General features: G+C 69.2%; 56 protein-coding genes (1 of these 56 cut by a window edge). 38 read left to right on the top strand and 18 right to left on the bottom strand.

What is annotated here, in order from left to right; translation table 11 throughout:
* Positions 1–79, top strand: partial view of a sigma 54 modulation/S30EA ribosomal C-terminal domain-containing protein gene (locus ACFP3H_RS25535; RefSeq protein WP_378609760.1) — the final stretch only. The gene continues 704 nt to the left of window position 1, outside the view; only the last 79 of its 783 coding nucleotides appear in the window; its start codon lies beyond the left edge, outside the window; the stop codon is at positions 77–79.
* Positions 80–95: 16 nt separating this feature from the next.
* Here the strand turns inward: ACFP3H_RS25535 and ACFP3H_RS25530 are convergent, their stop codons facing one another.
* On the bottom strand, positions 96–728 hold the full coding sequence (locus ACFP3H_RS25530; RefSeq protein WP_378609759.1) for a response regulator: 633 nt from the start codon (positions 726–728) through the stop codon (positions 96–98).
* 269 nt (positions 729–997) lie between these two features.
* Between ACFP3H_RS25530 and uvrA the strand changes: the two genes are divergently transcribed.
* A complete protein-coding gene (gene uvrA, locus ACFP3H_RS25525) occupies positions 998–3,985 on the top strand; it encodes an excinuclease ABC subunit UvrA (protein WP_378609757.1) in 2,988 nt (995 codons plus the stop codon).
* Between the two features lie 432 nt (positions 3,986–4,417).
* On the opposite strand, the gene ACFP3H_RS25520 is transcribed toward uvrA, so the two are convergent.
* A complete protein-coding gene (locus tag ACFP3H_RS25520; RefSeq protein ID WP_378609756.1) occupies positions 4,418–4,759 on the bottom strand; it encodes a DUF1844 domain-containing protein in 342 nt (113 codons plus the stop codon).
* Positions 4,760–5,095: 336 nt separating this feature from the next.
* On the opposite strand from ACFP3H_RS25520, the gene infC reads away from it, so the two are divergent.
* From infC to ACFP3H_RS25500, 4 genes are all read left to right on the top strand, one after another.
* Entirely contained in the window at positions 5,096–5,827 is a 732-nt protein-coding gene (infC, locus tag ACFP3H_RS25515) for a translation initiation factor IF-3 (RefSeq protein WP_378609925.1), read from the top strand.
* Positions 5,828–5,856: 29 nt separating this feature from the next.
* Positions 5,857–6,054, top strand: coding sequence for a 50S ribosomal protein L35 (rpmI, locus tag ACFP3H_RS25510; protein ID WP_056824456.1), 198 nt, complete (start codon positions 5,857–5,859; stop codon positions 6,052–6,054).
* A gap of 110 nt (positions 6,055–6,164) precedes the next feature.
* Positions 6,165–6,551: a 50S ribosomal protein L20 gene (gene rplT, locus ACFP3H_RS25505; protein WP_358188729.1), complete on the top strand. Its 387-nt coding sequence runs from the start codon at positions 6,165–6,167 to the stop codon at positions 6,549–6,551.
* A 35-nt stretch (positions 6,552–6,586) separates the two neighbouring features.
* Positions 6,587–7,384, top strand: a complete 798-nt coding sequence (locus tag ACFP3H_RS25500; protein ID WP_378609924.1) for a TrmH family RNA methyltransferase — start codon at positions 6,587–6,589, stop codon at positions 7,382–7,384.
* 16 nt (positions 7,385–7,400) lie between these two features.
* Here the strand turns inward: ACFP3H_RS25500 and ACFP3H_RS25495 are convergent, their stop codons facing one another.
* The gene (locus tag ACFP3H_RS25495; RefSeq protein WP_378609754.1) at positions 7,401–7,961 is read right to left on the bottom strand and encodes a TetR/AcrR family transcriptional regulator; all 561 of its coding nucleotides are present in this window, start codon (positions 7,959–7,961) and stop codon (positions 7,401–7,403) included.
* Between the two features lie 127 nt (positions 7,962–8,088).
* On the opposite strand from ACFP3H_RS25495, the gene ACFP3H_RS25490 reads away from it, so the two are divergent.
* On the top strand, positions 8,089–9,522 hold the full coding sequence (locus tag ACFP3H_RS25490) for an MFS transporter (protein WP_378609753.1): 1,434 nt from the start codon (positions 8,089–8,091) through the stop codon (positions 9,520–9,522).
* Here the strand turns inward: ACFP3H_RS25490 and ACFP3H_RS25485 are convergent.
* Positions 9,507–9,941 carry a hypothetical protein gene (locus ACFP3H_RS25485; protein ID WP_378609751.1) on the bottom strand — a complete coding sequence of 145 codons (435 nt, stop codon included), beginning with the start codon at positions 9,939–9,941 and terminating at the stop codon, positions 9,507–9,509. The two genes, ACFP3H_RS25490 and ACFP3H_RS25485, sit on opposite strands and share 16 nt — an antisense overlap.
* A 673-nt stretch (positions 9,942–10,614) precedes the next feature.
* Here ACFP3H_RS25485 and pheS point away from each other — a divergent pair.
* Both pheS and pheT read left to right on the top strand, forming a co-directional pair.
* Positions 10,615–11,676 (top strand): phenylalanine--tRNA ligase subunit alpha, encoded by a 1,062-nt coding sequence (gene pheS / locus ACFP3H_RS25480; RefSeq protein WP_378609750.1) that lies wholly within the window; start codon positions 10,615–10,617, stop codon positions 11,674–11,676.
* 18 nt (positions 11,677–11,694) lie between these two features.
* Positions 11,695–14,196, top strand: coding sequence for a phenylalanine--tRNA ligase subunit beta (gene pheT / locus ACFP3H_RS25475; protein WP_378609748.1), 2,502 nt, complete (start codon positions 11,695–11,697; stop codon positions 14,194–14,196).
* A 296-nt stretch (positions 14,197–14,492) separates the two neighbouring features.
* On the opposite strand, the gene ACFP3H_RS25470 is transcribed toward pheT, so the two are convergent.
* Positions 14,493–14,900, bottom strand: coding sequence for an RpnC/YadD family protein (locus ACFP3H_RS25470; RefSeq protein ID WP_378609747.1), 408 nt, complete (start codon positions 14,898–14,900; stop codon positions 14,493–14,495).
* 366 nt (positions 14,901–15,266) lie between these two features.
* On the opposite strand from ACFP3H_RS25470, the gene ACFP3H_RS25465 reads away from it, so the two are divergent.
* The 8 genes from ACFP3H_RS25465 (at position 15,267) to ACFP3H_RS25430 (ending at position 23,252) form a co-directional block, all read left to right on the top strand.
* Complete coding sequence (locus ACFP3H_RS25465) at positions 15,267–16,709, top strand: TerD family protein (protein WP_378609923.1); 1,443 nt, start codon at positions 15,267–15,269, stop codon at positions 16,707–16,709.
* Entirely contained in the window at positions 16,706–17,470 is a 765-nt protein-coding gene (locus ACFP3H_RS25460; protein ID WP_378609745.1) for an alpha/beta hydrolase, read from the top strand. The genes ACFP3H_RS25465 and ACFP3H_RS25460 overlap by 4 nt, the downstream gene beginning before the upstream one ends.
* 9 nt (positions 17,471–17,479) lie before the next feature.
* Positions 17,480–17,980: a hypothetical protein gene (locus tag ACFP3H_RS25455; protein ID WP_378609744.1), complete on the top strand. Its 501-nt coding sequence runs from the start codon at positions 17,480–17,482 to the stop codon at positions 17,978–17,980.
* Between the two features lie 45 nt (positions 17,981–18,025).
* Entirely contained in the window at positions 18,026–19,048 is a 1,023-nt protein-coding gene (locus tag ACFP3H_RS25450; RefSeq protein WP_378609742.1) for a hypothetical protein, read from the top strand.
* Between the two features lie 242 nt (positions 19,049–19,290).
* Positions 19,291–21,810, top strand: a complete 2,520-nt coding sequence (locus ACFP3H_RS25445) for a sensor histidine kinase (RefSeq protein WP_378609741.1) — start codon at positions 19,291–19,293, stop codon at positions 21,808–21,810.
* Positions 21,807–22,235, top strand: coding sequence for a roadblock/LC7 domain-containing protein (locus ACFP3H_RS25440; RefSeq protein WP_378609739.1), 429 nt, complete (start codon positions 21,807–21,809; stop codon positions 22,233–22,235). The genes ACFP3H_RS25445 and ACFP3H_RS25440 overlap by 4 nt, the downstream gene beginning before the upstream one ends.
* Complete coding sequence (locus ACFP3H_RS25435; protein WP_378609738.1) at positions 22,232–22,666, top strand: DUF742 domain-containing protein; 435 nt, start codon at positions 22,232–22,234, stop codon at positions 22,664–22,666. The genes ACFP3H_RS25440 and ACFP3H_RS25435 overlap by 4 nt, the downstream gene beginning before the upstream one ends.
* Before the next feature lie 19 nt (positions 22,667–22,685).
* The gene (locus ACFP3H_RS25430) at positions 22,686–23,252 is read left to right on the top strand and encodes a GTP-binding protein (RefSeq protein ID WP_378609922.1); all 567 of its coding nucleotides are present in this window, start codon (positions 22,686–22,688) and stop codon (positions 23,250–23,252) included.
* Here ACFP3H_RS25430 and ACFP3H_RS25425 read toward each other — a convergent pair.
* Both ACFP3H_RS25425 and ACFP3H_RS25420 read right to left on the bottom strand, forming a co-directional pair.
* Complete coding sequence (locus ACFP3H_RS25425; RefSeq protein WP_378609736.1) at positions 23,249–24,628, bottom strand: lipase family protein; 1,380 nt, start codon at positions 24,626–24,628, stop codon at positions 23,249–23,251. The two genes, ACFP3H_RS25430 and ACFP3H_RS25425, sit on opposite strands and share 4 nt — an antisense overlap.
* Positions 24,629–24,707: 79 nt before the next feature.
* Positions 24,708–25,349: a TetR/AcrR family transcriptional regulator gene (locus ACFP3H_RS25420; protein ID WP_378609735.1), complete on the bottom strand. Its 642-nt coding sequence runs from the start codon at positions 25,347–25,349 to the stop codon at positions 24,708–24,710.
* Between the two features lie 63 nt (positions 25,350–25,412).
* Here ACFP3H_RS25420 and ACFP3H_RS25415 point away from each other — a divergent pair, with 63 nt between their 5' ends.
* From ACFP3H_RS25415 to ppc, 3 genes are all read left to right on the top strand, one after another.
* Entirely contained in the window at positions 25,413–25,949 is a 537-nt protein-coding gene (locus ACFP3H_RS25415; protein ID WP_378609921.1) for a sugar O-acetyltransferase, read from the top strand.
* Positions 25,950–26,014: 65 nt separating this feature from the next.
* Complete coding sequence (locus tag ACFP3H_RS25410; protein WP_378609733.1) at positions 26,015–26,437, top strand: VOC family protein; 423 nt, start codon at positions 26,015–26,017, stop codon at positions 26,435–26,437.
* 66 nt (positions 26,438–26,503) lie between these two features.
* Positions 26,504–29,275 carry a phosphoenolpyruvate carboxylase gene (ppc, locus tag ACFP3H_RS25405; protein ID WP_378609732.1) on the top strand — a complete coding sequence of 924 codons (2,772 nt, stop codon included), beginning with the start codon at positions 26,504–26,506 and terminating at the stop codon, positions 29,273–29,275.
* 4 nt (positions 29,276–29,279) lie between these two features.
* On the opposite strand, the gene ACFP3H_RS25400 is transcribed toward ppc, so the two are convergent.
* Positions 29,280–29,447, bottom strand: coding sequence for a hypothetical protein (locus tag ACFP3H_RS25400; RefSeq protein ID WP_378609730.1), 168 nt, complete (start codon positions 29,445–29,447; stop codon positions 29,280–29,282).
* Between the two features lie 117 nt (positions 29,448–29,564).
* Between ACFP3H_RS25400 and ACFP3H_RS25395 the strand changes: the two genes are divergently transcribed.
* Positions 29,565–30,857, top strand: coding sequence for a type III PLP-dependent enzyme domain-containing protein (locus ACFP3H_RS25395; RefSeq protein ID WP_378609729.1), 1,293 nt, complete (start codon positions 29,565–29,567; stop codon positions 30,855–30,857).
* Between the two features lie 107 nt (positions 30,858–30,964).
* The gene (locus ACFP3H_RS25390; RefSeq protein ID WP_378609727.1) at positions 30,965–31,597 is read left to right on the top strand and encodes a bifunctional 4-hydroxy-2-oxoglutarate aldolase/2-dehydro-3-deoxy-phosphogluconate aldolase; all 633 of its coding nucleotides are present in this window, start codon (positions 30,965–30,967) and stop codon (positions 31,595–31,597) included.
* A 108-nt stretch (positions 31,598–31,705) separates the two neighbouring features.
* On the opposite strand, the gene ACFP3H_RS25385 is transcribed toward ACFP3H_RS25390, so the two are convergent.
* The gene (locus tag ACFP3H_RS25385) at positions 31,706–32,254 is read right to left on the bottom strand and encodes a TetR/AcrR family transcriptional regulator (protein WP_378609726.1); all 549 of its coding nucleotides are present in this window, start codon (positions 32,252–32,254) and stop codon (positions 31,706–31,708) included.
* A 100-nt stretch (positions 32,255–32,354) separates the two neighbouring features.
* Here ACFP3H_RS25385 and ACFP3H_RS25380 point away from each other — a divergent pair, with 100 nt between their 5' ends.
* Positions 32,355–33,458 (top strand): FAD-dependent monooxygenase, encoded by a 1,104-nt coding sequence (locus ACFP3H_RS25380; protein WP_378609724.1) that lies wholly within the window; start codon positions 32,355–32,357, stop codon positions 33,456–33,458.
* Here ACFP3H_RS25380 and ACFP3H_RS25375 read toward each other — a convergent pair.
* On the bottom strand, positions 33,455–34,435 hold the full coding sequence (locus ACFP3H_RS25375) for a helix-turn-helix transcriptional regulator (RefSeq protein WP_378609723.1): 981 nt from the start codon (positions 34,433–34,435) through the stop codon (positions 33,455–33,457). The two genes, ACFP3H_RS25380 and ACFP3H_RS25375, sit on opposite strands and share 4 nt — an antisense overlap.
* 63 nt (positions 34,436–34,498) lie before the next feature.
* On the opposite strand from ACFP3H_RS25375, the gene ACFP3H_RS25370 reads away from it, so the two are divergent.
* The 8 genes from ACFP3H_RS25370 to ACFP3H_RS25335 are packed head-to-tail and all read left to right on the top strand — an operon-like array spanning position 34,499 to position 42,089.
* Positions 34,499–34,990 carry a pyridoxamine 5'-phosphate oxidase family protein gene (locus tag ACFP3H_RS25370; protein ID WP_378609721.1) on the top strand — a complete coding sequence of 164 codons (492 nt, stop codon included), beginning with the start codon at positions 34,499–34,501 and terminating at the stop codon, positions 34,988–34,990.
* Between the two features lie 55 nt (positions 34,991–35,045).
* Positions 35,046–36,266: a cation:proton antiporter gene (locus ACFP3H_RS25365; protein ID WP_378609720.1), complete on the top strand. Its 1,221-nt coding sequence runs from the start codon at positions 35,046–35,048 to the stop codon at positions 36,264–36,266.
* Positions 36,267–36,293: 27 nt separating this feature from the next.
* Positions 36,294–37,352 (top strand): N-acetyl-gamma-glutamyl-phosphate reductase, encoded by a 1,059-nt coding sequence (argC, locus tag ACFP3H_RS25360; RefSeq protein WP_378609718.1) that lies wholly within the window; start codon positions 36,294–36,296, stop codon positions 37,350–37,352.
* The gene (gene argJ / locus ACFP3H_RS25355; RefSeq protein WP_378609717.1) at positions 37,349–38,548 is read left to right on the top strand and encodes a bifunctional glutamate N-acetyltransferase/amino-acid acetyltransferase ArgJ; all 1,200 of its coding nucleotides are present in this window, start codon (positions 37,349–37,351) and stop codon (positions 38,546–38,548) included. The genes argC and argJ overlap by 4 nt, the downstream gene beginning before the upstream one ends.
* Positions 38,545–39,426, top strand: a complete 882-nt coding sequence (argB, locus tag ACFP3H_RS25350) for an acetylglutamate kinase (RefSeq protein WP_378609715.1) — start codon at positions 38,545–38,547, stop codon at positions 39,424–39,426. Before argJ ends, argB begins: the two co-directional genes overlap by 4 nt.
* Positions 39,423–40,625: an acetylornithine transaminase gene (locus tag ACFP3H_RS25345; protein WP_378609714.1), complete on the top strand. Its 1,203-nt coding sequence runs from the start codon at positions 39,423–39,425 to the stop codon at positions 40,623–40,625. Before argB ends, ACFP3H_RS25345 begins: the two co-directional genes overlap by 4 nt.
* Positions 40,622–41,554, top strand: a complete 933-nt coding sequence (gene argF, locus ACFP3H_RS25340) for an ornithine carbamoyltransferase (RefSeq protein ID WP_378609712.1) — start codon at positions 40,622–40,624, stop codon at positions 41,552–41,554. Before ACFP3H_RS25345 ends, argF begins: the two co-directional genes overlap by 4 nt.
* A 31-nt stretch (positions 41,555–41,585) precedes the next feature.
* A complete protein-coding gene (locus tag ACFP3H_RS25335) occupies positions 41,586–42,089 on the top strand; it encodes an arginine repressor (RefSeq protein ID WP_378609711.1) in 504 nt (167 codons plus the stop codon).
* 340 nt (positions 42,090–42,429) lie between these two features.
* On the opposite strand, the gene ACFP3H_RS25330 is transcribed toward ACFP3H_RS25335, so the two are convergent.
* The 5 genes from ACFP3H_RS25330 to ACFP3H_RS25310 form a co-directional block, all read right to left on the bottom strand.
* Positions 42,430–43,143, bottom strand: a complete 714-nt coding sequence (locus tag ACFP3H_RS25330) for a DUF4184 family protein (protein ID WP_378609709.1) — start codon at positions 43,141–43,143, stop codon at positions 42,430–42,432.
* Between the two features lie 110 nt (positions 43,144–43,253).
* Entirely contained in the window at positions 43,254–44,051 is a 798-nt protein-coding gene (locus tag ACFP3H_RS25325; RefSeq protein ID WP_378609708.1) for an aldose epimerase family protein, read from the bottom strand.
* Between the two features lies 1 nt (position 44,052).
* Complete coding sequence (locus tag ACFP3H_RS25320) at positions 44,053–44,205, bottom strand: hypothetical protein (RefSeq protein ID WP_378609706.1); 153 nt, start codon at positions 44,203–44,205, stop codon at positions 44,053–44,055.
* 47 nt (positions 44,206–44,252) lie between these two features.
* Positions 44,253–44,384 carry a hypothetical protein gene (locus ACFP3H_RS25315; protein WP_378609705.1) on the bottom strand — a complete coding sequence of 44 codons (132 nt, stop codon included), beginning with the start codon at positions 44,382–44,384 and terminating at the stop codon, positions 44,253–44,255.
* A gap of 25 nt (positions 44,385–44,409) precedes the next feature.
* On the bottom strand, positions 44,410–44,550 hold the full coding sequence (locus ACFP3H_RS25310; protein ID WP_378609704.1) for a hypothetical protein: 141 nt from the start codon (positions 44,548–44,550) through the stop codon (positions 44,410–44,412).
* Between the two features lie 216 nt (positions 44,551–44,766).
* Between ACFP3H_RS25310 and ACFP3H_RS25305 the strand changes: the two genes are divergently transcribed.
* From ACFP3H_RS25305 to ACFP3H_RS25295, 3 genes are all read left to right on the top strand, one after another.
* The gene (locus ACFP3H_RS25305; protein WP_378609703.1) at positions 44,767–45,963 is read left to right on the top strand and encodes an argininosuccinate synthase; all 1,197 of its coding nucleotides are present in this window, start codon (positions 44,767–44,769) and stop codon (positions 45,961–45,963) included.
* 339 nt (positions 45,964–46,302) lie between these two features.
* Positions 46,303–47,721, top strand: a complete 1,419-nt coding sequence (argH, locus tag ACFP3H_RS25300) for an argininosuccinate lyase (protein ID WP_378609702.1) — start codon at positions 46,303–46,305, stop codon at positions 47,719–47,721.
* Positions 47,722–47,980: 259 nt separating this feature from the next.
* A complete protein-coding gene (locus ACFP3H_RS25295) occupies positions 47,981–48,304 on the top strand; it encodes a DMT family transporter (RefSeq protein WP_378609701.1) in 324 nt (107 codons plus the stop codon).
* Between the two features lie 109 nt (positions 48,305–48,413).
* Here the strand turns inward: ACFP3H_RS25295 and ilvA are convergent, their stop codons facing one another.
* Positions 48,414–49,574, bottom strand: a complete 1,161-nt coding sequence (gene ilvA, locus ACFP3H_RS25290; protein ID WP_378609919.1) for a threonine ammonia-lyase — start codon at positions 49,572–49,574, stop codon at positions 48,414–48,416.
* On the opposite strand from ilvA, the gene ACFP3H_RS25285 reads away from it, so the two are divergent.
* On the top strand, positions 49,504–49,728 hold the full coding sequence (locus ACFP3H_RS25285; protein WP_378609930.1) for a hypothetical protein: 225 nt from the start codon (positions 49,504–49,506) through the stop codon (positions 49,726–49,728). The two genes, ilvA and ACFP3H_RS25285, sit on opposite strands and share 71 nt — an antisense overlap.
* Here ACFP3H_RS25285 and ACFP3H_RS25280 read toward each other — a convergent pair.
* Positions 49,721–50,893, bottom strand: a complete 1,173-nt coding sequence (locus ACFP3H_RS25280) for a serine hydrolase domain-containing protein (RefSeq protein ID WP_378609700.1) — start codon at positions 50,891–50,893, stop codon at positions 49,721–49,723. The genes ACFP3H_RS25285 and ACFP3H_RS25280 overlap by 8 nt on opposite strands.
* Positions 50,894–50,999: 106 nt before the next feature.
* Here ACFP3H_RS25280 and ACFP3H_RS25275 point away from each other — a divergent pair, with 106 nt between their 5' ends.
* Together ACFP3H_RS25275 and ACFP3H_RS25270 are read left to right on the top strand one after the other, a co-directional pair.
* On the top strand, positions 51,000–51,722 hold the full coding sequence (locus ACFP3H_RS25275) for a GntR family transcriptional regulator (protein WP_378609699.1): 723 nt from the start codon (positions 51,000–51,002) through the stop codon (positions 51,720–51,722).
* A gap of 119 nt (positions 51,723–51,841) precedes the next feature.
* Entirely contained in the window at positions 51,842–52,570 is a 729-nt protein-coding gene (locus ACFP3H_RS25270) for an aspartate/glutamate racemase family protein (protein WP_378609698.1), read from the top strand.
* Positions 52,571–52,577: 7 nt separating this feature from the next.
* Here ACFP3H_RS25270 and ACFP3H_RS25265 read toward each other — a convergent pair whose 3' ends face one another.
* Positions 52,578–52,946: a hypothetical protein gene (locus ACFP3H_RS25265; RefSeq protein ID WP_378609697.1), complete on the bottom strand. Its 369-nt coding sequence runs from the start codon at positions 52,944–52,946 to the stop codon at positions 52,578–52,580.
* Between the two features lie 302 nt (positions 52,947–53,248).
* Here ACFP3H_RS25265 and ACFP3H_RS25260 point away from each other — a divergent pair, with 302 nt between their 5' ends.
* Positions 53,249–56,206 carry an AMP-binding protein gene (locus ACFP3H_RS25260; protein ID WP_378609696.1) on the top strand — a complete coding sequence of 986 codons (2,958 nt, stop codon included), beginning with the start codon at positions 53,249–53,251 and terminating at the stop codon, positions 56,204–56,206.
* Positions 56,207–56,227 lie beyond the last annotated feature (21 nt).

Raw genomic sequence — 56,227 nt, 5'->3', positions numbered from 1 at the left:
CACCGACAGCCACACCGGCCGCGGCAACCTGCTCTACCGCCGCTACGACGGCAACCTGACCATCGTCGTCCCGACCTGAGCCTGCGAACCGGCCTTTACGGCTCGCGCAGCTTGGTCGCGAGCACGGCGGCCTGGGTCCGCCGCTCCACACCCAGCTTCGCCAGCAGTCGCGAGACGTAGTTCTTCACCGTCTTCTCCGCCAGGAACATCCGCGCGGCGATCTGCCGATTGGTCAGGCCCTCGCCGAGCAGCTCCAGTAGTCGGCGCTCCTGATCGGTGAGCCCGGCCAGCGGACCCGAGGGTTCGGCACTGCGCCGCAGCCGGGCCCGCAGCGCGTCGGCCGCGCGGGTATCGAGCAGCGAATGGCCCGCGCCGACCTGTTTGATCGCGTCGGCCAGCTTCATCCCGTCGATGTTCTTGACCACATAACCGCTGGCCCCGGCCAGAATCGCGTCGAGCATGGCGTGCTCGTCGGAGAACGAGGTCAGGATCAGGCAGTGCAGGTCGTCGAACTCGGCCAGCAGATTGCGACACAGCTCGATGCCGTTGCCGTCGGGCAAGCGCACGTCGAGCACCGCCACGTCCGGGCGGGTCTCGCGAATCCGCACCATCGCCTCGGCGACCCCGCCCGCCTGCCCGATCACCCTGAGTTCTGGATCACCCTCGAGCAGGTCGATCAATCCACGTCGAACGATCTCGTGGTCGTCGACCAGAAATACCTCGAGCACGTCGGCTCCTCTATCACGTCGATCGATCCCCCTGTCGTCCAACATAATCCGTGGGACGAACCACCGGGCGCGGAACGGGAACTCGGCGGGCTCGCCGGCCCGCGCGCACCCCGGATCCGCCGTGCTCCGTCGCCCGATCCGCACCCGCGAACCCGCTCGCGTCGGGGTTCCGCCGAACACATCGCCCGAACTTGTCGGACCCCCCGCCTAGCATTGTCGGCGGGGGTTCATGTCCGGTGGCGGATGACGATGGAGAAGGGATTCACCAGGTGGCGGAACGCCTCACTGTGCGCGGAGCTCGGGAACACAACCTGAAGGGTGTGGACCTGGATCTGCCGCGCGACAGCCTGATCGTGTTCACCGGTCTGTCCGGGTCCGGGAAGTCGAGCTTGGCGTTCGACACGATCTTCGCCGAGGGGCAGCGCCGCTATGTCGAGTCGCTGTCGGCCTACGCGCGCCAGTTCCTCGGACAGATGGACAAGCCGGATGTCGATTTCATCGAGGGCCTCTCGCCCGCGGTGTCGATCGACCAGAAGTCGACCAACCGCAACCCGCGGTCCACGGTCGGCACCATCACCGAGGTCTACGACTACCTGCGCCTGCTCTACGCGCGCGCCGGGACGCCGCACTGCCCGGTGTGTCACGAGCTGATCGCCAAGCAGAGCCCGCAGCAGATCGTCGACCAGGTGCTGGCGATGGACGAGGGCCTGAAGTTCCAGGTGCTCGCGCCGGTGGTGCGCACCCGCAAGGGCGAGTTCGTCGACCTGTTCGACCAGCTCAAGACCCAGGGTTACTCGCGCGTGCGGGTCGACGGCGTGGTGTACCCGCTCACCGATCCGCCCAAGCTGAAGAAGCAGGAGAAGCACGATGTCGAGGTGGTCGTGGACCGCCTCTCGGTCAAGGCCGCCTCCAAGCAGCGCCTCACCGACTCCATCGAGACCGCGTTGCGCCTGGCCGACGGCATCGTCGTGCTCGATTTCGTCGACCGCGACGAGCACGCCCACGATCGCGAGCGCCGCTTCTCCGAGCGCCTGGCCTGCCCGAACGGCCACCCCCTCGACATCGAGGACCTCGAGCCCCGCTCGTTCTCGTTCAACTCGCCCTACGGCGCCTGCCCCGACTGCACGGGCCTCGGTATCCGCAAGGAGGTCGACCCGGAACTGGTCGTACCCGACCCGGACCTGAGCCTGGCCGAGGGCGCGATCGCCCCCTGGTCGCGCGGCCAGACCGCCGAGTACTTCAACCGCCTGCTGTCGGGTCTGGCCGAGGCGGTCGGCTTCTCCATGAACACCCCGTGGCGCGAACTGCCTGCCAAGGCGCGCAAGGCCGTCCTCGAGGGCAGCTCCGACCAGGTGCACGTGGCCTACACCAACCGCTACGGCCGCAAGCGCTCCTATTACGCCGATTTCGAAGGCGTGATGCCGTTCCTGCAGCGGCGCATGGACAACACCGAGTCCGAGCAGATGAAGGAGCACTACGACGGCTACATGCGCGATGTGCCGTGCCCGGTCTGCAAAGGCTCGCGCCTGCGCCCGGAGATCCTGGCCGTCACCCTGGCCGCCGACGGTGTCGACAAGTCCATCGCCGAGGTCAGCGAGCTGTCCATCGGTGAGTGCGCGCAGTTCCTGAACTCGCTCACCCTGGGCGGACGCGAGGCCGCGATCGCCGGTCAGGTGCTCAAGGAGATCCAGGCCCGGCTCGGCTTCCTGCTCGACGTCGGCCTGGAATACCTCACCCTCTCGCGCGCCGCCGCGACCCTGTCCGGTGGCGAGGCCCAGCGCATCCGCCTGGCCACCCAGATCGGTTCGGGCCTGGTCGGTGTCCTCTATGTCCTCGACGAGCCCTCGATCGGTCTGCACCAGCGCGACAACCGCAGGCTCATCGAAACCCTGCTGCGGTTGAAGAACCTGGGCAACACCTTGATCGTGGTCGAACACGACGAGGACACCATCCGCGCCTCGGACTGGGTGGTCGACATCGGCCCGCTCGCCGGCGAACACGGCGGCCGGGTGGTGCACAGCGGCCCCTACGCCGAACTGCTCACCGAGCCCGAATCCCTCACCGGCGCTTACCTTTCCGGCCGCGAACAGATCGAGCTGCCGCTGGTGCGTCGCGCGATCGACAAGAAGCGCAAGCTCACCGTCGTCGGCGCCACCGAACACAATCTGCAAAATGTCGACGTGGCGTTCCCGCTGGGCGTGCTCACCGCGGTCACCGGCGTCTCCGGGTCGGGCAAGTCGACCCTGGTCAACGACATCCTGGCCACCGTGCTCGCGAACAAGCTCAACGGCGCCCGCCAGGTGCCCGGCCGCCACACCAGGATCAACGGCCTGGACCACCTCGACAAGCTGGTGCAGGTCGACCAGTCGCCGATCGGGCGCACCCCGCGCTCGAACCCGGCCACCTACACCGGCGTGTTCGACAAGATCCGCACCCTGTTCGCCTCCACCACCGAGGCCAAGGTGCGCGGGTACCAGCCGGGCCGCTTCTCCTTCAACGTCAAGGGCGGCCGCTGCGAGGCGTGCTCGGGCGACGGCACCCTCAAGATCGAGATGAACTTCCTGCCGGATGTCTACGTCCCGTGCGAGGTCTGCCACGGCGCCCGCTACAACCGCGAGACCCTCGAGGTCCACTACAAGGGCAAGACCATCGCCGAGGTCCTCGACATGCCGATCGACGAGGCCGCCGAGTTCTTCGAGCCGGTCACCTCGATCCACCGCTACCTCAAGACCCTCGTGGAGGTGGGTCTGGGTTACGTGCGACTCGGGCAGAGCGCGCCGACCCTGTCCGGCGGTGAGGCCCAGCGCGTGAAACTGGCCGCCGAGCTGCAGAAGCGTTCCACCGGGCGTACCGTCTACATCCTGGACGAGCCGACCACCGGCCTGCACTTCGAGGACATCCGCAAGCTGCTCAAGGTGATCAACGGCCTGGTCGACAAGGGCAACACCGTGATCGTCATCGAGCACAACCTCGATGTCATCAAGACCTCGGACTGGGTCATCGACATGGGCCCCGAGGGCGGTTCCGGCGGTGGCACCGTGGTCGCCACCGGCACCCCGGAGGACATCGCCGCGGTCTCGGACAGCTACACCGGGCAGTTCCTCAAAGAGGTGCTCACCGCGCCGAGCAAGCCCGCCGCCAAGAAGACCGCGGCGAAGAAGGCCCTGGCCAAGAAGGACGCGGCCGCCGCGGAGAAGGCGCCCGCCCAGAAGGCCGCGGCCAAGCGGTTGTCGCGAAAGGCGGCCGCGCTGCGCTGATTTCGGCGGACTTTCCGAAACGACCACGGAGTGAAACGACCGTAGGTAACATTCGCCTCACCGTCCCCGGACCACCGGATGGTAGCGGTTTGTCGACGGCGCGGTCGTCGTGTAGTTCGAAAGGAACGTCCCCTCATGGATGAAGCCACCACGGCGCTCATCGCCCAGATTCTCGCCTTCCTCAGTGGCGGCTCCTCCGTGGCTTACGAGCCCACCAAGCCCTGATCCGCGGAATCGAAAGGAACCACTCTGATGGATACCGGTAGCTCGGCGCTGTTCGCCGCGATCGCCAACATGATCTCGTCCGGCTCGGCCCTGTCGGTCACCCCCGGCACCCCGCCTCCCGCGGTCTGAGTCGCGACACCCGTTCTCAGATCGAGAAAAGATCCGCCGCTGCGTACCGCACCGGCGGATCTTTTCGTTGGGGGAGACCTAGAAGACCGGCCCGGTGTACTTCTCGCCCGGCCCGGTGCCCGGTGCGTCCGGCACCGAGGAGGCCTCGCGGAACGCGCGCTGCAGCGCCTGCAAGCCCTCGCGGATCGGGCCCGCGTGCGGGCCGAGGTATTCCACCGAGGCCGTGACCAGCCCGGCCAGCGCGGTGATCACCCGGCGCGCCTCGTCCAGGTCGACACCGGCGCCCGAGTTCGGGGTCTCCTCGGCCAGGCCCAGCTTCTCCGCGGCCGAACTCATCAGCATCACCGCGGCCCGGCTGATCACCTCGACGGCGGGGATATCGGCCAGGTCGCGCACGGGGGGATCGAGCTCGTCAGTCATGGCGATCAGGCTATAGCGGCGGCGATCGGAGTCCCGCGCGCCGGGCCGATTCGGTGATAGCCCAACGCCATGCTAGACTTTTCGCTGACGACCGCCCCTGGATGCCTTGCGCATCCGTGGGGCAGATAAGTGGAGCCCGACTCCCACCGTTACCGGCGAGCACTCGTACGGATCAACGGTCCCGGTCACCCGTTCATTGTGACGGGTTTCCCGCGTGCCTCGGCGTGCGGGGGTCGACAGGCGAGACCCGTGAGGGCATCGGCTGTGGGCGATCGGTCGACATCGGGCCCCGTCGCGGAGAAATACCGCAGCGGGGCTTTCGTGTTGAAACAGGGGTTGCAGTTATTGCGTGCGGTCGTTAAGACGACACCGCTTGACCTAGGAGGCCCCATCAGCACTGAGACCCGCATCAACGATCGCATCCGAGTTCCCGAGGTTCGTCTCATCGGACCCGGCGGCGAACAGGTTGGGATCGTGCGTGTTGAAGATGCACTACGCGTCGCGCTCGAAGCCGACCTCGACCTCGTCGAGGTGGCACCCGATGCCCGTCCGCCGGTCTGCAAGATCATGGACTACGGCAAGTTCAAGTACGAGACCGCGCAGAAGGCGCGCGAGTCCCGGAAGAACCAGGTCCAGACCGTGATCAAGGAGCAGAAGCTCCGCCCGAAGATCGACGACCACGACTACGAGACCAAGAAGCGCAACGTCGTTCGCTTCCTCGAGGCCGGGTCCAAGGTCAAGGTCACGATCATGTTCCGCGGTCGTGAGCAGTCGCGTCCCGAACTCGGCTTCCGGTTGCTCCAGCGTCTGGGCTCCGACGTGGCCGATCTCGGTTTCGTGGAGACCTCGGCCAAGCAGGACGGCCGCAACATGACCATGGTCCTCGCTCCCCACAAGGGCGCGAAGACGCGGGTCAAGGCCCAGCAGGACTCCTCGGCCCCGGCGGCGACACGTCAGCCGCTGCCGACGGGTCCCGCCAGTGCCGACCCGGCCGCGCTGGCCGAACCGGCCGCACCGGTCGAGCAGGCCGCGCCTGCCGAGCAGGCTGCGCCGGCCGACCCGCAGTAAACGATTTCACCGACTAGATAGAGGAATCCATGCCGAAGAACAAGACCCACAGCGGCGCCAAGAAGCGATTCAAGGTGACCGGCCGGGGCAAGCTGCTTCGCGAGCAGGCGAACCGTCGCCACCTCCTGGAGCACAAGTCCTCCCGCCGGACTCGTCGCCTGGAAGGCACGGAGTCCGTCGCTTCCGTCGACGTCCCCCGCGTGAAGCGGCTGCTCGGTCTCGCCTGATCCAGGCACGGACCGTCGCAACCCGACGATTCCGCGGCCGGGATAACCGGACGCCGACAACTACCGAATTCGGGCGCCGCCGCGCCCCCAGATGATCAAGGACTACCAAAGTGGCACGCGTCAAAAGGGCCGTCAACGCTCAGAAGAAGCGCCGTTCCATCCTCGAGGCCTCCAAGGGCTACCGGGGCCAGCGTTCGCGCCTGTACCGCAAGGCCAAGGAACAGCAGCTCCACTCGCTGACCTACGCCTACCGTGACCGCAAGGCGCGCAAGGGTGACTTCCGCAAGCTGTGGATTGCTCGTATCAACGCCGCCGCGCGTCTGAACGACATCACCTACAACCGCTTCATCCAGGGCCTCAAGGCCGCGGGTGTCGAGGTCGACCGCAAGATCCTCGCCGAGCTCGCCGTCTCCGACGCCGAGGCCTTCGCGGGTCTGGTGGCTGTCGCCAAGGCGGCGCTGCCCGCCGATGTCAACGCCCCGGCCGCAGCTGCCTGAGCTTGACCACACACAGCGATCTGTCGGAACGACCCGTGGACGCGCTCTCCGAGCGCAATCCGCGGGTCGTTTCCGCTGTCAAGCTCCAGCGCGCGGCCCAGCGCCGCAAGTCCGGCCTGTTCCTGGCCGAGGGGTCCAACGCGGTGGCCGCCGCCCTGGAGACCGGCCGCGTGCGGGAGATCTTCTACTCCCTGGCCGCCGCCGAACGCGATACCGCGCTGATCGCCGGTGCCACCGCCGACGGCATCCGCACCACCCTGGTCAGTGACCGCGCCGCCGAGCATCTCGGCGAGACCGTCACCGCCCCCGGCCTGGTTGCGGTGTGCGAGCTCGTCGACGTTCCGCTGGGCGAGATCCTCGATCGCGGTCCGCGCATGCTCGCCGTCCCCGTCGAGATCGCAGAACCCGGCAACGCGGGCACCCTGATCCGGGTGGCCGACGCGGTCGGCGCCGACGGCGTGGTGCTGGCGGGCGAGACCGTCGACCCGCACAACGGCAAGTGCGTGCGCGCCAGCGCCGGCTCGCTGTTCCACGTCCCGATCGCCCGCAGTCGCGATATCACCGCCACCCTCGACGCGATCTCCGCCGCGGGCGTGACCATCCTCGCGACCGCCGCCAACGGCGAGGTCGACCTCGACGACGCCGACGAGATCCTCGCGGGCCCGGTCGCCTGGCTGTTCGGCAACGAGGCCCACGGCCTCGACCCCGCCGTCGCCGCCCGCGCCGACCACCGCATCCGCATCCCCATCCACGGCCGCGCCGAGAGCCTGAATCTCGCTGCGGCAGCGGCCATCTGCCTCTACGCCAGCGCGCGCGTGCAGCACGCGAAGTAGTTCACCGCCGCAGCGCTCAGCACTCCGCCGCGGTGGCGCTGCGCAGGTTGGTGAGGATGTCGGTGGCCCAGGGGACCGGGATCGCGTCGGTGCCCGCGACCTGCATCGCGGTCATGATGGTCAGGAGCATGCCGGTGGCGATGAAGCCGCTCGCCTCGGCGACATCGGCGCCGGTGAGCTCGCCGACCAGCTCGTACATGCCGCCGAAGCGCGCGCGCACGTGCTCGCCGATCGCCGGATCGGCACTGGCGGCGATCCCGTGCAGCAGCACCAGCGGTAGTTCCCGCTCGGCGAGGAAGACCTCCTCGTAGGCCCGTCCGAGTGCCTTCAGCGACGCGGAGGTGTCGCCGTCGGGATCGAGCTCCGCGCCACGGAACACCGCCTCGATGCGGGTGCACACCTGGTGCAGCGCGGCGATGAACAGCTGCTGCTTGGTGCCGAACAGGCGGATCACATACGGCTGCGAGACCCCGGCGCGCCGGGCGATCTCATCGGTTTTCGTTGCGGCGTAACCGGTTTCGGCGAAGGCGGTGACCGCGGCGGCGAGTACCTGCTCGCCGCGCTCGGCCGCGGTCATCCGGGTTCTGCTCGCTGCGCTCACCTGGTCCTCGCTTCCGCGCGTTCGATTGCCTCTTGACATGTTATCAGTCGATGCATAACCATGATCGGAGTAGTTATCAGTCAATAACAACTAAGGGTCGGCCATGACGCACACACTCGAATCCGGCGACGCGCGCGCCGCCGCCGTGCCGCCGGACACCGGCACGAAGACCAAGCCGGTGGGCGCGGTCATCGCCGCCGTCGCCATTCCGATGTTCATGGTGACGCTGGACAACCTCGTCGTCACCAACGCGCTCCCGGTGATCAAAGCCGAACTGGGAGCGTCGCTGTCGGACCTGCAATGGTTCGTCAACGCCTACACGCTGTCCTTCGCGGCGCTGCTGCTCTCGGCCTCGGCACTGGGCGACCGGATCGGCCGTCGCCGCGTCTTCCTGGCGGGTATCGGCCTGTTCGTCGTCGCGTCGGCCGCGTGCGCGCTGGCCACCGAGCCGTGGATGCTCATCGCGGCCCGCGCGGTGCAGGGCGTCGGCGGGGCGGCCGTGATGCCGTTGTCGTTGACCCTGCTCGCCGCCGCGGTGCCCGCGAAGATGCGCAGCGCCGCGATCGGTATCTGGGGTGGCATCGCCGGGCTCGGCATCGCGGTCGGGCCGGTGGTCGGTGGCGCCGTGGTCGAGGGTCTGAACTGGCAGTGGATCTTCTGGCTCAACATCCCGATCGGGTTGCTCGCGCTGCCGTTCGCCGCCCGCATGCTGAGCGAATCACGCGGTGCCGCACGCACACTCGACCTCCCCGGGGTGGTGCTCTCGGCCGGCGGGGTGCTGGCGCTGGTGTGGGGCGTGATCCACGGCGCCGAGGACGGCTGGACCGCGCCGCAGGTACTCACCGCGCTGATCGGTGGCGCCGTGCTGCTGGTGGCGTTCGTGGCCTGGGAGAACCGGGTCGCCGATCCGATGCTGCCGCTGCGGATGTTCAAGTCCCGTGGCCTGAGCCTGAGCTACATCGTCTCGTTCGGTTTCTCCGCCGGTGTGTTCGGCGCGATCTTCCTGCTGGCCCAGTTCTTCCAGGTCGTGCAGGGCTATTCGCCGCTGGAATCGGGCATCCGCACGATGCCGTGGACGATGGTGCCGATGGTCGTCGCGCCGCTGGCGGGTCTGATCGTCGACCGGGTCGGTCCGCGGATCCTGATCGCCACCGGGCAGCTCTGTCTGGCGGTGTCGCTGGCGTGGATGGCCGTGATCACCACCGTCGACGTGCCCTATGTGTCCTTCGTCGCCCCGTTCGTCCTCGGCGGCATCGGCATGGGCCTGACCTTCGCCCCGTCCTCGACCATCGTGATGGCCAGCGCGTCCACCGCCGATCAGGGCATGGCGTCGGGCATCAACAGCACCGTGCGCGAAGTGGGCGTGGCGATGGGTATCGCCGTGCTGGCCTCGGTGTTCGCCTCGCACGGTTCCTACAGCGATCCGCAGGCCTACGTCGACGGCTTGGTGCCTGCGGTCTGGGTGGGCGCGGGGCTGGTGGCCTGCGCGGCCGTGGTCGCGGTGTTCCTGCCCCGGCACGCTCAGCCGGTGCAATAGCCGTACGCCGCCGTCGGTTCCCGCAGGCGAGCACCGGATCCCACGACGATCTGGTGCTCGTCCTCGTACAGGACCGGACCGGGATCGTCGGATTCGACGCGCTCCCAAGCGATTCCGTGTGCGTCGAGGATCGCGAGGTACCCACCGACCCGCTCGATCATCGTCGTCGCACTCGACTTGAACCAGGACCGCGCCTCCGGATTCCGCTCCCGGTCGTACACCCGGGGATCCACCGCGCCCGGATTCGCCAGATTCTCGTCGAACCAGTCATTGCCCGCCCGCCGGAACCGCACCTGCGGCCCACTCAACTGCCCCGCCGCCCACAACCCGTTCACCAGCCCGAACACTCCCGGATTTTCCCCGCGCCGCCCCGCCGCCACCCCGTGGAACCGCACATACCGCAGGTCCCCCATCGCCATCACCCGACACTGTCCGGGTGCTGGCCCTGTTCGGGCGCTCCATCCCGCTGCACCGGCCGTTGCGCGCACAGCCCCGCCGCCCGCGCGAACGGCCGTCCACCCGCGACCCGAATGCCGATCCCGCACAGCGCGAGCCCACTGCCCGGCGCTGTCCGTCGACCACGCCGCCCCTGGAAAGGCGTTGGATCACAACTCTGTTCACCCATCGAACCATCCCGTCCTCGAGTCGAACACGCCGGTCTGTTTGATCACTAGGACGCGCCCCACCCCCAATCGGTTCCCACCTTTCCGAAATATTTCCGACGAACCCGATAATCGTCCGATTACCTGGACATTCCGGACCTTGCGAGCAGGTCGACCAGGCGCGGTGCCGGGCCGTGTTCGCCGGGTGGCTACGCCGAACTGATCGAGGTGCCTACGGCGACCCGATCACCCTCCTCGCTCCATCACGGTGTCGCTCCATACCGCGTGCCTGCCCCGGTGCGACCGGTAGCCGAACCGGCGGCAGCGGGGACTGTTCAGTCTGGGCCGTGACCCCGGTAACCAGCGGTGATCGGGCGGGGAGTAATCCGGATGAATCGTGTCTGACCCATCCCATAGGATTTACGCAGCACCGATGCGGGTTGGCGATGACGCGCCCGTGAACCGATCCCCAGGGGAGAGTCGAACAATCGTGGCCGACGACAACAGTGGAGTCGAGCAGAGCGCCTCGCTGACCGAGGAGGCGCTCGCAGCAGCGGCGGCCGAAGCCGAGAAGGCGTTCGCCGCGGCGGGCGACCTGGATGCGCTGGCGGTCGCCAAGACCGACTACATCGGCGGGAAGTCGCCGATCGCGCTGGCGCAGCGTGGGCTGGGCAGCGTGCCCAAGGAGGAGAAGGCCGACGCCGGCAAGCGCGTGAACGTGGCGCGCAAGCGGGTCTCGGACGCGTTCGAGGCGCGCCGGGCGGCGCTGCTGGCCGAGCGCGACCAGGCCGTGCTCGTCTCCGAGAAGATCGACGTCACCCTGCCCGCGCGGCGTCGCCCGGTCGGCGCCCGGCACCCGATCACCGTCATCTCCGAGCAGATCGCCGACTTCTTCGTCGGCATGGGCTGGGAGGTGGCCGAGGGTCCCGAGGTCGAGACCGAGCACTTCAACTTCGACGCGCTGAACTTCCTGCCCGATCACCCCGCGCGCACCATGCAGGACACCTTCCACATCGCCCCGGAGGGTTCGCGCCAGGTGCTGCGCACGCACACCTCCCCGGTGCAGGTGCGCTCCATGCTCTCGCGCGAGGTGCCGATCTACATCGCGTGCCCCGGCCGCACCTTCCGCACCGACGAGCTCGACGCCACTCACACCCCGGTGTTCTCCCAGGTGGAGGGTCTGGCGATCGACAAGGGTCTGACCATGGCCCACCTGCGCGGCACCCTGGACGCGTTCGCCCAGGCCATGTTCGGCCCCGGGACCCGTACCAGGATGCGCCCCAACTACTTCCCCTTCACCGAACCGTCGGCCGAGGTCGACGTGTGGTTCCCGAACAAGAAGGGCGGCGCGGGCTGGATCGAGTGGGGTGGCTGCGGCATGGTCAACCCGAAGGTCCTCATCGCCAGCGGCATCGACCCCGAGGTGTATTCCGGGTTCGCCTTCGGCATGGGCATGGAGCGCACGCTGCAGTTCCAGACCACGATCCCCGACATGCGCGACATCGTCGAGGGTGACGTGCGGTTCACCCAGCCCTTCGGTATCCGGTCTTAAGAGAGAGCGAAACGTCAAGTGCGAGTAGCGCAGTCCTGGCTGACCGAGATCCTGCAGCGCACCACTCCCGAGTGGTCGGTGTCGGCCGAAGAGCTCGACGCGGGCTTCGTCCGGGTGGGTCTGGAAGTCGAAGAGGTCGACAAGCTCGAACCGATCGGCGGCAGTATCGACAAGCCGCTGGTGGTCGGGCGCGTCGCCGAGATCACCGAGCTGACCGAGTTCAAGAAGCCGATCCGCTTCTGCAAGGTCGACGTCGGCAACCCGGAGTTGCAGGAAATCGTCTGTGGCGCCCGCAATTTCGCGGTCGGTGACCTGGTGGTCGTCGTGCTCCCCGGCGGCGAGCTGCCCGGCGGGTTCACGATCTCGTCGCGGAAAACCTACGGCCACACCTCCAACGGCATGATCTGCTCGGTCGCCGAACTCGGCATCGGCAAGGATCACGACGGCATCCTGGTGCTCGAGCCCGGTTCCGCGCAGCCCGGCGACGACGCGAACGTGCTGCTGGGCACCGATGACACCATCATCGAGCTCAACATCACCCCCGATCGCGGCTACTGCTTCTCGGTGCGCGGCCTCGCCCGCGAACTGGCGTGCGGTTTCGACCTCGAATACGCCGATCCGGCCGTGCGCACCCTGCCCGAGGCCGATGCGCAGGCGTGGCCGGTGCGGGTCGAATCCGATGCCGACTGCACCCGTTTCGGCGCCCGCCGCGTCACCGGGATGAACCCGAACGCGGTGAGCCCGCTGTGGTTGCAGCGTCGGCTGATGCTCTCGGGCATGCGTCCGATCTCCCCGGCCGTGGACGTCACCAACTACGTGATGCTCGAACTCGGCCAGCCCCTGCACGCCTTCGACGCCGCGACACTGCGCGGCGGCCTGGTGGTTCGCTCGGCGCACAAGGGCGAGTCCCTGCGCACCCTCGACGACACCGAGCGCACCCTCGACGCCGAGGACGTGGTGATCGCCGATGATTCCGGCGTGATCTCGCTCGCCGGCGTGATGGGCGGCGCGAGCACCGAGGTCGGTCCCGAGACCACCGATGTGATCCTGGAAGCGGCCGTCTGGAACCCGCTGCGCGTCTACCGCACGGCGCGCCGCCACAAGCTCTCCTCCGAGGCGGGCAAGCGTTACGAGCGCGTCGTCGATCCCGAGATCAACATCGCCGCGCTCGACCGGGCCGCGACCCTGCTCGCCGAGATCACCGGCGGCACCATCGAATCCGCGCTCACCGACGTGCGGGTGCCGCTGGAGCCGACCGCCCCGATCGCCATGGACATCGACCTGCCCGACCGCGTCGCCGGGGTCGTCTACCCCGCCGGAACGTCGGTGCGCAGGCTCGCCCAGATCGGCGCGGGCGTCGAGATCGAGGTCAACGACGCGGGCAAGACCCAGCTGCTGGTGACCCCGCCGAGCTGGCGCCCCGATCTGTCCCAGCCCGCCGACCTGGTCGAGGAGGTGCTGCGGCTCGAGGGTCTCGAGCAGATCCCGTCGATCCTGCCGACCGCACCCGGTGGCCGTGGGCTGACCGCGCAGCAGCGTCGCCGTCGCGCGGTGAGCCGGGCGCTGGCCTTCGCCGGTGGCGTCGAGGTGCCGCCGCCCGCGTTCCTGCCCGGCGGGGTGTTCGAGGTGTGGGGTCTGGACGCCGACGATCCGCGTCGCAACACCACCCGCGTGCTCAACCCGCTCGACAGCGACCGCCCCGAACTGGCGACCACCCTGCTGCCGGGTCTGCTGGAAGTGGCCGCCCGCAACATCTCTCGCGGCACCCGCGACCTGACCGTCTACGGCATCGCCCAGGTGGTCCAGCCCGGTCCGCAGACCCACGCGGTCGAGGCGCTGCCGGTGGACCGTCGTCCCACCGACGCCCAGATCGCCGAACTCGAGGCGTCGCTGCCCGCCCAGCCGGTGCACGTGGCCGCGGTGCTCAGCGGCAAGTTCGATCCGCGTGGGCCGTGGGGGGCGGGCCGCGCGGCCGAGGCCGCCGACGCGTTCGCGCTGGTCGACGACATCGCCGATGCGGCCGGGGTCGTCATCGAACGCCGGGCCGCCGCCTACCTGCCGTGGCATCCCGGTCGCTGCGCGGAGCTGCTCGTCGACGGTGTCGTGGTCGGCCACGCCGGCGAACTGCACCCCGCCGTGCTGGAACGCGCCGGCCTGCCGCCGCGCACCTGCGCCCTGGAAGTCGACCTCGACGCCCTGCCCCTGCCCGAATCCCTTCCCGCGCCGACCATTTCGGCGTTCCCGGCAGTCCTGCAGGACGTCTCGATCAGCGTCGACAAGACCGTCCCCGCCGCCCAGGTCGAATCCGCCCTGCGCACCGGAGCCGGCGACCTGCTCGAAAGCCTCACCCTCTTCGACGTCTACGAAGGCGCCCAAGCAGGCGAGGGCCGCAAATCCCTCACCTACGCCCTGCGCTTCCGCGCCCCCGACCGCACCCTCACCGAAGACGAAGCCAGCGCCGCCCGCGACGCCGCCGTCGCCTCGGCGAGCACCTCGGTCGGCGCGGAGCTGCGCGGGTAGTTCCAGGCAGGCGATGAAGGCCGGCCCTACTGCCGGCCTTCATCGCCACCGGGTATCGCGAACAGCTCGCCGGACGCGGCGACCAACACCGTATCCGCGTCGAACCGTGCAGACCCCCGCCCTCACGACATCAACGAACTCGGTGCACTACGACGCTGTAATTCGAGCGAACGAAGCACTTCCTCCGAGCTGATCCCAACCGGCACCGAATCCGGTCCGACCACCTGATCGGTGCCGGATTCATCGTCTTCGACCCAGCGTCAGCGTGGACAGGCGCACGAGATGATCGACCAGTTCTAGGTATCGAACCGCATCTCGGCGAGCGAACCGGCGGTAAGTACACGTCGGGTCCACACCTGTAGCTGGGAGGTGTCGGCGGTAAGGACCGCGGTGATGATCTCCGCCGGCAGCGGCCCGAACTTCTCCGCCAGTTGCTCGAGAAGCATCTCGACTCGGCCTTCGGCTCGGAACTCGTCGCGCATGGTTTGTGCGGTCGTCATGTATACCTCCTTACCCAGGGGCCCGATCCGATCGTAAAGCTGTTGCACATCGTCGCGCACGGTGTCGCCCTCACTCAAAATGTACGCCAACCGGGCGGTCAGGTCATCTTTCGACAGCTGTGCGAAGGCTCTGAGCAGCGGAGAGAGCTCGGTGAGCAGGTCGGTGTTGCCGGGGACGATCTTCAGCAGGATCTGCATGGTCAATGTCGCCGCGTTGTTCTGGCGAGCGTCGAGCTGGGCGAGGTCACTCGACGTTGTCCTCGCGACCTCGGCGACGGTCTTCGGAGACGATCCGGGTCAGATGTCCGGGCCCACTTGCGCGGTGGCCCACCGACAATGTTGTGGGATCGAGAGTCCGTCGGTGGCACCCCGAAGCTGGGCCGACCACCTGAGCCGTCGCGGATTCGTTCCCCTCCGGCAGGGCAGCGGCATGTATAGGGGCACGGGATGATCGGCCAGGGCCGGGTCGATCTCCGGAGTGTGCCGGATGCCGAGTGCTCCCGGGGTCGGTCCGGTTCGTACCGCGAGTTGGGCTGGGTGTGGGTGGGGGATAGGTTGGTTGGTGTGTCGATGATGAAAGGCGCCAATGTTGCGGTGCCTGCCTCCGCGGTCCGGGTCGAGTTGGGTTGGCAGGCGGGGGCGGGGGTGCCGGATGCTGATGCCTCCGCGCTGTTGCTCGCGGGGGCGAAGGTGCGCTCCGATGATGACTTCGTGTTCTACAACCAGGCTGTGCATCCGTCGGGGGCGGTGCGGTATGAGGGAAAGCAGCAGGGGCAGACGGTTGTTGACGCGCTGTCGGTGAATTTGGGGCAGGTGGAGGCGCCGATCGAGCGGATCGTGCTGGCGGCGTCGGCGGATGGGGGGACCTTCGGGCAGTTCCGGGGGCTCTATATTCGGGTGGTCGACGCGGCGACCGGGGGTGAGGTCGCGCGGTTCGACAGCAGTGGGGCGACCAGTGAGACCGCGTTCGTGCTCGGTGAGCTGTATCGGCGTCAGGGTGCGTGGAAGTTCCGGGCGGTCGGACAGGGATACGACAGCGGATTGGCCGGACTCGCAACCGATTTCGGGATCTCCGTCGATGACGCGCCCGCGCCGGCACCCGCCGCGAGCCAGCCGCAGCCCATCGCTCCCGGCGGTCCGAACCAGCAGCAGCCCTATGCGCCGGCGGCGAACCAGCAGCAGCCCTACGCGCCGGCGGCGAACCAGCAGCAGCCCTACGCGCCCGCGCCGAACCAGCAGCAGCCCTACGCGCCGGCGCCGAATCAGCAGCCTCACACCCCGGCGCCACAGCCGTACGCCCCGCAACCCCACACGCCGCCGCCCGCACCCCAGCCCCACGGTCAACCGAACCCCCGATTCGCTCAACCCGCAACACCTCCGGTGAACCTGACCAAGATCTCCCTCACCAAGGAATCGCCCTCGGTCTCCCTGACGAAACACGGCGCCACCGGCGGCGTCATGCGCGTCAACCTCAACTGGACCTCCATGGCGTCCAGCGGCGGCCTGTTCGGCAAACTGCGCGGCAAGAACATCGACCTCGACCTGTGCTGCTTCTACGAATTGGTCAATGGCGCGATCGGTTCCGTGCGAGCGCTGGACCGACGTTTCGGCGCCCTGTACGAACCGCCGTTCATCCACCTCGACCAGGACGACCGCACCGGCGCCAGCATCACCGGCGAGAACCTGTCGATCAATCTCGACTGCACCCAGTTCTTCCGCCGCATCCTGGTCTTCGCCTCGATCTACGACGGCGCCAGCGATTTCCGCAATGTGCACGCCTCGGTGACCTTGCAGAACGCGAACTCCGCGCCGATCGAGATGTTCCTCGACGGGTGCACCGACAATTCTCGCGACGCGGTGCTGTTCGCGCTCGAGAATGTCAACGGCGAGATCGTGGTGCGGCGCGAGGGCACTTTCGTGCGTCCGCCCGCCGGTCAGCCGGGTGGTGGCGTGGTGGAGATCGCGCGCCTGTACCAGTGGGACTTCGGCTTCCAGGCGGGTCGCGGCAAGTGATCCGCCATCCCGCGACCCGCGTGCTCAACGCGCTGGTCTACCACCCGGAGAAGGGTCTCGCGCAGACCCCCGAGGTCCTCGGCCTCGACTACCGCGACCTCACGATGCGCACCGCCGACGGCGTGGACGTGCACGGCTGGTTCGTGCGCGCCGACAACCCGCGCGGTCACCTCCTCTACGCGCACGGCAACGCGGGCACCATCGGCGATCGGGTGGCGATCATCGCGCTGCTGGTCGGGGCCGGTTTCGATGTGCTGGCCTTCGACTATCGCGGTTTCGGGCGCAGCACGGGCAGCCCGAGCGAACAGGGCACCTACCTCGATGCCAGAGCCGCCCGCCAGGCCTTGCTCGACCAATCCGAGGTCGACCCCGATCGGGTGTACTACCTGGGCAAATCCCTCGGCGGCGGGGTCCTGCTCGAACTCGCGACCCAGTATCCGCCCGCCGGGATGATCCTGATGTCGACCTTCAGTGGCATGCGCGCGGCGGCCCGGTCGGTCTACCCGCTGCTGCCCGCCCCGCTGATCCCCGACGCCTACCCGAGCCAGCGCCATATCGCGACGCTGCGGGTGCCGGTGCTGATGATGCACGGCGACCGCGACGAACTGCTCCCGATCGAGCACGCGCACCGGCTCTTCGCGGCGGCGAACGAGCCCAAGCAGCTGATCGTGGTGCCGGGTGCGGGCCACAACGATGTCATCGACACTCTGGGCTCGCGGTGGCCGGAGATCATCGGCGCCTGGGTCGAGGATTCTGCGTAGCCTGGCGGGATGAGCGAAACGAGCGAACTGCTCGGCCGGATGGCCGCGCTGTCCGACGACGAACTGGTCTCGGTGCTGCGCGCCGCGGTCGCCGGGCGTCCCGGTCTCGGCGCGGTCGCCGCCGCGTTGGCCCAGGCGCAATTCGGTCATGCCGATACCGGTTCCCCTGTGACCCTGGACACCGACGTCGTCGAGGCCGATGTGATGCCGATCGCATCGGAGCAGGTCGGAGGCGTGAATCCGGTACCGCCGGTACCGTTCGGGGTCGCGGGGACCGGCGCACCCACCTCTACCGGCGGCTATTCGCCCACCGGAGTGCCGACATTCGACTCCGTTCGGGATAAGGTCGAGCAGCGCTTCGGCACCGCGCAGGGTATGGACGAGCTCGACCGGCAGACCCCCGCGGGTCGCAGCGTCGACGAACAGTGGGAGGCGCGCGAAGCAGCCGCGCGCGAGCGCCTGGATCGGATCCGCCAGTCGATGCGGGGTCAGGACTCCGACGACCGGTAGCCGCCGCGTCCTCCCGACCGAGCAACGATCGTGATGGGTGGACAGATGACGCAGGCGCGCCAAATCGCCGACCGACTACTCGACGCGCAGGTGGAATTCCTGCTCGCCGAGGTGACCGGGGACCGGTTCGTCGAGGTGATCGCCCGCGACGTGGCCGCGGTGCTGGCCGTGGGTGAGACGCTGCGCTTCGGCGACATCGTCTCCCTCGATCAGGGGCAGGAGACGGTCGCCACGGTGATCGACCGCATCGGTGGCAGCCCGGTGATCGCCGATACCGTCGGCATCTTCTCCGACGCCATCTACGACCACATCGCGGCCAATACCGAATACACCCTCGGCGATGTCGTCGATCGTGAACCGGTGGAAGCGTTGCTGGCCAAGATCTTCGGCATGCACCAGGCCCAGGAGCGCATCCTGGACCGGCTCACCGAGAGCCCCCTCGTGGCGACGGTGGCCTCCCGATTCGTCGACAAGCTGATCGGCGATTTCATGCAGGCCAATCGCGAACGCGCCGAGAAGATTCCGGGTGTGTCCTCGCTGATGTCGCTGGGGCAGTCCGCGGCCAACCGGGCCAAGAAGGTCGCCGACAGCACCTTCGTCGGTGATCTCGCGGGCAAGGGCGCGCTGTTCGCGCTCAAGCGCACCAACAACGCCATCCGCGACATGCTGCGCGACGCCCCCGTGCATTCGGCGGCGATGGAGTTCTGGGACCTGCACGCCGACGAGCCGGTCGCGGGCCTGCGTGAATATCTCACCCAGAAGGACCTCAACGAACTGGTCCAGATCTGCTACGAGATCGCGGTGACGACCAGGGAGAAGGAGTATTTCGGCCTGCTCGTGCGCGAGTGTGTCGAGGTGTTCTACGCCAGGTACGCCGATCACACCGTCTCGGCGATGCTGCCCGAACTCGGCCTGACCGCCGAGGATATCGCCACCGAGATCCTGCGCTACGGACCCGCGGTCATCGAGTCGGCCAAGCGCAACGGCGTGCTGGCCGGGTTGCTGCGCGAGCGGCTCGAGCCGTTCTTCTACTCCGACCAGGTATTGGCAATCCTCGGCGGCGAGTGAATTCGCGAGAATTGCGCGACAGTACCAATAGTGTTGTGGGTCACGGAATTCCGTGATTCGCATGTATCCGGCGCTGAGCACGCGGGTGATGCGGGCTGTGAGCATTCGGCCACATGAATCCCCGTGCATTTCCGGCATGTTCAGATCAGTTCACGAAATGGTGTTTTACACCGTTCCGAATTGACCGCCGCGCGTGCGGAATGCGACTTTGCACCTGACTTTTTCCGTATGAAGGAGCAGGTGTGCGCGCACGTAACCCGAACCCGATCGCGACCCGATCGGCCGACGGTGCCGCCGGGCGCGGATTCGGGTTGCTCCGGCCGCGCACCATCTCCGGTCAGCTCGCCCGGATCTCGGCGGTGTCGCTGGTGTTGGTGCTGGTCCTGCTCGGGCTGACCGTGTCGACCCAGGTCGGCGCCTACCGCCGCAGCGGCGAGACCGTGGACGCGGTGGCGGTCGCGCTGGCCGCGCAGGATCTGGTGCACCAGGTGCAGCGCGAGCGCGGGCTGAGCAACGGTCTGCTCGGCGGTGACCTGCGCCTGCGGGACTCGGTCGTCGAGCAGCGCGCGAGCACCGACGTGGCGCTGCGCGAGTTGTCGGCCCTGGTCGCGACCGATCCGCCCGGCGCGCAGCAGGTCCGCTCGGCGCTGGGGCACCTGGTGCAGGTGGCGCCGATCCGTTCCCGGATCGACAATCGCACCGCCACCCGGCAGGCGGCGTTCCAGTTCTACACCGACGGCATCGACGCGCTCAATCGCCTCTCGCTCGGCCTCGATCAGGCCCGCGACCCGGCCGTGCGGCACGGGCTGCAAGCCCTGTACGCCCTCGGTGACGCCAAGGAATACGCCGCCCGCGAGCGCGGCTTCCTCAACGGCGTCTTCGCCGCCGCGGAGTTCGCGCCGGGGGAGTACGTGCAGTTCCTCGACATCCGCGCCGCCCGCAATGCCGCGCTCACCGAGTTCGCCCGCGACGCGACCGCCGCCCAGCAGGCCCGGCTCGACGCCGCGCTGGGCGGTGAGAATGCCCTGCGCGCCACCGAATTGGAGAACATCGCGATCGCCTCGACGCTGGGGCCGCTGGTCGAACCGGTCGACCCGGCCGTGTGGTGGGAGCGGATGACCGCGGTCATCGACGAGCAGCGCACCGTGGCGCAGGTGATCGGTGACGACGTGCGGGCCCGCGCGCTCGACCTGCGCCGCGACGCCGCGCTGATGCTGGCCGCGTTCACCGTGGCGGCGCTGTTGGCGATCGCCGCCGAACTCGCGCTGGTCGTCGCCGGGATCCGGGCCATCGTCGCGCCGCTGGCCCGGTTGGCGACCGAGGCCGACGACGTGGCCTCGACCCGGCTGCCCGAGGTGATCGCGGCCTGGCACAGTTCCGCGGACGCTCGACCCGATCCGCCGGCCGCCGTGCGCACCCCGAAGGGGGCCGGCGTCGAGATCGCCGCTGTCGCACATGCTTTGGACCGCGTGCAGACCACGGCGTTCGAGTTGGCCTCCGAGCAGGCGCTGGTGCGACGCAACACCACCGAGTCGATGGCGAATCTGGCGCGCCGCAATCAGAACCTCGTGCGTCGACAGTTGTCGCTGATCAGTGAGTTCGAGCGCGAGGAACTCGACCCCAAGGCGCTGTCGAACCTGTTCGAACTCGATCACCTGGCCACCCGGATGCGCCGCAACGCCGAGAGCCTGCTGGTGCTCGTCGGTGCGGCGAGTCCGCGCCGGTGGGCCGAGCCGATCGCGCTCACCGACGTGATCCGGGCGGGCCTGTCCGAGGTCGACGACTACCGGCGGGTGGTGCTGCGCCGGATCGACGAGGCCGCGGTGACCGGCGCCGTGGTGAGCGAACTGGCCCATATGCTGGCCGAACTCATCGAGAACGGGCTGGCGTTCTCCCCGCCCGACCTCGAGGTCGAGGTGTACGGGCGCAAGGTGGCCGAGGGGTACCTGCTGGCGGTGGTGGATCACGGGGTGGGGATGCCGGCCGAGCAACTCGCCCAGGCCAATGCGCGGCTGCGCGGCGAGCAGGATTTCATCGTCGCCTCGACGCGCTACCTGGGGCACTACGTGGTCGGTCGGCTGGCGACCAGGCTGGGGATCGCGGTCGAACTCACCAGTTCGCCGGTGAGCGGGATCGTCGCGCGGCTGCTGCTACCCGCCGAACTGCTTGCCGCCGAAGGCATTCCGCGTGAGACGGCGATAGTCGGGGAGCATGTCGTGGCGCTGCCCGTACGCGAATCAGGCGCGCACCGCGCACCGAACGGCCGACCGAGCGAGTCGGCGTACAGCCGATTCCTCACCAGCACAACAGAATTCACACCCGAGACAGCCGCCCCGAGCACGAACCCCGCGGGATACCCGGCAGTCCCACCGGGCGATCCGATGGCCCTGCCCGGCAACGCGACGGTCACGCAACCGCCGATCGGCGGTCTCCCCGTCACGCAGCCGCCCACCGACGATCCGCGCGGGTCGGACCCGCTCCCCGTGGTCCGAACCACCGACCCGCTGCTCACCCACCCGCGCACCGGCCCCGAAACCCCACCCCCCGTCGAACGCACCCGCAACGGCCTGGTCAAACGCGGCAAACGCACCAGGCTCACCGGCGCCCCGGACCGCCCGCGCCGCGACCCGTCCTCGACGACACCGACCCCCGAACGCACCCCGGACCAGACCCGCAGCATGCTCTCGTCGTTTCGCACCGGCCACGAACGCGGCGGCGCGGCAGGCGAATCCGATCGCACCCGACCCAAGGAGACCCGGTGACCACCCACCTCCCGACCGCCGACCCGCACACCTTCAACTGGCTACTCGGCAATTTCGTGCGCAATACCGACGGCGTGCGCGACACCGTGGCCGTGTCCTCCGACGGCCTGCTCATCGCGATGTCGGAGGGCCTGGACCGCGCGGGCGCCGACCGCCTGGCCGCGATGGTGTCCGGCTTGTCGAGCCTGGCCCGCAGTGCTTCGCGCAGTTACGATTTCGACGGTCTGAAGCTGATCATGATCGAGATGCAGCGAGGCTTCCTGCTGGTCTCGGCGCTGGGCGACGGCAGCTGCCTCGGGGTGATCGCCGAGGGCGACTGCGAGGTGGGTCTGGTCGGCTACGAGATGGCGATCCTGGCCGATCGGGCGGGCGCGCTGCTCGACCCGCTGCTGATCAGCGAACTGCGAGAGTCGTTGCGCAGATGAGAGATCAGGACGCGCCCCGCCTGCCCGACCCGCGCATGATCCCGGTCACCGCGACCACCGGCTGGCGCGAACCGGCCGCCCCGCCGCCGAGCACCCCGACGGTCGATCCCGAGGAACGTGTCGTGCGACCGTTCATCGTCACCGGGGGCCGCACCGTCCCGGTCCTGGACGGGCTGCGCATCGAAACCCTCGTGCAAGCGCCACCGTCGGCGCTGTCGGCCCCGCTGCGCTTCGAGGAGCGCACCGTCGTCGAGCTGTGCTCGAGTCCCCATTCCATCGCCGAAATCGGTGCCGCCCTGCGGGTTCCGGTCGGCATCGCCAAGGTGATCGTCAGCGATCTGGCGGCGGCGGGGCATGTGACCGTGCGCGCCGCCCCGGAGTTGTCGACCGCCGCCATCGAGAGGATCCGCGACCTTGTCCGTGCACTCTGATCCCCGCGCCGCGCCGACCATGCCGTCCTCGGTGAAGATCGTGGTCAGTGGCGGCTTCGGCGTCGGCAAGACCACCTTCATCGGCGCCATCTCCGAAATCGAGCCCCTGGTCACCGAAGCCTCGATGACCGAGGTCTCCCTCGGCATCGACGATCCGGGCCGCCGCGTCGACAAGACCGCCACCACGGTGGCGCTGGACTTCGGCCGGATCACCCTGGACCACTCCCTGGTCCTCTACCTGTTCGGCACACCCGGCCAGGACCGGTTCGTGTTCCTGTGGGACGACCTGGTCGACGGCGCGCTCGGCGCGGTCGTGGTCGTCGACACCGGCCGCGTCGAGGACTGCTACCCCGTGCTGGACTACTTCGAGGAGCATCACACCCCGTTCGTGGTGGTGGTCAACCGTTTCGACGACGCCACCCGCTTCGACCTCGGCGAAGTCCGCGAGGCGCTGGGTCTGGACGACTGGATCCCGGTGCTGGACTGCGACGCGCGCGACCGCGACTCGGTGCGCGATGTGCTCGTGGCCCTGCTCGAACAGGTGTTGGCGCACCGGGTCCAGCCCCGTCACCGCGAGGTGAGCTAGCGCGCGCCGTAGGGGGTGCCCAGCAGCGTGGCGACCTTCGCGGCGAGGGATTCGCCGAGGAAGTCCAGTGCGCCGGGTGTGGCCGCCATGGTGCCCGCGTCGCTGATGGCGCAGCCGGGGGTGACCGGCACGCCGTCGAGTCGGTCGCGCAGCCACAGCAGTGCGGCGGGTCCGCCGACGACCTCGGCGACGATGTGTTCGCTGGCGTGATCGCGGGTGTAGGTGAGCGCGGTGGCCGGATCGCGGCAGTAGGTGTCGACGAGGGTGTCGGTGGCGTGCAGCGGCAGGATCTCGTCCCAGGCCGAATGCCACACGAACAGCGGCATATCCGGCACGGACTTGCCCATTCTGGTGTCGGCGAGCATGGCCGCGACCGGGGCGTCGTCGAGCGGGTCACCCGCGGAGGCGATCATGCCGGTCATGTTCAGAAACGGCGCCAACATCGACTGATACTGCACGCACAGTGGTGATTTCGCGGCGATCAGGCCCTTGCCGAGCGGGTCGAGGCGCTCGTCGAGGTAGGCGGCGAAGTCGGGGTATTCGCGGGTGAGTCCGATGACGGCGGCGAAGACCAGCCCCGAGGTCGCCTGATTGTTCGACATCCGCAGGGCCGCACCGAGATCCGCGCCGACCCCACCCTCGGCGGCGCCGACGATCCTGAGCTCGGGGGCGTAGGTGGCGTGCAGTTCGGCGGCGTGGCCGGTCGCGATCGAGCCGCCCGAGTACCCGTAGAGGCCCACCGGCGCGGTCGGACCCACTTCCAGCGGGGCGAAATGGGTGGCCGCGCGGATGCCGTCCAGGGTGATCCGACCGGCCAGCGGACCCGCGGCGTAGGCGGAGTTCGGGCCCTGGTGGTCCGGGACGACCACCGCCCAGCCCTGCGCCAGCGCGGCCTGGGCGAACAGGAACTCGGCGGGCACCACGATCTGCCCGGCCAGTGGCGCCACCGAAAGGTGTTGCAGCGCATAGGAAGGCGCGCAGTAGCCCGCGGTCGAGTCCTCGGCGAGCTGGACCGAGAGCAGTTTGCGCGGCTCGACCGACTGTCCGCGCGGCTTGATCAGCGTGGCCACCGCCGGGATGGCCTCGTCGCGGCTGTTGTTGGAGCGGTAGGACACCTGCCAGGCGTCCACGTCGATCGGCAGCAGCCCGAAATCGGCGATCCTGACCGGGCGGGCGGCGATGATCTCGCCGGGCGCGGCGGCCGCCACCGTCGCGGCCGGGGGCAGATAGAAGCCGGGGTCGAGCTCGGGCGGCAGCGGGATCGTGGGGGCGATCGGCGCCGGATCGGCGGTGGCCGGGGGCGCCAGCGCCACCGCGGCTGCCACGGCCGCGCCCATGACCAGGGCGAACCAGCGGGAAACGGAAGGAGATCTCATGGAGCGTAGTCCTCACATCGTTTGAGACACCTTCGTCTCAATGAGGGAGACTATGGCACGAGCCTGGCGCAGGTCGCAATCATTCGGTGGATTCGGGCACCGCGGTCAGGGCGATGAGCAGGGTCGACAAGACCTCGGTCAGGACATCGACCGGCGGGCGCGGATCGTCGAGGCTCCACTGGTGCACCGCGCCGTTGACCGCGCCGATGAACGCCGCCATCGACACCCGCCAGCCGCCCGGTGGTTCGCGCACGTCGTCGCGCCGGGTGGCGATCGCCGCGACCACCTCGCCCCAGCGGTCGCGGTTGCGCGCGCGATGGTCCTCCACCGCCGGGCTCACCCCGACGATCTCCACGAAAGCGACCTTGGCACAGCGGATGTCGTCGGTGATGGCGCGCGTGTAGGCCCGCACGGCCCCGCCGATGAGGTCGCGGATATCGGTGCTCGCGGGCGCGGACAGCGCCGCGGCGACCGCCTCGCGCGCGCGGCCCTGCACGGCGTCGTACACCGCCACGAGCAACTCCTCGCGGTCGGTGAACAGCTCGTAGAACTGGCGGCGCGAGAGTCCCGCCGCCGCGCACACATCGCTGAGCGAACTGTTGGCATAGGACTGATCGGCGAAAACCCGCAGGCCGGCCTCGAGGAACAACGCGCGCCGCTCGAGCTGCCGTTCGGCCACCGAGGTGCCGAGGTAATTGTGCCGAGTCCGCCCAGAAGCCACGCCATGACCCTACTGCGGGCGGATCTGCCTACACTCGGTGCGGTGGGAGAACAGAAGCGGGCCATGCTCGCGGGGGAGCTGTACCGGGACAACGATCCTGAGCTGGTGGTCGAACGCCAACGGGCCCAACGCCTGTGCGACGATTTCAACCGCACCGGACCCGACGAGACCGACCGCCGCACCGAGTTGCTGACCGATTTGCTCGGCACGATCGGCGAGGGGTCGTGGATCATGCCGCGATTCCAATGCGACTACGGCTATCTCATCGAGATCGGCGCCAACAGCTTCCTCAACTACGACGCGATCCTGCTCGATTGCGCCCCGATCAGCATCGGCGACGACTGTTCGATCGGGCCGCGCTGTCAGCTGCTCACCGCGCTGCATCCCATGGACGATCACGAAAAGCGCAGGCAGCGTTGGGAATCCGCGGCACCGATCCGCATCGGCGACAACGCGTGGTTCGGCGGCGGGGTGATCGTGTGTCCCGGGGTGACCATCGGTGACGACGTGGTGGTCGGCGCGGGCAGCGTGGTCACCCGCGATCTGCCCGACCGGGTGTTCGCGGCGGGCAATCCGGCGCGGGTGATCCGGCAACTCTAGGTTTGCTGGTTACCCTGGAGGCGCAGGCGCCCGCGCACCGTCGGCGCCCGACCCGAGGAGACCGTATGCGCCACGGCGAAGATCTCTCCCTCACCCACGTCATGCTGCTCGTGGGCGACCAGGACGAGGCCCTGACCTTCTATCGCGACCTGATCGGCCTGCAGGTCCGCACCGATATGCCCTTCGGTGACAACACCCGCTGGCTGACCGTCGGCCCGGTCGACCAGAAGCACCTGGAGTTCGTGCTCGAGGTGCCGGAGATGGCGCCCGACGACGCCTACCGCGCCGCCGCCCGCGCCCGCATCGCCGGCGGCGCTCAGTCCACGATCATCTTCGCCACCGACGACCTCGACGCCACCTTCACCCGCATCCGCGACGCGGGCGCCGAGGTCGCCCAGGAGATCGTGTCCCAGCAGTACGGTCGCGACTGCGCCTTCCGCGACCCGTGGGGCAACCAGATCCGTTTCACCGCCCGCCAACACGGCTGAGTCGGAACCGGCGCGGTGGGCGCGGCTCCGGTCGCGCCCGCGGCCCGAGCGCAATACTGTTCGACCATGGGCGAATCGCGAATCGAGATGGCACCCGAAGCAACCAGGCCGCTGCGCGAGGACATCCGCTTTCTCGGCGGAATCCTGGGCGACACCATCCGGGATCACGAAGGTCCCGAGGTGTTCGACCTGATCGAACGCGTCCGCATCGAGGCGTTCCGGGTGCGCCGCGAGGAAGTCGAGCGCAGCGCGGTCGCCGATATGCTCGACGGCACCCCCACCGAGGTGGCGATCCCGCTGATCCGCGCGTTCAGCTATTTCGTGCTGCTGGCCAATCTGGCCGAGGACATCCAACGTGATCGCCGCCGCGCCGCGCACGTGGCCGCCGGGGAGCCGCCGCAGGACTCCTCGCTGGCCGCCACCTACGACAAGCTCGACGCCGCCGGACTCGACGGGGCCGCGGTGGCGGATCTGCTCACCGACGCGCTGGTGTCGCCGGTGATCACCGCGCACCCGACCGAGACCCGCAGGCGCACGGTCTTCGACGTGCAGTCCAAGATCACCGAGCTCATGCGGTGGCGTCGACGGCTCGAACCCGGCGACCCCGGCTTCGCCGAGTCGGAGCTGCGGATCCGGCGCGAAGTGCTCACCCTGTGGCGCACCGCGCTGATCCGGTTGGCGCGCTTGCGGATTCAGGACGAGATCTCGGTCGGCCTGCGCTACTACGACCTGACCCTCTACGACGTGATCCCCGCGATCAACGCCCAGGTGCGCGCCGCCCTGCGCGAGCGGTGGCCCGCCGAGGATCTGCTGCCGCGCCCGATCCTGCGCCCCGGTTCGTGGATCGGCGGCGACCGCGACGGCAACCCGTTCGTCACCGCCGAGGTCGTGCACACCGCCGCCGAACAGGCCGCCGCCTACGCCTTCGGCCGCTACCTCGACGAGCTGGTCGAACTCGAGAAGACGCTGTCCCAATCGGCGCGCCTGGTGCAGGTCACCCCGGCGGTGGCTGCGCTGGCCGAGGCGGGCTATCCCGACGCGGGCCTGTTCGCCGACGAACCGTATCGCCGTGCGCTGCACGCGATTCGAGCGCGCCTCAGCGCCACCGCCGAGCTGGCGCTCGGCGAACTTCCCGAGCACGGTGTCGCCTCCGACGCGGCACCGTACCCGACCCCGCAGGCCGTGCTGGACGACCTCGACGCGATCGACGAGTCCATGCGCGCCAGCGGCGACGGCCTGCTCGCCGACGACCGCCTGGCCGCGCTGCGTCACGCCATCGAGACCTTCGGATTCCATTTGCAGGGCCTGGACATGCGCCAGAACTCCGAGGTGCACGAGCAGGTCGTCGCCGAACTGCTCGCCTGGTCGGGGGTGCACGCCGACTACGCGAGCCTGTCCGAGGCCGAGCGGGTCGAGTTGCTCGCCGCTGAATTGCGCACGCGCCGACCACTTCTCGGACCGAACGCGGACCTGAGCGAGTTGGCCACCAAGGAACTCGGCGTGCTGAACGCCGCCAAACAGGTGATCGACACCTTCGGCGCGGCCGCCATCCCGAACTACATCATCAGCATGTGCACCTCCGTCAGCGACATGCTCGAAGCGGCGCTGCTGCTCAAGGAGGCGGGCATCCTCGATCCCGGTGGCGCCGACACGCCGCCGAGCAGTCCGGTCGGGATCGTGCCGCTGTTCGAGACCATCGAGGATCTCAGCGCGGGCGCGGCGACACTGTCGGCGGTGCTCGACGTTCCGGTGTATCGCGATCTCGTCGCCGCCGCCGACATGCGCCAGGAGGTGATGCTGGGCTACTCCGATTCCAACAAGGACGGCGGGTACCTGGCCGCCAACTGGGCGCTGTATCGCGCCGAACTCGACCTGGTCGAGGTGGCCAGGAAATCGGGCATCCGGTTGCGGCTGTTCCACGGTCGCGGCGGCACCGTCGGTCGCGGCGGCGGGCGCAGCTACGACGCCATCCTGGCCCAGCCCGCCGGCGCGGTCCAGGGTTCGCTGCGGCTCACCGAACAGGGCGAGGTGATCGCCGCGAAGTACTCCGAATCCGGTGCGGCGCACCGCAATCTGGAATCGCTGATCGCGGGCACGCTCGAATCGACGCTGCTCGATGTCGAAGGACTCGGCGCCGACGCCGAACCGGCCTACGAACTGCTCGACGACCTCGCCGCCCGCGCCCGCGCCGCCTACGGCAAGCTCGTGCACGAGACCCCGGGCTTCGTGGAGTACTTCCGCGAGTCCACCCCGGTCGCCGAGGTCGGCGACCTCAATATCGGCAGCCGCCCCGCCTCGCGCAAACCGACCAACTCGGTCTCGGACCTGCGCGCGATCCCGTGGGTGATGGCGTGGAGTCAGGCGCGGGTCATGCTGCCCGGCTGGTACGGCACCGGCACCGCGCTCGAGGACTGGGTGGGCGACGATCCGGCGCGACTGGCCCAGCTCACCGAGCTGTACGAGCGGTGGCCGTTCTTCAACACGGTCCTGTCGAATCTGGCCCAGGTGATGGCCAAGAGCGATCTCGACATCGCCGCCCGCTACGCCGAACTCGTCACCGACGAGGCGCTGCGCGCGAAGATCTTCGCGATGATCGCCGAGGAACACGCCCGCACCGTGCGCATGTACCTGGCGGTCACCGGGCACAGCGAACTGCTCAGCGACAACCCGTCACTGGCCGAATCGATCCACAACCGGTTCCCCTACCTGGAGCCGCTCAATCAGCTCCAGGTGGACCTGCTGGCCCGGCTGCGCGGCGGTGACGATTCCGAACTGGTGAAGCGCGGCATCCTGCTCACCATGAACGGCCTGGCCACCGCCCTGCGCAACTCGGGGTAGACCCTTACAGGCAGACGGTGATGGTGAACGGGCCCACCGGAATACCGGTGCAGATCGACACCGAGCCGACGACCGGCGTCGCGGTGGCGGCCGTGGCGGGTCCGGCGGCGATCGCGGTGACGGACAGGGCGAGGGCGGCGACGGCGAGCGGTCGGGCGAGCGTGGTACGCATAAGGTTGATCCTCGGGTAGAACGGACGAACACCCCCCGTGCGGGGGCCAACCCATCTCAACACGCACCGCGCGACGGTGTCTGCGACATGGCGGAATCGTTCAGGAGAAAGAAGAGGATGGCCGTGACCATCGACGACGCGGTCGTGGACGCACTCGCCGAGCAGGTGCTCACCCCCGCCGACAAGAGCGCGCCGCCCGCCGCGTGGGGGCGCACCGTGCGCGAATACCTCGCCGGGGCACCGCGACTGGACCGGTGGCAGACGCCGCTGCTCACCCTCGACCGGGCGCGCCTGGCCGCCAACCGCGACCTGATGGCCGAGTGGACCGCCGCGGCCGGGGTGGTGCTCGCCCCGCACGGCAAGACGACGATGGCGCCGCAGCTGTGGCGCGCGCAGCTGCGGGCCGGTGCGTGGGCGATCACCCTGGCCACGGCCTGGCAGGCGCAGCTCGCGAGATCGTTCGGAGTCGGGCGGATCGTGCTCGCCAACGCGCTGCTCGACCCGGTCGGATTGGCTTGGGCCGCAGCGGAATCGGCGCGCGACGCCGACTTCGAGCTGTACTGCTGGGCCGACAGTGTGGCCACCGTGGAACTGATGGACACGATCCTGCGCGACACTCCCGCCAGTCCGCGCCTGCGGGTGCTGGTCGAACTGGGCGGGCCCGACGGGCGCACCGGTGCGCGGACTGGGACCGAGGCCCGCGCGGTCGCCGCCGCCATCGGCGCGAGCCAGCGGTTGAGCCTGGCCGGGGTCGGGGGTTACGAGGGCGCGCTGGCCCACGATCGCGGCAGGGCGGGGGTCGCGGCGGTGCGCGGCTACCTCGGCTCGCTCGCCACGCTGCACACCGAACTCGCCGCCGCGGGCGCCTACCCGGGGTCGGCGATCGTGAGCGCCGGGGGCAGTGCCTACCCGGAACTGGTGGTCGCCGAACTCGCGCGGCTCGCCGACCTCGACAGCGTGGCGACCACCGTGGTCCTGCGCAGCGGCGCCTACCTGGTCCACGACGACGGCTTCTACGCCGGGATCTCCCCGCTGACCGCACCTGCTGTCGACCCGGGCCTCCGGTCCGCCATGCACGGGTGGGCGCGCGTGGTGTCGCGACCCGAACCGGAACTGGCGCTGCTCGACGGCGGTCGACGCGATTTCCCCTACGACTCGGGACTCCCGGTCCCGCAGCAGGTCATCGGCGGTTCCCTGCCCGCAGGGGCCCATATCACCGCCCTCAACGACCAGCACGCCTTCCTGCGCCTCCCCGGTGCCGCGCCCGCCGATGTGCCGGTGGGCTCCCTCGTCCGCCTGGGTCTCTCGCATCCGTGTACCGCGTTCGACAAGTGGCGCCTCATTCCGATGATCGACGACGCGGACGTGGCTGATCCGCGCGTGGTCGACCTGATCCGCACTTTCTTCTGACCCCGGCAGACCGGCTTCCGGCCGTCGATCCGGCAACGATCGGCGACACTCCGCGGCCTGCGGGTGTGCGGGTGGTGGGTGCGTGGTATCCAGCACAGGTGAACCCGATGCTGAGCTCGTCGTCCACAGCCCTCGCGGTGATCCGCGCGGACCGGGTGCTCACCACGGTCACCGCCCCCGACATCCCCGACCCGGTCGGTCTCGTCTCGACGCTGGTGGGCGCCGGACTCCGGGCCGTGGAACTGACCTACAGCACCCTCGGCGTGCTCGAGGCCGTCGCCACCGCCGCGACGGTCGCCGACGCGGCACTCGGGGTCGGCGGCATCACGACTCGCGAACAGGCCGAGGGCGCCATCGAGGTGGGCGCGCGGTTCCTGGTGACACCCACCGTGCGCCCCGAGATCGTGGAAGTCGCTGTCGCGCACACGATCCCGGTCATCATGGGCGCCTACACGCCCACCGAGGTCGCCGCCGCGGCCGAGCTGGGGGCCGCCGCGGTGAAGATCTTCTCCGCCCGCGCCCTCGGCCCGGACTACGTCGAGGACCTCCTCGGCCCGTTCCCGCACCTGTTCCTGATCCCCGCCGGCGGCGTCACCGCCCGCAATGCCCGCGCCTACCTGCGCGCGGGCGCGATCGCGGTCGGCGTCGACACCGAGGTGATCACCGCCCTCGACGTCGAGACCGCGAATTGGTCCCACGTCCGCTCCCGCACCACGCGTTTCCTGCGCTCGCTCGTCTGATCGTCGCCGACGCGGGCCGGCACCGGCCGCCTCGGACTCGAGGCGTCACCGTGCTGGATGGCCGGGCCGGTCCACGGGGTTTCCCGAACGACACGTTCGTCGCCGGCGCTAGGGGAGCAGCGCGTGGACCAGGCGGGCGAGGCCGTCGCGGGGGTCGCGGTCGCGGTCGGCGCCGGTGAGGCGGTGGATGACGGCGCCGTCGAGGTAGTCGACCAGGATGCCGGTGTCGGCGGGGGACAGGCCCACGGTGGCGGCCATCTCGATCGCCCAGGTGCGGAGGCGGTGGTGGGCGCGCTGGACGGATTCCTGGAGGGCGGGCATGGTCTGTGACTCGCCGAACAGGGCCAACCTGGCCTGGGTGCGGACGCGATCGGTGGTCGTCGCGTGGGCGATGAACAGGGCGAGGCCGTCGATGAGGTGGTCGACCGTGGCGGGGCCGAGGGCGCGGTGCAGGGCCGCCCAGTCGAGGTGATCGCGCTGCTCGAGGCGTTCGGCGACCCCGCACAGCAGGGCCTCCCGGGTGCGGAAGTAGTTCGAGGTGGACCCGGACGGCACCGCGGCGGCCTGGTCCACGGCGCGGTGGGTCAGCGCGCGGGAGCCGCCGGTGCCCAGGACCGTGATGGCGGCGTCGAGCACCTGCTCGCGTTTGGTAACCACCGGTCGATACTACGCCCGTAGTGAGCCGCACTACATTCGTAGTGTTCGCGCACTACAGCTGTAGTACGGTTCGGGCAGTACCGGAACAAGGGAGAATGCGATGTCCACAGCAATCGTCGTCGGTGGCGGAATCGGGGGAACGGCCGCGGCGCTCGCGCTCCTCGCGCGGGGTTGGTCGGTCGAGGTGTTCGAGCGCGCGGCGGAGGTCGCCGAGGTTGGCTCGGGAATCTCGCTGTGGCCCAACGCCTTACGCGCGCTCGACACCCTCGGCGTCGGCGCGGCGGTGCGGGCTCAGGGTGCGGCGGAGGTGTCGGCCGGGATTCGGGACGACCGTGGCCGCTGGCTCTCGCGCACCGACGCGGCGACCATGCGCGAACGATTCGGCACCCCGGTGGTGATCCATCGCGCGGACCTGCTGGATATCCTGCGCTCGGCGCTGCCGGACGGTGTTGTGCGAACGGGCATCTCGGTGAAGGAAGCATCGGTGGACGGCACCGTTGTCCACTCCGAGGGCACCTCGACGGCCGAGCTGATCGTCGGCGCCGACGGCATCCGCAGCGTGGTCCGCCGGGCCGTCTGCGGCGACATCACGCCCCGCTACGCCGGATACACCGCCTGGCGCGCGGTGGTCGCCCTCGACGAGCCGCTCACCGAATTCGGCGAATCCTGGGGTCGCGGCGCCCGTTTCGGCATGGCGCCCCTGCCCGACGGCCGCGTCTACTGCTTCGCCGTCTACAACGCCCCCGAACACTCCACCGGCACCCTCGCCGACCTGCGCACCCGCTTCGCCGACTGGCACCGGCCCATCCCGGCCCTGCTCGCCGCCGCCGACCCGAACGCGGTGCTGCACAACGACATCTACGACATCCCCGCCCTCCCCACCTACACCGCGGGCCGCATCGCCCTGCTCGGCGACGCCGCCCACGCCATGACCCCGAACCTCGGCCAGGGCGGCTGCCAGGCCCTCGAGGACGCGGTCGTCCTCGGCCGCCTCGCCGCCGAACCCGACGGCCCGGCCCGCTACGACCGCGACCGCCGCCCCCGCACTCAGATGATCAGCAAACGCTCCGCCGACATCGGCACCGTCGGCCAACTCTCGTCCCGACCGCTGATCGCCCTCCGCGACACCGCCCTGCGCCTCACCCCCGCCTCGGCGCAATTCCGTTCCATGGCAAAGATTCTCGACTGGCCGACCGGCCCCTAGCTCGGTGGATGTCCGTGGTAGCGGGCATAGGTGGCCGCGGTGGTGGCGCTCAGGCGGGCGCGCAGTTCGGGTGGGCCGAGGACCTCGAGGTGTTCGCCGAGGGGGAGTAGGGCGTGGGCCAGGATCTCGTAGGTTTCGCCGGGGACGGTGATGTCGGCCCAGCCGTCGGCGTCGGGTGGGCCCATCGAGGACAGGGCCTCGCGCACGGCGGCGGGCTCGTTCATCAGGCGCAGCAGGTCCAGGTGCGCGGTGGCGATCCGGCAGTGGGCGCGGACGCGCAGGATCGATCGCGCGAACTGTTCGGCGGTGTCGCGCCAGTGCGTGGCCAGGTCGAAATCCGCGGGGCGGGTGAAGGATTCACCGGTGGGCTCGGCGGCGGTGATCCGGCTCGCCCGGTAGGAGCGCAGCTCGGCGCCGTCGCGGGCGATCAGGTACCAGGTGCCCGCCTTCATCACCAGGCCGAGCGGGTCGAGCGTGCGTTCGACCGGGCGGTCCCGACGGTGGTAGGTGATCCTGAGGCGCCGGTCGTGCCAGAGGGCGTCGGCCACGGTCGCCAGCGCGGGGGTGTCGTCGGGGCGCTGGAACCAACCGGGCATATCGATGTGGACGCGGTCGGCGATGCGGGTCGCCCGCCCGCGCAGCTCCGGCGGCAGCGCGGCGAGCATCTTCAACTGCGCGGTGGCCAGCACGGTGCCAAGGCCCAGATCGGCGGCGGCGCCGGGCAGGCCCGCGAGCAGCACGGCGTCGGCCTCGTCGGAGGTGAGCCCGGTGAGCCGGGTGCGGTACCCGTCGATCAACCGCACCCCGCCGCCGCGCCCCGGTTCGCAATACACCGGCACCCCCGCCTCCGAGAGCGCCTCCACGTCCCGATACACCGTGCGCACCGACACCTCGAGCTCGCGCGCCAGCGCACCCGCGGTGGTCCCGCCACCGGCCTGCAACAGCAGGAGCACCCGCACCAACCTGCTCGCTCGCATACCGCCGAGACTAGCCGCGAAACCTGACACAAGATGTCAAGGTTGGGTCGTACCGTACGAGATATGACCACGTGGAGCCAGTTCACCGAAGAAGCGCCGAGCATCGCCGCGCTGTTCCTGCGCAGGCATCAGGCCACCGGCAACCTGTGCCTGCTGGGGACCGTGCGCGCCGACGGATCCCCGCGCATCAGCCCGATCGAACCGATGATCTTCGAGGACATGCTCGTCCTGGCGGGCATGCCGAACACCCGAAAATTCGACGACCTCGCCCGCGACCCGCGCTTCTGCCTGCACACCGCCACCGTCGACACCAAGGTCGCCGAGGGCGACGCCAAACTCTTCGGCACCGTCACCGACGAACACGACGAGGCCGTCCACGCCCGCTTCGCCCAGAAACTCTTCGACGACAGCGGTTTCGACATCCGCGACGAGAAGTTCGACCACTTCTACATCGCCGACCTCACCGGTGCCTCGACCGTCGAAGTCGACGACGACCACCTCGACATCACCGTCTGGAAGCCCGGCGCGGGCGAAACCGTGGTCCGCAAACACTGACCGACACCTGCGCGGTTGCCGGGGACGGTGTCGGCGCTGTGCCACGATGACCCGCATGGAGCTGCTCGCTTCCGCCGCCGACGGGCCGTCGCCGATCGTCTCGCTGTTCTGGATCGCGCTCATCGCCGTGGCCGCGCCGCTGGTCTCGCGGCTGCTGCGGGGGTACCTGCCCGATGTGGTGATCCTGCTCGTGGCCGGGGCGGTGCTCGGGCCGCACGTGCTCGGGTGGGCGAGCAGCGCGGGCGGGGTCGACCTGGTCAGCGAGCTGGGGCTGGGGATGCTGTTCCTGCTGGCGGGCTACGAGCTCGATCCGCGATTGCTGCGCGGTCGATCGGGGCGCACGGCGTGGCTCGTGTGGTTGGTGTGTCTGCTGTTCGCGTTCGGGATCGTCGTGGCGGTGACCGAGACCGCCAACGGCACGCGCGTCGCGGTGGCCATCGCGCTGACCTCCACCGCGCTCGGCACCCTGCTGCCGATTCTGAAGCAGGCGGGCATCGTCGACTCACCGCTGGGCCGGGCGGTCATGACGCACGGCGCGGTGGGCGAACTCGGGCCGATCATCGCGATGTCGGTGCTGCTCACCAGTCGTGATCCCGGGAGCGCGATCGTCATCGTGCTGATGTTCGTGGCGGCCGCGGTGGTGGTCGGATTCGTGCCGGTGCGGGTGCTCGATCGCGTCCCCGATCTCGGCGCCGCGCTGGCCCGGCTCGACGGCGGCACCTCGCAACTGCCGGTGCGCGGGGTCGTCCTGCTGCTGCTGGTGCTGATGGTGGTGGCCGAGGTCTTCGGCCTCGACGTGGTGCTCGGCGCGTTCGCCGCGGGCATGATCCTGCGACAACTCATCGCCGCAGGCCACCCCGACGTGGACTCCTCGCTCGAGGCCATCGGCTACGGGCTGCTGATCCCGGTGTTCTTCGTGGTCTCGGGCATGGGCATCGATGTCTCGGCGGTCGCGGGCGATCCGGCGCTGTGGCTGTGGTTCGTGCTCACCATCGCGCTCGCGCGCGGGCTGCCGGTGTGGCTGAGCGAGCGATTCGTGCCGCGCGGGGACAACCTGGCGACGGGCCGCGAGCGCGTGGAACTGGCCCTCTACGCCGCGACGGGCCTGCCGATCATCGTCGCGGTGACCCAGGTCGCCACCGAGGCCGGCCTGCTGACCGACAGGGTGGCCTCGATCATGGTCGCGGCGGGCGCGACGACCGTGCTGGTGTTTCCGCTGGCAGCACGCCTGATCGGGGCGCGCGACGCGAAGCGGGTCACACCCGCGCATGAATGAGCTTGCATAGTCGTGCATAATCATCACATGGTTGATTCGTCGGGAGGACCCGTGTTGCGGGTGGCGGTTGCCGGTGCGAGTGGATACGCCGGTGGCGAAGTATTGCGTCTGTTGCTCGGCCATCCCGAATACCGATCCGGGCGCCTCGAGATCGGGGCGCTGACCGCCGGGTCCAACGCGGGCACCGCCCTGGGCGCCCTGCAGCCGCACCTGCTGCCGCTGGCCGACCGGATCCTCGAGGAAACCACCCCCGAGATCCTGGCCGGTCACGACATCGTGTTCCTCGGCCTGCCGCACGGCCAGTCCGGCGCCATCGCCGCGGCCCTGCCCGACGATACCGTCATCATCGACTGCGGCGCCGACTACCGGCTCACCGATCCCGCCGCCTGGGAGAAGTACTACGGCAGCCCCCACGCGGGCAGCTGGCCCTACGGCCTGCCCGAACTGCCCGGTGGCCGCGCCCAGCTCGTCGGCGCCCGCCGGATCGCGGTGCCCGGCTGCTACCCGACGGTGTCGAGCGTGGCGCTGGCCCCGGCCATCGCCGCCGGGATCATCGAACCGGCCGTGAATGTCGTTGCGGTGAGCGGTACTTCGGGAGCCGGTCGCAAGCTCGATGTCGGGCTGCTCGGGTCCGAGGTGATGGGCAGTGTGCGGGCCTACGGCATCGCGGGCGCGCACCGGCACACCCCCGAGATCGCGCAGAACCTGAAAGCCGCTGGCGGCGTGGATGTCTCGGTGTCGTTCACCCCGGTACTCGCCCCGATGCCGCGCGGCATCCTGGCCACCTGCACCGCGCCGACGACGGTCGACGCCGCGCAGGCGCGCGCCGTCTACGAGAAGGCGTACGCCGACGAACCTTTCGTGCACCTGCTGCCCGAAGGCGTACTGCCGCAGACCGGTTCGGTGCTCGGCTCCAACGCCATCACCCTGCAGGTCACCGTCGACACCGACGCGGGCCTGCTCGTGGTGATCGGCGCGATCGACAACTTGACCAAGGGCACCGCGGGCGCCGCGGTGCAATCGATGAATCTGGCCGTCGGATTCGACGAGACCGCAGGACTTTCCACCGTAGGAGTGGCACCGTGACGAGCAAACTGATCCACACCCAGGGCGTCACCGCACCGTTGGGCTTCCGCGCGGCGGGCATCGCGGCCGGGATCAAGGCCAGCGGCAAGCCGGACCTGGCGCTCGTCCTCAACGAGGGCCCCGAGTACTCGGCCGCCGGGGTGTTCACCAGCAATCAGGTCAAGGCCGCGCCCGTGCTGTGGTCGCAGCAGGTCTTGAAGACCGGTCACCTGCGCGCGGTGATCCTGAACTCCGGTGGCGCGAACGCCTGCACCGGCCACGGCGGTTTCCAGGACACGCACAAGACCGCCGAGGAACTCGCCGCGGCACTGAGCAATTGGGGCACCGAGACCGGCGCGGGCGAGATCGCGGTCTGCTCCACCGGGCTCATCGGTGACCGACTGCCGATGGACAAGCTCATCCCCGCGATCACCGAGATCGTGCAGGAGATGGGCGGTGGCATCTCCGGTGGCACCGACGCCGCCCACGCCATCATGACCACCGACACCGTGCCCAAGGAGTCGGCCTTCCACAGCGAGGACAAGTGGAACGTCGGCGGCATGGCCAAGGGCGCGGGCATGCTCGCCCCCTCGCTGGCCACCATGCTCGTGGTGCTCACCACCGACGCCGTCGCCACCCCCGAACAGCTCGACGCCGCGCTGCGCAAGGCCACGAAATACACCTTCGACCGGCTCGATGTCGACGGCTCCTGCTCCACCAACGACACCGTGCTGATCATGGCCAACGGTGCCAGCGGCGTCGCGCCGTCGCAGGCGGATCTCGACGCCGCGGTGTTCACCGTGTGTGACGACCTGGCCGCACAGCTGATGGCCGACGCCGAGGGCGTCACCAAGCGGGTGCGGGTCACCGTCACCGGCGCGGTCTCCGAGGACGAGGCGCTGACCGTCGCGCGCGCCGTCGCCCGCGACAGCCTGGTCAAGACCGCGCTGTTCGGCTCCGACCCGAACTGGGGTCGCGTGCTCGCCGCCGTCGGCATCGCGCCGGTGACCCTCGATCCGAATCGAATTGCCGTGTCGTTCAACGGCAATCCGGTCTGCGTCGACAGTGTCGGCGCCCCCGGTGCCCGCGAGGTCGACCTGTCCGGCGAGGACATCGACGTGCTGATCGAGCTCCATGTCGGCGAGGGCACCGCCATGGTGCGCACCACCGACCTCTCGCACGCCTACGTCGAAGAGAACTCGGCCTACAGCTCATGAGCGTCGTGCACAGTCTCTCCGCGCTGGACAAGGCGCACGTGCTCGCCGACGCGCTGCCGTGGTTGCAGAAGTTCCGCGACAAGATCGTGGTCGTGAAGTACGGCGGCAACGCCATGATCGACGACGAACTCAAGTCCGCCTTCGCCGCCGACATGGCGTTCCTGCGCACCGTCGGCGTACACCCCGTGGTCGTGCACGGCGGCGGCCCGCAGATCAACGCCATGCTGAAAAGGCTCGGTATGGAAGGCGAATTCCGCGGCGGCTTCCGTGTCACCACCCCCGAGGTGATGGACGTGGTGCGGATGGTGCTGTTCGGTCAGGTGGGCCGTGAGCTCGTCGGGCTGATCAACGCGCACGGCCCGTACGCGGTCGGCATCTCCGGCGAGGACGCGCACCTGTTCACCGCCACCCGGCGCACCGTCGCGGTCGAGGGCATCGCCACCGACATCGGCCTGGTCGGCGATGTCACCGAGGTCAACCCCGGCGCCGTGCTCGACCTCATCGACGCGGGCCGCATCCCGGTGGTCTCCACCATCGCCCCCGACGCCGACGGCGTGGTCCACAACATCAACGCCGACACCGCCGCGGCCGCACTGGCCGAGGGCATCGGCGCGGAGAAACTCGTCGTCCTCACCGACGTCGAGGGCCTCTACACCGACTGGCCGGACCGGTCCTCGCTGACCAGCCGGATCGACACCGAATCGCTGGCGAAGTTGCTGCCGAGCCTGGACGCGGGCATGGTTCCCAAGATGGAAGCCTGCCTGCGCGCCGTCCTCGGCGGGGTCCCCAGCGCCCACGTGATCGACGGGCGCGTCCCGCACTCGGTACTACTGGAACTGTTCACCGGAGAAGGAATCGGAACCATGGTGACGGCATGAGCGAAGTGGAAAAGCTCCAGCAGCGGTGGTCGGCCGCGATGATGGACAACTACGGCACCCCGAAGGTCGCGCTCGCGCGCGGTGCGGGCGCGGTGCTCTACGACGCCGACGGCAAGCGCTACCTCGACTTCCTCGGTGGCATCGCGGTCAACAGCCTCGGCCACGCCCACCCCGCCATCCTGGCCGCGGTCACCCAGCAGCTGGGCACCCTCGGCCACGTGTCGAACCTGTACGCCAGCGAACCGGTGATCGAACTCGCCGAGAAGCTCCTCGCTCATTTCGGCGACGGCGAGGGCAAGGCGTTCTTCTGCAACTCCGGCACCGAGGCCAACGAGGCCGCGTTCAAGATCGCGCGCCTGACCGGGCGCTCCAAGATCGTCGCCGCCGAGGAAGCCTTCCACGGCCGCACCATGGGCGCGCTCGCGCTGACCGGCCAGCCCGCCAAGCGGGCCCCGTTCGAACCCATGCCGCCCGGCGTCGTGCACGTGCCCTACGGTGACGCCGCCGCGCTGGAGGCGGTGGTCGACTCCGACACCGCCGCGGTGTTCCTCGAGCCGATGATGGGCGAGAGCGGTGTGGTCGTCCCGCCGTTCGACTACCTGGCCAAGGCGCGCGAGATCACCTCGCGGGCTGGAGCTCTGCTGATCCTCGACGAGGTCCAGACCGGAATCGGGCGCACCGGAACGTTTTTCGCCCATCAGGCCGCCGGCATCGTGCCCGACGCGATCACCCTGGCCAAGGGCCTCGGCGGCGGCCTGCCGATCGGCGCCGTGCTGGCGCAGGGCCGCGCCGCCGAACTGCTCACCCCGGGCTTGCACGGCACCACCTTCGGCGGCAATCCCGTCTGTGCCGCAGCGGCGTTGGCGGTGTTGCGTACGATCGATTCCGAGAATCTGCTCACCCATGTGGAATGGGTCGGTAAGAAACTCAGCGACGGCATCGCGCTGCTCGAGCATCCCGAGATCGACCACGTGCGTGGTGCGGGTCTGCTCATCGGCATCGTGCTGCGCAACGATATCTCCGCGTACGTGGACGAGCGGGCGCGCGAGGCGGGGTATCTGCTCAATCCCGCCAAGCCCAACGTGATCCGGTTGGCACCGCCCCTGGTGCTCACCGAAACTCAGGCCGACAATTTCGTCGCCGACCTGCCCGAGATCCTCGACAAGGCCGCCGCCGATGCCAAGGGAGCGACCAAGTGACCCTGCGTCATTTCTTACGCGACGACGATGTGAGCCAGGCCGAACAGGCCGAAATCCTCACTCTCGCCGCCGAACTGAAGAAGGACCCGTTCGCGCACCGGCCCCTGGACGGGCCGCGCGGGGTCGGGGTGATCTTCGAGAAGAACTCCACCCGCACCCGCTTCTCCTTCGAACTGGGCATCGCGCAGCTCGGCGGCCACGCGGTGGTCGTGGACGGACGCGACACCCAGTTGGGTCGCGAGGAAACCCTCGGCGACACCGGCAGCGTGCTCTCACGCTATGTCGACGCGATCGTGTGGCGGACCTTCGAACAGTCGCGCCTGGACGAGATGTCGGTCACCGCAACGGTTCCCGTGGTGAACGCGCTGTCCAACGAGTTCCATCCCTGCCAGGTGCTGGCCGATCTGCAGACGATCCGCGAGCGCAAGGGGTCGCTCACCGGACTGAATCTCACCTACTTCGGTGACGGCGCCAACAACATGGCGCACTCGCTGCTGCTCGGTGGGGTGACGGCGGGGATGAACGTCACCATCGCCGCCCCCGCGGGTTTCGAGCCGCTGCCGTGGATTCTCGACGCCGCTGCCGAACGTGCCAAGGAGACCGGGGCGAGCGTGTCGGTGACCGGTGACCCCGTCATCGGCGCGACGGGCGCCGACGTGCTCGTCACCGACACCTGGACCTCCATGGGTCAGGAGAACGACGGCCTCGACCGGGTCGGCCCGTTCCGCCCGTTCCAGCTCAACACCGAACTGCTCGCCTATGCGCACCCGGAAGCCATTGTGCTGCACTGTCTTCCGGCGCACCGCGGCGAGGAGATCACCGACGAGGTACTCGACGGCGCGCACAGCGTGGTCTGGGACGAAGCCGAGAACCGCCTGCACGCGCAGAAGGCGCTGCTGGTGTGGTTGCTCGCGAAAGCCGCCGCGTGAGCCGAACCGAGGCCGGCGCGGGGGTGCGGCGATGAGCGGGTCCGACAAGGGCTCGCCCGCGATCGCCCGCACCCGCGCCGGCCGCCAGTCGCGCATCATCGAACTGTTGAGCGCCCACTCGGTCCGCAGCCAGACCGAACTCGCCGCCCTGCTCTCCGCCGAGGGCATCGAAACCACCCAGGCCACCCTCTCGCGTGACCTCGACGAACTCGGCGCGGTGAAACTGCGCGCGGCCGACGGCGGCGCGGGCGTCTACATCGTCCCCGAGGACGGCAGCCCCGTGCGCGGGGTCACCGGCGGCACCGGGCGGCTGTCCAAACTCCTCAGCGACCTGCTCGTCTCCACCGACGCCAGCGGCAACATCGCCGTCCTGCGCACCCCACCCGGCGCCGCCCACTTCCTGGCCAGCGCCCTGGACCGCGCCGCCCTGCCCTACATCGTCGGCACCATCGCCGGCGACGACACCATCGCCGTCATCGCCCGCGAACCCCTCACCGGCGCCGAACTGGCCGCCAAAATAGAGGGCCTGGCCTGACCCGAACAGTTCGTTCGGCCCGCTCCTTACCTGACAAAGCAGCAATAAGGTTAAGTAGCAATCCGCGTTACTTAACCTTATCTGCGCACCTGTCTGCCGAACTGGGATCCGGAGCCGATCGCCTATCGCGAACAGACCACCGCCCGCGCCGATTCCGTCGTCTGGAAGATCATCGACAGCCTCATCGCCCAACCGGTCGTGAACAGCGTCTACGTTGCCGAGACCCTCGGCACCAGTGGGGTCGCGGCGCAGCGCGCGATCGATCGACTCGTCGGATCAGGCGTGTTGCGCGAGGTGTCCCAGCGCGCCCGTAACCGGGTCTGGCAGGCCGACGGAATCCTCACGGCCCTCGACGATTTCGCGGCGGGGATTCGCCGGGTACGTGGCTGAGCGCACACGACCCGCTGAAGTGCAGATGCCATAGCGCCATCCAGGCGATCCAGGTGAGGGCGATGGCCTTGGCGGCGCCGATGATGGTGTGGCGGATGAGGTCGTAGGTGCTGGTTCGGGTGACCGGGTCGTCGGCGGCGAGGATCGCGCCGAGGACGGCGGCGGTGAGTAGGGCTGCGATCAGGGGGAGGTGGGCACGGGTGGTGACGGCTGATGCTGGGCGTAACAGCAGGTAGGTGATGAGGGCGGTGCCGGTCAGGGAGCAGACGTAGCCGAGGACGTTGTAGGTCTTGTGGGGCTCGATGACGGTGGTGCGCAGGAAGTCCCAGTGCTGGACGGCGAAACCTGTTGTCTGGGTGAAGGAATCCCAGAGCACGTGGGTGGTGGCGCCGAGTGCGAGGGCGGCCAGTGTGCGGATCGCGGTGGGGTGGGAATCGGCGGGCGGGAGCAAAGCGGGTCCGCGCGACAGGCGGAAAGTCAGCAGCAGGGCCAGGCCGATCGGCAGGTCCCACCACAGGATCGCGGGGAGCGAGTGGGTGTGCGGGACGTGGATCGGCAGGTAGTAGGCGATGTCGGGTGCGACGGATCCCGCGACGAGGGCGGGGAGTGGGAGGTGCCGGGCGAAAGGCAGCACCGCGGCCGGGTGGGCGAAGGTGATCGGCACACCGGTCACGGTAATCGGTTGTGGTGCCAGGCAAGTCGGCGTTCCGGCCGTGCGGTCCACAGCCTGGAACCGGCAGTGGTTGCTCGGCGACCTCGTCCGTCGACCTGAACTCAGTTGTGCGGCAACCTCTCCCAGTTCCAGTCGACGCGCACGTCGAGGGGCGAGTCGGGGGTGACCATCCGGGGGTCGGTTTGTAGGCCGTTGGGCGGGCCGGATTGGGCCTCCACCGACAGGGACTCCTCGGGCAGGGTCCAGATGACCACGTCGTGGACGGGGCTGGTGATGGTGAAGGCCAGGAAACCGGGCCAGGTGAGGTGGGCCGCGACGCCGTCGGGCATGGCGAAGCAGTCGTCCCACGGTGGGGGAGTGGGGGCGATCTCGCGGCCGGTGGGCAGGTAGTCGGCGCCGCGCTCGTACTGCCAGGCCGGGTCGAAATCGAGCTGCACCGGGCCGGTCGCGGGCGGGACCTCGCGCAGGAACCACGGGTGCCAGCCGCCCTGGGCGGGGAACGGGTCGCGGTCGGTCGCGATGCGCATGCGCAGGGTGAGGCCGGTGTCGGTGAGGGTGAACGTCTGGGTGACGGTCCCCGCGAACGGCCACGGATCGCTGAGCCGGTGCCGAATCGTGGCCTGGCTCGGCGTGGACTCGACGACCACCCACACCCCGTCGCGGGCGGTGCCGTGAATGCTGTGCGGCCCGTTGTTGATCGGCATCTGATAGGTGCGATCGCCCACGGTCAACTCGCCCAGCCCCAGCCGGCCGGCCCACGGCGCCATCACGAAACAGCCGGTGCCCGGATCCTGGCGCAACAGCTCGGTGCCGTCGACGGTGAGACTGTGCAGGGCGCCGCCGTCGTCGGGCGCGACGATCAGTGCCGCGCCACCCGCACGGAGTCGGATCTCGCCCATGTCAGTGGAACGGGTACTGGCCGCCGCGACCGTTCGGCGTCGCGATATCGATGATGTCCTGGACCAGGCCGACGACGGCCCTGCCGACATCGAGAACCCCGTTGCCCAGCGTCGAGAATTCCTGCGCGATATAGGTCAGCATGTTCGTCCTCACGTGTGGCGAGCCGAAGAGTGCACTCCCAGCGTGCCACACGTCACCGATCAGGACGCGAGGAAATTGAAGAACAGCTGCAGCAGCGGCGCGGTGAGCGCCAGGCTGGTGTCGAGAACGTAGACGGTCAGGTCGGCGATCGCGTCGTAGTTGTCGGAGAGGATCTGCAGGGCCTGGTCCATGGTGAGCTCCTTCGATCGAGGGGTATCAGGCGAAGAATCCCTGGAGCACGGGCGTGCCCAGCTCGATGACGGCCTTGGCGACGACCAGACCGAGATCGCCCATGCCGATGACCACCGTGGCGATCAGGTCGTAGTTGGCCTCGGCGAATTCACGTAGCGACTGCATAGTGGCTCCTTTGTCCCGACCGAGTGAACATCCGCTGTGACCAGCGTCTCATAGTCGAGCCTACTCGCCCACGCGACGAGCGGTATCGTCGCAGGTAATCGTCACTTTCAGGCAGTCGGCAGCCCCCGTTATGAATGAGATTGCATCATCGTGCATAATCATTTGTAACAACGGCGTGAGCCGAAGGAAGAACCCACTTCGAGGAGCACAACAGACATGTCCGATCGCGTCGTACTCGCCTACTCCGGTGGGCTTGACACCTCCGTCGCCATCAGCTGGATCGCGAAGGAGACCGGTTCCGAGGTGGTGGCCGTGGCCATCGACCTGGGCCAGGGCGGCGAGGACATGAGCGCGATCCGACAGCGCGCCCTCGACTGCGGCGCCGTGGAGGCCATCGTGGTCGACGCGCGCGACGAATTCGCCGACCAGTACTGCCTGCCCACCATCCAGGCCAACGCCATGTACATGGGCCAGTACCCGCTCGTCTCGGCCATCAGCCGCCCGCTGATCGTCAAGCACCTCGTCGAGGCCGCCAAGTTCCACAACGCCACCACCGTCTCGCACGGCTGCACCGGCAAGGGCAACGACCAGGTCCGCTTCGAGGTCGGCATCGGCGCGCTCGCGCCCGACCTCGAGGTCATCGCCCCGGTCCGCGACTACGCCTGGACCCGCGAGAAGGCCATCGCCTTCGCCGAGGAGAACAACCTCCCGATCAACGTCACCAAGAAGTCGCCGTTCTCCATCGACCAGAACGTGTGGGGCCGCGCGGTCGAGACCGGGTTCCTCGAGGACCTGTGGAACGCGCCCACCAAGGACGTCTACGACTACACCGCCGACCCGACGGTGAACTTCGAAGCACCCGACGAGGTCATCATCACCTTCGACAAGGGTGTCCCGGTCGCCATCGACGGCCGCCCCGTCACCGTGCTGCAGGCCATCGAGGAGATGAACACCCGCGCCGGTCGACAGGGTGTGGGTCGCCTGGACATGGTCGAGGACCGTCTGGTCGGCATCAAGAGCCGCGAGATCTACGAGGCACCCGGTGCCATCGCGCTGATCACCGCGCACCAGGCCCTCGAAGCCGTCACCGTCGAGCGTGAGCTGGCCCGCTACAAGCGTCAGGTCGAGCAGCGCTGGGGCGAGCTGGCCTACGACGGCCTGTGGTTCTCCCCGCTCAAGCGGGCGCTGGACGCGTTCATCCAGGACACCCAGCAGCGGGTCACCGGCGAGATCCGGATGGTGCTGCACGGCGGCTCGGCCGTGGTGAACGGTCGTCGCTCGGAGCAGTCGCTCTACGACTTCAACCTGGCGACCTACGACGAGGGCGATACCTTCGACCAGTCGCTGGCCAAGGGCTTCGTCCAGATCCACGGCCTGTCCTCGAAGGTCGCCGCCCGCCGCGACCTAAGCTGATCCGCCTCCCCGGGTATTTTGGCCAGACTTGGGTGCGGGGGTGGGTTGGGGACGCGGCAAGCTTTTGCGCGGGGAGACTCAGCCCGTTCCCGGTGAGTTACCCATGTGCTCGCTAGATCAGGGGGACGGTTCTCGCTCGAGCTGGGGTGCTGATCTGGTCGCGTTCGGGACGGCCGTTCGCGGCTGGATCAGGGGAGCCCGGTCTGGTCGACCGTGGTCGGGATGATCGGTGGGTGCTGTTGCGGGTGGGGCACCCATTGTTATCGCGGGATTCGGCGGCGACTTAGGCTCGGTCGTTGTCACCGTAATCGCTATCGAAACCCTTCAGGAGGGCGCAGGATGACCCACGTCGGAACCAATGAAGGTGCGCTCTGGGGTGGGCGATTCGCGTCCGGGCCGGCCGCGGCGATGGCGGCGTTGAGCAAGTCGACGCATTTCGACTGGGTGTTGGCGCCGTACGACATTCGCGCGTCGAAGGCGCACGCTCGCGTGCTGCACAAGGCGGGGCTGCTGGCCGATGATGATCTGCCCGCCATGCTGGCGGGGCTGGACGCGCTCGCCGCCGATGTCGCCTCGGGGGCCTTCGGGCCCGCCGAGTCCGACGAGGACGTGCACGGTGCGCTCGAGCGGGGGCTGATCGAGCGGGTCGGGACCGAGCTCGGTGGGCGGCTGCGGGCCGGGCGTTCGCGCAATGATCAGGTGGCCACGCTGTTTCGGATGTGGTTGCGTGACGGGGTGCGGCGCGTCGCGGTCGGAGTGCTCGACGTGGTCGACGCGCTCGTCGCCCAGGCCGCCGCGCATCCGGACGCGGTGATGCCGGGCAAGACCCACCTGCAGGCCGCGCAGCCGGTCCTGCTGTCGCACCACCTGCTCGCCCACGCGCACCCGCTGCTGCGCGACCTGGAACGACTGCGCGACTTCGACAAGCGCGCCGCCATCTCCCCGTACGGTTCGGGCGCGCTGGCCGGTTCCTCGCTGGGGCTCGACCCCGAGCAGATCGCCACCGAATTGAACTTCACCGCCGCCGCGGCCAATTCGATCGACGCCACCTCCTCGCGGGACTTCGCCGCCGAGGCCGCGTTCGTGCTCGCCATGATCGGCGTCGACCTGAGCCGGCTGGCCGAAGAGGTGATCCTGTGGAGCACACCGGAATTCGGCTACATCACCCTCGCTGACGCCTGGTCGACCGGTTCGTCGATCATGCCGCAGAAGAAGAACCCCGACGTCTCCGAACTCACCCGCGGCAAGGCGGGTCGCCTGATCGGCAACCTGACCGGCCTGCTCGCCACGCTCAAAGCCCAACCGCTGGCCTACAACCGGGACCTGCAGGAAGACAAGGAACCCGTCTTCGACTCGGTCGCCCAGCTCGAACTGCTGCTGCCCGCCATCGCGGGCCTGGTCGCCACCCTGACCTTCCACACCGACCGCATGGCCGAACTGGCCCCCGCCGGTTTCACGCTCGCCACCGACATCGCCGAATGGATGGTGCGCCAAGGGGTTCCGTTCCGCGTCGCCCATGAGGCGGCCGGTGCGTGCGTGCGGGTCGCCGAGGCGCGCGGAGTCGGTCTCGACGAGCTGACCGACGAGGAATTCGCCACCGTCGATCCCGCGCTGACCGCCGGGGTGCGCGAAGTGCTCACGGTCCAGGGTTCGATCGCATCGCGCAACGCCCGTGGTGGTACGGCCGGTGTGCGCGTAGCCGAGCAGCTCGACGAGGTTCGCAAGACCGCCGAGGACGCGCGCGCCTGGTTGAGCTGATCAGGAAGTGCCCGGCGGGCAGCCGTCCACCACTACCTCGGAGTGATGCGGTGCCGGGCACCGTGCGAGCGGCCTTGTCCCCGAAGGGTTTCCGCATCGGGGGGCACGGGGAGCCGACGCCTCGCACAACCCGTACTCTCCCTGCTGACACTCGCCCTGGTCACGATGGTTCTCGCAGCTCGTGCGGGTGACGGGTCCGCGGGTGGTATCGCCTGTCGCCGTGGGTGATCCGGTTGCTTCGACCGGCTAGTCTGCGGCCATGACCCTGCTCTTCCTGGCACTGGCCATCGCCACCGAGGTGACCGCGACGGTGTCGCTGAAACTGTCCGAAGGTTTCACGAAACTGGTTCCGTCGATCGTCGTGGTCCTCGGGTACAGCGCGGCGTTCTACTGCCTGTCGCAGGCGTTGAAGCGGGGCATGTCGATCGGGGTCGCCTACGGGATCTGGTCGGCGGTCGGGGTGGCCGCGATCGCGACGATCGGTGTGCTGTTCCTGGGGGAGCGGCTCACGCTGATCCAGGTCGGCGGGATCGGGCTGGTGATCCTGGGCGTGCTCGCCCTGGAACTCGGTGGAGCGCACTAGATCCGGTGACGCGGGGTTGCCGAACCCGCTGTCGGGCAATAATTTCGACCCCTCACCGCTGGGTGCACAGTTCCGCGTTGACGCCGAAGCCGATCTTTCGCCGCAGCGCCTAGAGCTCCGCGTGGACGCGGAAACCGGCCTCGCGCAACGCCTCCAGCACACCGTCGCGATGGGCGGCGCCGCGCGTTTCGACCGTGAGTGACACCTCGACCTCGTCCACGGCCAACCACGGACCCGTGCGGGAATGCACGATGTCGACCACACTCGCCCCCGCGCGACCCACCACCGCGAGCAGCGCGGACAGGGCGCCGGGGCGGTCGTCGATGGTGACGCGCATGGCCAGATAGCGGCCGGCGGCGGCGAGGCCGTGGCCGATGACGCGGGTGAGCAGCAGCGGGTCGATATTGCCGCCGGACACGATGACCACCACCGGGCCCCGCGGATCCGGCAGCGCGTCGGTGAGCAGGGCCGCCACGCCCGCCGCCCCCGCCGGCTCGACCACGAGTTTCGCGCGCTCGAGACACAGCAGCAGCGCCTTGGACAGCGCGTCCTCGTCGACGGTGACGATCTCCGACACCAACTCCGCGACATGGGCGAACGGCACCGCACCGGGCAACCCGACCGCGATCCCGTCGGCCATCGTCGACATGCGCGCCACCCGCACCGGCTTGCCCGCCGCCAGCGAATCCGGCCACGCCGCCGCCTCGGCCGCCTGCACCCCGATCACCCGCACCCCCGGCGCGAGCGCGCGCACCGCCACCGCCACCCCCGCGAGCAACCCGCCCCCGCCGGTCGGCACGACGACCGTGCCCACATCGGGAACCTGCTCGAGAATCTCGAGCCCGACCGTCGCCTGCCCGGCCACGATGTCGGGGTGATCGAACGGATGGATCAGCGTGGCCCCGGTGCGCTCGGCGAATTCCAGTGCGGCGACCAAGGATTCGTCGATCGAATCGCCCACCAGATGCACCTCGGCCCCATAGGCGCGAGTAGCGACCAGTTTCGGCAACGACGCCCCCACCGGCATGAACACCGTCGAGGCGATCCCCAGCTCACCCGCCGCCCACGCCACCCCCTGCCCATGATTACCCGCACTGGCCGCCACCACCCCCCGCCCCCGCTGCGCCGCGGACAGATTCGCGATCCGGTTATACGCCCCCCGAGGCTTGAACGACCCCGTCCGCTGCAAATTCTCACACTTGAGCAACACCGGCACCCCCACCCGCTCCGCCAACACCCGCGACCCCACCACCGGCGTCCGCCGAATCACCGGCCCCAACAACCGCCCCGCCGCCCCGATCGCCTCCGCACCCACCATCTCCATCCGCCCATGCTGCCACCCCCGCATCTGGGCGGCAGATCACCACGCTCTGGTGGCGCACTTCTCCGGTCGACGCCGCCACCGGAGCGTGGTGATCAACTGACCGACTTGGCGATGTTGTGGGCGATGGTGGAGAGGCGGGTGAGGCGGGCGTCGCCGAGGGGGGTGAGTTTGCCGCCGAGGCGGTTGGTGACGAAGGCGAGGGACAGGCCCGTTTCGGGGTCGGCGAAGGCGCCGGAGCCGCCGAGACCGAAGTGGCCGAAGGCGGAGATGGGGTCGGATTTGGAGGGCTTCATGGGGACGCCGTGGAAGCCGAGGGCCCAGGGGATGCGGAAGGCTAGGACGTAGTCGGGGGTGAAGACCTGGCGGGTGGCGGCGTGGCGGATCGCGTCGGGGGACAGGATGCGGGTGCCGTCGAGTTCGCCGCCGTTGGCCAGGGCGGCGTAGACGCGGGCCAGGGCGCGGGCGGAGAAGACCCCGTTCACGCCCGGCATCACCGAATCGTGGACGCGGTCGTCGACGATCAGGTCGGCGAAACCGCGCGGGGTGGTTTCGGCGGCGGCGGCGAAACGGGTGCGGGTGAGCAGGTCCGAACCGGTGTCCCAGTCCATGCCCGCCGCGCGCAGTCGCGGGAAGGTGGCGGCGATGCGGTGGCGCTGATCGTGCGGCACCCGGAACCAGAGTTCCTCGGCGCCGAGCGGTTCGGCGAGTTCGGTGCGCACGACATCGACGAAATCGCGTCCGGTCACCCTGGCCACGATCTCGGCGGCCAAGTGCCCGTAGCTGATTCCGTGATAACCACTGGTGACCAGATGCCGGGGATCGGGTGTGGCCGCGGCGAGAGCGGCGGTGACGGCCGCGTCGTCGAGGAAGCTCTCGGCCGGACCGGGCAGCAGACCGCGCAACCGATGCAGGCCCGCGCGATGGGTGAGCACGTCGCGCACGGTGATCTTCGCCTTACCGGCGGCGGCGAACTCCGGCCAGTAGTCGGCGACGGGAGCGTCGTAGTCGAGCTGCCCGCGATCGGCCAGCTGGTGAATCACCGTGGACGCCACGCCTTTTCCGGTGGAGAACCCCAGCGCCACCGACTCCGCCGTCCACGGCACCCCCGGACTCGCGTAGCCGGCCCACACATCCACCACCGGCTCGCCGTGCAGATACACACACAGCGCCCCACCACCGTGCGAGGGCTTGCGGAACAGGTGGTCGAACACGGTGACCAGGCGGACGAAACGGCGGTCCACCGACTGCGACGTCGAAACTCCCATCGTCCGAGCATGCCACGCGCACTTCAAGACCGGTCGGTACGGTGATCGTTTCCTAACCGTCACATCGGATGGTCCGCGCGCAATACACCGTCCATAGCATGTGTACATGCCACCGAGACGACGATCGGCGCTGCTCGCACGGCTTGTAGTCGACGAGCCGGGACGCCCCCAGGTGATACTCGGCGAACTCCGCCGGGTGATCCTCGATGGCGCGGTACCGCCGGGAACCTTGATTCCGCTGCGTGAAGTGGCCGAGCTGTTCGGGGTGAGCCACATCCCGGTCCGCGAGGCGCTCAAGACGCTGATCGGCGAGGGCCTGGTCACCCACCGCCCGCAACGCGGGTACGCGGTCGCCCAGCTGACCGCGGCCGAGCTGCGCGAAATGTACATCGTGCGAGACACTTTGGAGTCGGCCTCGCTCGCCGCCGCGGTCGCCAACGCCGACACCGCCGAGCGCGAGGAACTGCTGCGGGTCAACGATCTGCTCGAACGCGCGATCCTCGACGACGACCCCGAGACCTACCAGCGCCAGTCGCGCCATTTCCACGTGGCGCTGACCCGACCGTCGCGGATGTTCCGGCTGCTGCACATGCTCGAATCGGCGTGGAACGTCACCGAGCCGGTGCAGTCGATGGTGCACATCGAACGCCACGATCGCGAATGCCTGCACACCGATCATGTCCTGATGCTCGAGGCGTTCCTCGCCCGCGATGTCGAGTCGCTGCTCGGCGCCGCGGAGGTCCATCACCGGCGGCTCGAAGCGGTGATCGCCACGCTGCCGACCGATACCGGGCTGCTCGCGCCCGAGGATATATCTGTGGTGCAATAGCCGGGAAATCCTCGGGAAATGGTCGGGCAACGGTGAAAATCTAGGCTGAGAGCAGCTGATTCACACCGGGCGATGGGACCAACGATGACCGAAACCACCGCACACCCGATCGGCGCCTGATGCGCATCCGGGTCGTCAATCCGAACACCACGGCGGCCATGACCGAGACGATCCGCCGGTGCGCGCTGGCGGTCGTCGGACCGGACACGGTGCTCGACGCGGCCACCTCCGTCACCGGTCCCGCCTCGATCGAGAGCCACTACGACGAGGCGATGAGCGTGCCGGGGCTGCTCGCCGCGATCCGACAGGGCGAAGCCGACGGCGTCGACGGGTATGTCATCGCGTGCTTCGGCGATCCGGGACTCGACGCGGCCCGCGAACTCGCCGCGGGGCCGGTGATCGGGATCGCCGAGGCAGCCATGCAGACCGCGAGTCACCTGGGACGCGGGTTCAGCGTCGTCACCACGCTGGGGCGCACCGTCGGGCGTGCGGAGGATCTCGCCGAACGCTATGGGATGCAACGGTTCTGCCGGGGGATCCACGCGTGCGAACTGCCGGTTCTGTCCTTGGAGACAGATCCCGACGCCCGCAAGATCGTCACCGAGGCGTGCCGGGAGGCCGTCGCGAAGGACGCCTCCGACGCCGTGGTGCTCGGCTGCGCGGGCATGGCCGAGCTGTGCGCGCACATCCGCGACGAGATCGGGGTGCCGGTGATCGACGGTGTCGCCGCCGCCACCCTGACCGTGCAATCGTTGCTGACGCTGGGACTGCGCAAGTCGGGCCGGGGAGAGTTCGCGACACCGCCGCCGAAGACCTACACGGGGCTGCTGGAATCCTTCGGTTCGTGACAGCGGTTCAGACGCCGGCGGTTTCGGTGCTCAGCGCGTGCAGGACGGCGTCGAGATCGTCGACGTCGACGACCAGGCGCGTGAAGTCGGGACCGTCGAGGTCGATGCGGACCGCGCTGCCGTTGAACGTGGTGTCCCAGAACTCCTTGCGGCCCTTGCCGCGATAAACCCCCGCCGCGATCACGCCGGGAATGAAGGTGCCCGGCGCGCGCACCCACGGCGGCCGCAGGTCCACCTCGGCGGTGGTGATCTCGGTGATGGCGGCGCGGTCGATCACGACCTGCTGGCGTAGGGCGAGCAGGCGATGCCCACCGAGCACCTTCACCGTCACCGTGGCGTCATCGATCTCGACCTCGACCATCGCTACCTCACTCACCGTCGTGCGAACTCATCGTGCGAACTGTTCGGTGTCCAGCCTGGTCGGGCGGCCTGTTCGGCGACTGTGGTGAGCCTGTGAGTTAGCCAAGGAAGTCGGTAACATCAACAGATATAGATATGCGCATCCATCGGGAGTGCGCCGGTACATGCCATGATCGACGGGCGGATGTGATTCGAATCGCCGGAACATGCGCCCTGTCACAGCCGACACATAATAGAGGTCCGATGTGGTTAGCTCATATGAGCACATCGGGGTGTGTGATGTGTGTCACTTTGAGCGGGTAGGACCAGGTGGGAACGGTGGATTTCAGTCCAAGAGGTGTGGCCGGTTCGGTGCAGCGGTTGCTCGCTACCGCGCAGAACGGGCTGGAGGTGATTCGCTTCGGTGGTTTGTCACATGACGTCGAGTCCTCGCCCTTCGAGATCGTCGAGCGGCGGCGCATGTACCGGCTGCGACATTACTTCCCCGACGACACGACGCCCGGCCGGCCGGTGGCGCTGCTGGTGCCGCCGCTGATGGTCAACGCCGACATCTGGGACGTGAACGCGGCGGGCGGCGCGGTAGGCATCCTGCACGCGAGCGGAATCGACTGCTGGGTCATCGATTTCGGCTCGCCGGCGACCGAGGAGGGCGGCTGGGAACGCGACCTGGCCGACCACGTGCTCGCGGTGAACTCCGCGATCGACACCGTCTGCGAGACCACCGGCGCGCAACTGCACCTGATGGGCTACTCCCAGGGCGGCATGTTCGCCTACCAGACCACCGCCTACCGCTACGGCAAGGGCGTGGCCTCCATCGTCACCTTCGGCAGCCCGGTCGACATCGTCGCGGGCATGCCGTTCGGCCTGCCCTACGGCATGGTCTCCGAGGTCGCCGATTTCCTGGCCGATCACGTGATGCACCGGCTGCCGATCACCGAGTCGATGGTGCGCATCGGCTTCCAGATGCTCGACCCGGTCAAGACCGCCAAGTCGCGAATCGACTTCCTGCTCCAACTGCACGACCGGGAAGCGTTGCTGCCCAAGGAACGTCAGCGTCGCTTCCTCAATAGTGAAGGCTGGGTGGGTTATTCGGGCCCCGCGGTGGCCGATCTGCTCAAGCAGTTCGTCGCGCACAATCGGATGATGCTGGGCGGCTTCGTGATTCGCGATCACCCCGTCTCGCTCGCGGAACTCAAGTGCCCGATCCTGGCGTTCGTCGGCGAGGTCGACGACATCGGCCAGCCCGCCGCCGTGCGCGGCATCGTGCGCGCCGCGCCCAATGCCGAGGTGTACGAAGCCAGTTTGGTGGCAGGACATTTCGGGTTGGTCGCCGGTTCCACGGCCACCAACCACACCTGGCCGATGGTGCGCGACTGGATCGCCTGGATGGACGGCAGCGGCACCCTGCCCGAGCAGATCGTGCCCATGCGCGAACACGTCGCGGGCAACGCGCCGCGCACCGCCGCCACCCGGATGGTGCACACCGCCGCCAGCCTGGCCGAAGCGGGCGCCGGGGTCGGTAAGGCGCTGGAGAGCATCGCGAGCAGCACGATTCGCGGGTCGATCGAGATCGCGGGCGAGGCCGCGCGGGCCCTGCCGCGCCTGACCCGGCTCGGCATGATCCAGCCGCACACCCGCATCTCGCTCGGCAAGCTGCTCAGCGAACACGCCCGCAGCGCGCCGCAGAAGGACCTGGTGCTGTTCGACGACCGCGTGCACACCAACGCCGCGGTCGAGGAACGCGTCGACAATGTGGTGCGCGGCCTGCTCTCGGTCGGCATCCGCCCCTCGATGCGGGTCGGCGTGCTGATGGAGACCAGGCCCAGTGCCCTGGCCACGGTGGCCGCGCTCTCGCGCATCGGCGCCGTCGCGGTGCTGCTGGCGCCCGGCGCCGAACTCGACCGGGCCATCGAACTGACCGGCGTGCAGACCCTGGTCACCGACCCGGAGAACCTGCGCGACGCCGCCGCGACGGCCGCCAGGGTGCTCGTGCTCGGCGGCGGCGACACCAGGACGCTGTCGGTGGCGACCAGCGATCGGGTGATCGACCTCGAGCAGATCGACCCCGCCACCGTGCGGGTGCCCGCGTGGTACCGGCCGAATCCCGGCCTGGCGCGCGAGCTCGCGTTCGTGCTCGTCATCGGCTCCGGCGACCGCCTCGAAGCCAAGTACATCACCAACCACCGGTGGGCGCTGTCGGCGTTCGGCACCGCGAGCGCGGGCGATCTGGATCGCCGCGACACCGTGTACTGCCTTGCGCCGCTGCATCATTCGTCGGGGCTGCTGGTGAGCCTCGGCGGTGCGATCGCCGGTGGCAGCCGGATCGCGCTGGCCCGCCCGCGCGACATGGACCCCAACCGCTTCGCCGAGGAAGTGCACCGCTACGGCGTCACCGTCGTCACCTACACCTGGACGATGCTGCGCGACCTGCTCGACGCCCAGGTCTTCCCGGCCGGCCACAATCACCCCATCCGGTTGTTCATCGGCTCGGGTATGCCCGCGGGTCTGTGGCGGCGCACCGTCGAACAGTTCGCCCCGGCGAGCGTGCTCGAGTTCTACGCCTCGATCGACGGCGACGTGGTGCTGGCCAACGTGACCGGCGCCAAGATCGGCTCCAAGGGCAGGCCGGTGCCCGGCACCGCGCGGGTGGAACTGGTCGCCTACGACCCGGTCACCGAGCAGATCCTCGTCGGCGACGACGGGTTCGCCCGCCGCTGCGCCGACAACGAACCCGGCCTGCTGCTCGGCAAGGCCGTCGACGGCGGCGACATCTCCGACGGCGGGCTGCGCGGAGTGTTCAAGGCCGGCGACGCCTGGTGGCCGACGGAGAACCTGTTCCGGCGCGACAACGACGGCGACTACTGGCTGGTCGACCGCCGCGACACGGTGATCCGCACCGCGCGCGGTCCGGTGTTCACCCAGCCGATCGTGGACGTGCTCAACGACATCACCCCGGTCGACCTCGAGGTCGCGTTCGGGCTGCGCACGCCGGCGGGCACGATCGCCGCGGCCGCGTTGAGCGTGCGCAAGGGTTTCCGGATCGAGCCGGGCGATGTCACCGAGGCGATGCGCGGACTCGAGCCCGGCCAACGACCCGACCTGGTCTACGTCGTCGACGAGGTCCCGCGCAGTTCCAGCTTCCGGCCCTCGGCGTCGGCGGTGCAGGCCGCGGGACTGCCCGCGGCCGGGCCGGGAACCTGGATCTACAACCGGGCCACCGAGGCCTACGAGGTGCTCACCGACGAGGCGGCGGCGACGCTGTTCGGCGGCCACTGACCGACCCGATCGTGAACGAAG

Source organism: Nocardia lasii (assembly GCF_042658545.1).
Classification (GTDB): Bacteria; Actinomycetota; Actinomycetes; order Mycobacteriales; family Mycobacteriaceae; genus Nocardia; species Nocardia lasii.
Note: the sequence above shows the minus strand (reverse complement) of the source record. Positions and strands in the feature narration are given on the sequence as shown.

Excerpts from the sequence above, each read along its gene's own strand:
- ACFP3H_RS25380 (WP_378609724.1), top strand. The coding sequence starts at position 32,355 with ATGTCCACAGCAATCGTCGTCGGTGGCGGAATCGGGGGAACGGCCGCG.
- ACFP3H_RS25325 (WP_378609708.1), bottom strand. The coding sequence starts at position 44,051 with ATGGGCGAGATCCGACTCCGTGCGGGTGGCGCGGCACTGATCGTCGCG.
- ACFP3H_RS25455 (WP_378609744.1), top strand. The coding sequence starts at position 17,480 with ATGAGCGAAACGAGCGAACTGCTCGGCCGGATGGCCGCGCTGTCCGAC.
- ACFP3H_RS25435 (WP_378609738.1), top strand. The coding sequence starts at position 22,232 with ATGAGAGATCAGGACGCGCCCCGCCTGCCCGACCCGCGCATGATCCCG.
- ACFP3H_RS25490 (WP_378609753.1), top strand. The coding sequence starts at position 8,089 with ATGACGCACACACTCGAATCCGGCGACGCGCGCGCCGCCGCCGTGCCG.
- ACFP3H_RS25400 (WP_378609730.1), bottom strand. The coding sequence starts at position 29,447 with ATGCGTACCACGCTCGCCCGACCGCTCGCCGTCGCCGCCCTCGCCCTG.
- argC (WP_378609718.1), top strand. The coding sequence starts at position 36,294 with ATGGTTGATTCGTCGGGAGGACCCGTGTTGCGGGTGGCGGTTGCCGGT.
- ppc (WP_378609732.1), top strand. The coding sequence starts at position 26,504 with ATGGGCGAATCGCGAATCGAGATGGCACCCGAAGCAACCAGGCCGCTG.
- ACFP3H_RS25520 (WP_378609756.1), bottom strand. The coding sequence starts at position 4,759 with ATGACTGACGAGCTCGATCCCCCCGTGCGCGACCTGGCCGATATCCCC.
- ACFP3H_RS25375 (WP_378609723.1), bottom strand. The coding sequence starts at position 34,435 with ATGCGAGCGAGCAGGTTGGTGCGGGTGCTCCTGCTGTTGCAGGCCGGT.
- ACFP3H_RS25495 (WP_378609754.1), bottom strand. The coding sequence starts at position 7,961 with ATGACCGCGGCCGAGCGCGGCGAGCAGGTACTCGCCGCCGCGGTCACC.
- ACFP3H_RS25270 (WP_378609698.1), top strand. The coding sequence starts at position 51,842 with ATGCGCATCCGGGTCGTCAATCCGAACACCACGGCGGCCATGACCGAG.
- ACFP3H_RS25305 (WP_378609703.1), top strand. The coding sequence starts at position 44,767 with ATGTCCGATCGCGTCGTACTCGCCTACTCCGGTGGGCTTGACACCTCC.
- ACFP3H_RS25280 (WP_378609700.1), bottom strand. The coding sequence starts at position 50,893 with ATGGGAGTTTCGACGTCGCAGTCGGTGGACCGCCGTTTCGTCCGCCTG.
- ACFP3H_RS25295 (WP_378609701.1), top strand. The coding sequence starts at position 47,981 with ATGACCCTGCTCTTCCTGGCACTGGCCATCGCCACCGAGGTGACCGCG.
- ACFP3H_RS25365 (WP_378609720.1), top strand. The coding sequence starts at position 35,046 with ATGGAGCTGCTCGCTTCCGCCGCCGACGGGCCGTCGCCGATCGTCTCG.
- ACFP3H_RS25345 (WP_378609714.1), top strand. The coding sequence starts at position 39,423 with ATGAGCGAAGTGGAAAAGCTCCAGCAGCGGTGGTCGGCCGCGATGATG.
- ACFP3H_RS25465 (WP_378609923.1), top strand. The coding sequence starts at position 15,267 with ATGATGAAAGGCGCCAATGTTGCGGTGCCTGCCTCCGCGGTCCGGGTC.
- argB (WP_378609715.1), top strand. The coding sequence starts at position 38,545 with ATGAGCGTCGTGCACAGTCTCTCCGCGCTGGACAAGGCGCACGTGCTC.
- ACFP3H_RS25370 (WP_378609721.1), top strand. The coding sequence starts at position 34,499 with ATGACCACGTGGAGCCAGTTCACCGAAGAAGCGCCGAGCATCGCCGCG.
- rpmI (WP_056824456.1), top strand. The coding sequence starts at position 5,857 with ATGCCGAAGAACAAGACCCACAGCGGCGCCAAGAAGCGATTCAAGGTG.
- ACFP3H_RS25310 (WP_378609704.1), bottom strand. The coding sequence starts at position 44,550 with ATGCAGTCGCTACGTGAATTCGCCGAGGCCAACTACGACCTGATCGCC.
- ACFP3H_RS25410 (WP_378609733.1), top strand. The coding sequence starts at position 26,015 with ATGCGCCACGGCGAAGATCTCTCCCTCACCCACGTCATGCTGCTCGTG.
- ACFP3H_RS25450 (WP_378609742.1), top strand. The coding sequence starts at position 18,026 with ATGACGCAGGCGCGCCAAATCGCCGACCGACTACTCGACGCGCAGGTG.
- argH (WP_378609702.1), top strand. The coding sequence starts at position 46,303 with ATGACCCACGTCGGAACCAATGAAGGTGCGCTCTGGGGTGGGCGATTC.
- ACFP3H_RS25415 (WP_378609921.1), top strand. The coding sequence starts at position 25,413 with ATGCTCGCGGGGGAGCTGTACCGGGACAACGATCCTGAGCTGGTGGTC.
- ACFP3H_RS25430 (WP_378609922.1), top strand. The coding sequence starts at position 22,686 with ATGCCGTCCTCGGTGAAGATCGTGGTCAGTGGCGGCTTCGGCGTCGGC.
- ACFP3H_RS25425 (WP_378609736.1), bottom strand. The coding sequence starts at position 24,628 with ATGAGATCTCCTTCCGTTTCCCGCTGGTTCGCCCTGGTCATGGGCGCG.
- ACFP3H_RS25315 (WP_378609705.1), bottom strand. The coding sequence starts at position 44,384 with ATGGACCAGGCCCTGCAGATCCTCTCCGACAACTACGACGCGATCGCC.
- ACFP3H_RS25485 (WP_378609751.1), bottom strand. The coding sequence starts at position 9,941 with ATGGCGATGGGGGACCTGCGGTATGTGCGGTTCCACGGGGTGGCGGCG.
- ACFP3H_RS25335 (WP_378609711.1), top strand. The coding sequence starts at position 41,586 with ATGAGCGGGTCCGACAAGGGCTCGCCCGCGATCGCCCGCACCCGCGCC.
- ACFP3H_RS25395 (WP_378609729.1), top strand. The coding sequence starts at position 29,565 with ATGGCCGTGACCATCGACGACGCGGTCGTGGACGCACTCGCCGAGCAG.
- ACFP3H_RS25390 (WP_378609727.1), top strand. The coding sequence starts at position 30,965 with ATGCTGAGCTCGTCGTCCACAGCCCTCGCGGTGATCCGCGCGGACCGG.
- ACFP3H_RS25275 (WP_378609699.1), top strand. The coding sequence starts at position 51,000 with ATGCCACCGAGACGACGATCGGCGCTGCTCGCACGGCTTGTAGTCGAC.